The sequence below is a fragment of the Paenibacillus sp. FSL P2-0121 genome (assembly GCF_037975345.1).
Lineage (GTDB): Bacteria > Bacillota > Bacilli > Paenibacillales > Paenibacillaceae > Paenibacillus_AQ > Paenibacillus_AQ odorifer.
The window spans coordinates 6,167,650-6,225,320 of the sequence record NZ_CP150245.1; the positions used below are offsets into that span (position 1 = coordinate 6,167,650).

Consider the following 57,671-nt stretch of genomic DNA (forward strand, 5'->3'; position numbering starts at 1 on the left):
TACTCCGGCTGTGATTTGCTCTTCATCCGACAGCTGTGCATGAGTTGTGCTCGCTGGGTGGATGATCAATGACTTGGAATCCCCAACATTCGCTAAATGAGAGAACAGCTTCACATTCTCAATCAGCTTACGTCCCGCAGCACTTCCACCTTTAATACCAAAAGTAAGGATCGCACCTTGGCCTTTAGGCAAATACTTTTGCGCTAATTCATGAGATGGATGCGTAGGAAGTCCCGAATAACTTACCCATTCCACATCTGAATGTGCCTCCAAATATTGCGCTACCTTCAGCGCATTCTGGCTATGACGTTCCATCCGCAAATGAAGAGTCTCCAGACCTTGCAGCAGCATCCAAGAGTTGAACGGAGAAATCGCCGCCCCTAAATCGCGAAGCAATTGAACGCGGGCTTTAATAATATAAGCAATCGGGCCCACCGCTTCCGTATAAACCACTCCATGATAGCTTGGATCTGGCTCCGTAAGACCTGGGAATTTACCGCTTGCCTTCCAATCAAATTTACCGCCGTCAACAATAATCCCGCCAATGGATGTACCATGTCCGCCGATGAATTTGGTTGCCGAATGGACAACAATGTCCGCGCCATGCTCTATCGGACGCAATAAATATGGACTTGGGAACGTATTGTCTACGATGAGAGGAATCCCATGTTCATGGGCGATCGCTGCAACTGCCGCAATATCCAGAACATTTCCCTGTGGGTTGCCGATTGTTTCTGCATACAAGGCTTTGGTCTTATCTGTAATCGCAGCACGGAAGTTCTCAGGATTATCCGAATCTACGAAATGTACCTTAATACCAAGCTTAGGCAGTGTTGTCGAAAATAGATTATAAGTCCCGCCATATAGGCTTGCTGCAGATACAATTTCATCCCCAGCGCCCGCAATATTTAGAATGGAAAAGGAAATAGCCGCTGCCCCGGAAGCTGTAGCAAGCGCACCTGCCCCGCCCTCAAGTGCTGCCACACGCTGTTCAAATACATCCGTAGTTGGGTTCATCAGCCGAGTATAAATATTACCGAATTCTTTAAGCGCGAACAGATCCGCTGCATGATCAGCATCACGGAACCCGTAGGAAGTGGTCTGATAAAGCGGTACAGCACGTGAGAAAGTAGTTGGATCAATTTCCTGGCCTGCATGGACAGCCAAAGTTTCAAACGACAGCTTGCGATCTTCTGACATAGGTATTTCCTCCCCTATAATTAAGTATAGAAATGATTAACAATTTTGAATTGTACCCATTCTCTCACAAACCACGTCATTTGAAAAGAAAAAAATCTCATTATTCCGGTGTGAATTATTGTACTTTGGTCAAATGCTTCTGCTAGTGTCCTCTACCTACTGGATAACGCTTTCAATATAAATTATAAAAACCTCAAACTTATGTATAAAACACAATCGCTAATCAAGCTGATCGGTTAATAGCTTGAATCAGGACAGCGGCGAATGAGCTTGTCCTCCTCACTCGCCGCTTCCGATTCAGCCCTTCGGCTTAGTAATTGCTTTGGCTTGTTTCGCCTTTAGCAATCGCTACACCACCGCTAGTTCCAATACGGCTTGCACCTGCTTGTACCATTACATGTGCATCTTCTGCACTACGTACACCACCGGAAGCTTTTACACCGATATTAGGTCCAACTGTAGCACGCATAAGCGCGATATCTTCTTTCGTTGCCCCGCCTGTAGAGAATCCAGTGGATGTTTTTACGTAATCTGCTCCGGCCTCAACAGATAGCTTGCAGGCACGAACTTTTTCTTCTTCCGTTAACAGACAAGCCTCAATGATGACTTTTGTCAGGGCTTTGCCGCGCGCTGCATCTACAACAGCTGCAATATCACGTTTAACCAACTCATCGTTGCCATCTTTTAATGCTCCGATATTGATGACCATATCCACCTCGCCTGCACCTTTAGCGATAGCATCGGTAGTCTCGAATGCTTTGCTCTCTGTTGTCGATGATCCCAGCGGGAAGCCGATTACTGTACATACTTTAACCTCAGGCGTATCTTTCAGCACTTCATGGGCAGTAGCTACCCAAGCAGGGTTTACGCAAACAGAAGCAAACTTATAAGTTTTAGCTTCCTCCGCCAATTTAATAATGTCTTCTTTCCGTGCATCTGCTTTAAGCAGTGTATGATCAATGATCCCCGATAGTGTAATTTCGCTCATTTTTATTATTCCTCCATGATTTGGATAGTAGTTTTTTTCATCTCTGTAATCATACCAATAGAACTGTGCTTTGCAAAGCAAACAGGGTGGGCATGCCTACCTCAAACCTTAATTTGTGCAGATTTTATGGATTTTAAGTAGTTTCTCATTCCCTAAATTATCTTTTTAAAAAAATAAAGGTTTAATCCCCTAAACTTTCCCAATTAAAAATACGATAATAGTCTTAGATAAATAGGTTTTTTTATCCTATTCATCAAAATTTTTCTTAGATAAAACTTAGGAGGAGATTAATCAAAAATGGGAAACTTCAATTTCGCCACAAATGCTACAGATCAAAAACTGAATGTACAAGTCGAAGGAACTATGTCGCCAGAAGATGCAGGACGTTTCATTAATGAGTACAACCAAATCATAAGTGCATTCGACCCCAAACAATATGAGATCATCCTAGATTGCAAGACATTGAATGTATCCTCAAAGGACACACTTCCCATGCTTGAGCAATGCTACATACTGTACAAACAATCCGGATTTAAAAAAGTAACCTTTATTATTGCCAAAAGCCCTGTCCTAAAAATGCAGTTAAGCCGAGTGGCACGGGCAACGAAATTAGAAAATTACGAAATTATTGAAGCATAGGAGGCGCCACTTGGGACATATAGCGATTCGCCAAGCTGCTTATTACCACCCAGAGCATATCGTAGATAACGAATATTATCTGAAGCATTTTCAGAGTATGGGCAAGGACATCAAACGATTCCTAGAAGTCATGGGTCGCGACCGGAGATACATCGTAAAAGAACAGGGTGAAAATGCTCTGACGATGGGATTAAAGGCTGCCCAAAAAGTGCTTAGCGAAGCGAATTTGCAAGGTGAGGATATGGACATGATCATGTTCGCTTCACAGACGCCAGAGTACACCTATCCTACCAATGCACTTCTCCTACACCGTATGCTTCAAGGTAAACACCGGACCATTACGCAGGATTCCAATGCTAACTGCGCAGGAATGGTCTCCGCCGTGGAGCAGACAAGTCGTTATATGCAAGCCAATCCCAGCATCAGGTACGCACTCGTTGTAGGAAGCGACTACAGCTCAGTGAACTGCAATACAGATGATGAAATTACTTACCCTAACTTTGGGGACGCCGCAGCAGCAGTGATTCTAGAGCGCAGCAGTGAGCATGCAGGCTTCATAGATTCCCTTTATTACACCGATTCTGAAGGCTCCGAGAATATTATGTTCCCTGCCTGCGGCCTGTCGAATATTTATCAAGAGGGTATGACCCCAGAGCAGATTCGGATACGGTGGACCCCTTTTGACGGTACAGTGTGTGTGGATGCGGCTATAGCGGATATGAAGGAGCTTCTCTCACGCAACGGTCTGACTACGGATGATATCTCTGCATTCTGCCTTTCACAATTCTCACTGAAAAATATCGAGCTCATCCAAATCGGACTTGGGCTAACCGCAGAAAAGTTCATTTATGTAGGCGACGAGTTCGGCTACACAGCCACAAGCAGTCCTTTTATCGCCTTTCAACGCGGAGTCGAGGACGGACGAATCAAACGTGGCGATTATGTCTTCTTTTGGTCAGTTGGCGCTGGCTGGCAAATTCCTACGATGCTTTATCAATATTAATAGCATAAAAAGCCCTACTTCTATAGAAGTAGGGCTTTTTCATCAGAGGAGCAGTTGTTGATACACTATGGGCTGTCCTTATTGCCAAACCCGGAATTATATAAGGTAAAATAGGGAGAATTATTGCGTACGAGCCACTATCGGACTCAGCTGACCTTATAGGCAGCATAATTGCACATTTGGGAAACTATCGGACCCCATAGCCGCTATTGGCATAAAAAACACCAAATCCGAACCTCTACCTAATGGATAGCGCCACTGGAGTCCGAAGCCATGCTCCTAAGCCTTAAAACTTACAAATAACATCTTCTGAGTCCGTAAGCGTAAAGGGATAATAAATACTCTGTTGAAGCAGACAGCTACGATCTCAATCACAGAACAGCAAATTGTGAAATAAATCAGAAACCCAATAATGAATTATTTAGTCAGGGATTGAACATCCACAAAAGGTGTGGCTCCCCCTGTTACAGATGGCAACACACCGTTCCATTTTTCCAGCGCTTTCTCCTGAACTTCAATTTGCTTCAGCTGCACCAGCTCAGGTGTAACCTCTTGCTTCTTAAGTCTTAAAGATTCAGCCTCTGCTTGCGCCTGGGCGATTTTTTGCTTCGCTTCAATTTCAATCCGCCGGAGATCATTTTCGGCCTTCAATGCCTGCTGCTGGGCGACCTGCTTTGCTTCAATCGACTGGTTAAATGCCTCCGAGAATTTAAAGTTAACGATGTTAATATCGTTGACGATCAGGTCATATTTTGCCAGCCTAGCGGTTAAGTGCTCACTAATCTCACTCGACACTACATCACGACGCGTAATCAAATCCTCTGCTGGATATTTGGCTGTCACTTCTTTAACGATTTCTTGAATGGCCGGATTGATAATTACACTATCAAAATTACCTCCGATATTGTTCATCAGATTAAAGGCGGAAGCCTTATTTACGGAATAGTTCACCGCCACATGTGTGGACACGGGCTGAAGATCTTTTGAAGAGGCTGAAGTATCGGTCTCCGCCTTCGTTACCTGTGTATTGACCTGAATCACCGTCTGAATAAATGGAATTTTAAAATGAATGCCGGGTGACAATGTATTGTCATTTAATTTACCAAAGGTTTTGTATAAACCTACATGCCCATATTCCACAGATACAAAAGAGTTCGCGCCGATCAACAATACAATAAGCACCGCTGCAATACCGGTGACTATTTTTCCCGGACGCAGCTGTTTCAATTTCGGATTCATTTGCATATTCATCCAATACCCCTCCTAGATTATGGATAATCATTCAAGCTTAACCGTCTATACGGAGGTTTAGGGTAAATGGTCGCAGGAAATATTTCAACAGCAGTGGTCATGGCGTTACCGCTCTGGAATCAGTCCTTCTACGGTCAACCGGAATTTCTTGCTCTGCTTGTCCCCGATATTAGAAGCTTCATATATTCCTTCATCCGTTAGCACCACTGAGTCCGCCTTTAAAGCATCATTAACAAAAGTTATCTCAGCGTGATCAACATTCCAGCGGTAAATATAGGCACTCATCGGATTTCCATGTGCGGCTACACCCTCAAAAGATCCATCCTGATCAACATCCAGCTCTTTGGAATGTCCGGTATCAATTTGCAGCAAACCCGAGGGGTTACCGCTCTCGTCGATTAAATAATAGTTACTGAGCGAGTTATTTGCTCCTAATCCTCCGGTGATTTTCAACACCTTTTCGCTAAATAGCCGCACTACTTCTACCTTGATATCCTCCGGTTGACGATAATTATAAGTTCCTATCGCCCCTAGACTGTATTGTCCTTTGGAAGTAGAAGTTCTGGCATACACATAGTCTTCGTCACTAGCCATCGTATACACACTCACTTTGAGTCCTCCAAAATCCTCCAGCTTCTTCTCTGTAATCAAAGTAGCGCCTGTGGGTGGAGCACTTAGTTGAGAGACTATGGGCATTGTATCCACCAGGTTCCACTCCAGCTTAATGAGGTTAGCAGCGGTGTTTGTTGGCTTCGGTCTTGAGGTGTGGTAGTCGTTAGCCGATTGAGCGGGGGATGGGTCCACCTGATGTTGGCAACCTGCCAGTAGATTCATTAGAAGCAAGGCTGTCAGCGTAACGGATTTATGTAAAGGAAACATCCTTGATCACTTCCTAACCTCTTTTTAAAAATAAATCTTTCACTAATCATAGATGAAGTTAGGCATTCAAATGTTACTTTTAGGAGGCGGGAGGGTTAATTTATTGTCTTTTGAGGGTATGCGCCGATCAAACAGCTAAATTGGCATACAAAAAACCCGCATGAAATGCGGGTTAAGGTTAGCTATCCAGAATCAAGAGCCTAGCAGTTCACGCGCCAGTAGCCGGTAAACCTCTAGCCGTTTCTCCTGCGAATGTGGGATGCTGCATATCATTGCTTCTTGGAATCCATATTGTGCTTGTTCTTCTTGCAAACGTACGGCGATGTCTTTAACCGCACCAACTAAATGAATCTTGCGCCCTTCCTTGATTGACATCCGGTCAATTTCCGATAGCGAAATGTTCTGAGCTTCTTCTGGTGTCAGCACCTGAGTAATCCGGCCCTTACTCATCATCAACCGAAAAATATCCTGCGGCAATGCTTCATACTCAGCCTCTTCCTTCGTTTCTGCTGTGGTCACCATATAGGATACACTGATCTCTGGTTTGTCCATAAAGATAGAAGGCTGGTAGTTATTCCGGTAATGGTCCAAGATCTCATTACTCATCGCACCATTAAAAAATTGTGCGAAGGAGTATCCGACTCCCATTTGTGCAGCTTTTCGCGCACTATTGCCGCTCGAGCCTAACAACCATACTTCAGGGAGCGCCACCTTCGTTGGAGCAGCGAGATTTTTGGCATATAGCTCATCTTCCGGAATCTGATCACTAAGCAGCTGCATGGTAATGCCAAGCTTGTCATACATATTATGCAGCATTAACTCACGGCCTTCAGATAAAGCGTACATGGCGCTTGTATCGCCACCAGGAGCTCGTCCCACACCAAAATCAATTCTCCCCGGGGAAAAAGCACTTAACGTTTTAAATACTTCCGCCAGCTTAAGCGGAGAATAATGCATCATCATTACACCGCCGGTGCCGATTCGAATACGGTTGGTCTTGGCGGCTAAACGGGCAGCCGTTACTTCCGGAGCTGAGCTAGCAAATGTATTTCCGCCATGGTGCTCTGCCATCCACATTCTGCTATATCCCAGCTCATCTGCTAAAATGGCGAGTTCTTCTGCTTTATTCAGGGCACCTTCCGCAGTGTTGCCGCTTGTCACGGGTGCCTGATCCAATATGCTTAATCTCATGCGAATACATCCCTTCTTTGGTTAGATGACCATTTTATTACTGACCCATTCCTCTAGGGCTGCAATCTTATCTTTAAAGCGTTCACCACGCATTTCCTCCGACAACGAAGCAATAGTCTCCCGCTTTAATACGGCTTTCCAAGAGGATTCAGCTTCTTCCATCAGATTCGATAACAGGCAGCAGCTGTCTTCTTTTTCTAAATCCAACATATCTACCAGAATACCATTCGATGAATACAGCGACTGCTGGCCTTCCACCGCGAGGTAAACGTCATATACACGAATATCTTCAGGGCTTTTCTTTAATTTAAAACCGCCTTTAATGCCGGGAACAGACGTGATGATGTCTGCGGTTACCAGCTTTCTTAACAGTTTCTGAAAATAGGTCGCCGATGCTCCGAGCTGCTGGCTAATCGCTTCCCCAGACAACACCGCCTTATCCGGCAGCATGTTGAGTAGAACCAGTGCATATACCGACTGTTCTACCCCTGTTTTCATATGCATGTACAGCACCTCGATTTACGTAAATAGCTTGATTCAAACTGTAGATAATACCATCCGCGTATAAAGCGGATAAACATTATCCACTTTATATTTTATATTATTTTAAACCCAAAGTAAAACCTTGCTGGCCTTTCTTTCAGTTAATATCTGCTATAAAAAAAAGATCGCGCATATAGCGCAATCTTTTTTCATATGGATAATCCCACCCGCTGAACCAGCTGTGAGCTCTGGTCATTAAGTCCGGTAATGGTGACTTTTTTACCATGCTCGGCGTATTTGCTCATCGTCTTCGCTATGGCATGGACAGCGGATTGGTCCCACACATGGGAGTGTGAAAAATCGATAATAATATGATCCGGATCGCTATCGTAGGCGAATTCATGAATGAAGTGGCTTGTCGTGCCGAAGAACAACTGGCCGGATACCGCATATGTTTTGGAAGAGGTTGCTTCCTGAACAGTTAGGCGGATCGAAGCTATTTTCCAAGCAAACGTTAAAGCACTTAGCAGAACTCCAAACAAAACCCCAATAGAAAGGTTGTCCGTAACCACCACAGTGACCACCGTCACAATCATAACCAGCGCATCGCTTAGCGGAACACGGGTTAAAGTTTTGAGTGAGCCCCATTCAAAGGTGCTGATACAGACCATTATCATTACGCCGACGAGCGCACCCATCGGGATCTGCTTCACCACATCGCCAAGTACGATAATTAAGAATAATAAAAAGATCCCTGATACAAACGTGGACAGACGCGTGCGTCCTCCTGACTTCATGTTAACCATCGATTGGCCAATCATCGCACAGCCTGCCATCCCTCCGAAAAAACCAGTGACTACATTCGCAAGCCCCTGTCCCTTCGCCTCTCTGTTCTTATCACTACCTGTGCCCGTAATATCATCTATTAAGGTGGCAGTCATCAGGGATTCCAATAGCCCAACTACGGCCAGCGAAAGTGAATATGGCAAAATAATAAGCAGCGTATCCAGCGTGAACGGGATTTGCGGGAGATGGAATAGTGGCAAAGTTGCTGTAATATTCCCCATATCGCCTACGGTTCTTACGTCCAGATGAAGAGCGATACTAAGAACAGAAACAATAACAATCGCTACAAGTGCTGAAGGTACGGCTTTGGTAAACCGAGGAACCGTGTAGATAATAAGCAAGGTCAGAGCTACCAGTCCGTACATCACCCAGCCTTGTCCTTTAAAATGGGTAAGCTGTGCCATAAAAATCAGTATCGCCAGCGCGTTGACAAAACCCGTCATGACCGGCTGTGGCAAAAACGTGATAAACCGCCCCAGCTTTAGCATCCCCATCAATATCTGAAACACGCCAGCCAATACAGTTGCCGCGAACAGATACTCTATTCCGTGTTCTAGTACGAGACTTCCGACTAACAGAGCCATAGCTCCCGTAGCCGCCGAGATCATTCCGGGTCTGCCTCCGGCAAGTGCCGTTACAATCGCAATGCAAAAAGAGGCATATAAACCAACCATCGGACTTACTCCCGCCAGGATCGAAAAAGCGATCGCTTCAGGAATCAGCGCAACGGCTACGGTCATCCCCGATAAAATATCGGTTCGAGTGTTAGAAAACCACCCATTATTTAAGGTAAGCTGCTTCAAAATCTATTTTCCTCCTGTGACTATTAAAATGTGTGGATCTTTTGTCAGAAAAGACCCGGGGCCGGTGCAACGCTAATGTTGCTTATTGTACTCGACCCACCTTCACCTTCACAAAAAGATTAGTTAGACTTGTAAGCGCTTATACACCTCATTTTCTAGCGAATCCTTAAAATATCATGCAAATTCTATATTTCTAGATTACCGGTACAATCCGGAAGCTTTCACTTCATTAAAGAAGGTGTTGAATTCATCAATGTTCAGCTGCTGAGCGGCATCAGACAATGCGGTTGCAGGATCAGGATGCACTTCCACCATAATGCCGTCAGCTCCAGCTGCGAGTGCGGCTTTCGCACATGGAATAAGGATGTCTTTGCGGCCTGTCGAGTGAGTTACATCAACCAATACTGGCAAATGACATTCCTGTTTGAGAATTGGCACTGCTGAGATATCAAGCGTGTTGCGGGTCGCTTTTTCATAGGTACGAATTCCACGTTCAATCAGCATGATCTGTGTGTTTCCACGAGACATGATGTATTCCGCTGCATGGATGAATTCATCGAGTGTGGCAGCCAATCCACGTTTCAGCAGTACCGGCTTGTCGACTTCTCCGACCGCTTTTAGCAGCTCGAAATTATGCATATTACGTGCACCGATCTGGATGATATCCACATAATCAAGTGACTCTTCAATATGTCTTGGATCTACAATTTCGCTGATGGTCAGCAGTCCATATTCATTTGCTGCTTCTCGTAATATTCTCAAACCGTCCATTCCCAGTCCTTGGAAATCATAAGGTGAAGTCCGAGGCTTGAAGGCACCGCCACGCATTACACGTACTCCGGCTTTTTGCAGGGCGGCAGCTACGGTACGAGTCTGCAGTTCACTTTCCACGGAGCAAGGACCGGCTACCATCAGTGAAGAAGGACCGCCAACCGTTACATCTCCCGGCAGAACAATCACTGTATCCTCTTTGTGGCTCTTGCGGGCTACCAGTAAAGTTTTTTTATGATCATCTGTTTGTAAGTCCAGAGAAGCTGAGAAAATTTGTTTGAAGAGGCTACGGATCGTCCCGTTAGTGAAAGGGCCTTTGTTGCTCGCTACGAGCTTATCCAGCATCTGTTTTTCCCGTTCTGGATCAAATTTAGGGACACCTTGTTTTTCTTTAACTCCTCCAATCTCCTGAACAATCTTAGCCCGCTCGGAGATCAGCTCCAGCAATTGCCCATTAATTTCATCCAGACGACCTCTAAGAACATCCAATTCCACGTTACTCATTACCCTTCCACTCCCTCTTTTTGTTATAATTTGGAACACAAAAAGGCCCCCCGTCGCAAGGGACGAGGAGCCGTGGTACCACCCTTATTTAGAATTAACCCGAATACTAGCACAAAGGAATAGAATCTCATGTTCCCCTGACTAAGAATTAATTCTGTCTTTCACCCGGTAACGCGGGGCGCGGGCCTCCCTACTCATACCTGCCACAACCTGTGACAAACTACTTCAGGGGCCGACTCGGAAGTGAACTTCGGCATTAATCGTCTCATGAGGGTGCTCTCAGTCTCCGGCACGCCTTCCCTGTTAAGATCCGCTATAATGCTTACTCTCTTCGTCATAGTCCTTATCTATGTCAGCGCGGCTTTTGCGCTGGTTTCTGCTATCTTAATCAAAAAACGTCCCCGATGCAAGATAATAATGGAACGCAGAGTAGCTTTAACGCAATAAATTTTTTTGACTGATCCATACCCATTATCTATCCTATTCCAACCTGGCAATTACGGTTCCAATTCCTTCAAGCTGTATTGTTTGACAGCGATAATTGAATTGTTTACAATTTAATTATTATAAATATTTCCTGTTCTTTTTCAAAAAGCATAGATAACTGAAGGGATGTAGCAGCCATGAGCATTTATCAATATTCAGCACGCAGTATTCGGGGAAAAGATATCGAGCTAGAGCAATACAAAGGTAAAGTGCTACTGATAGTGAATACAGCAAGTAAGTGCGGATTTACCCACCAATATTCAGATCTGCAAAAGCTTTATGAGCGGTACGAGGAACGCGGCCTCCAAATTCTCGGCTTTCCTTCCAATCAATTTGGAGAGCAAGAACCCGGCAGCAATGAAGAGGTTAATGTATTTTGCCAAATCAATTACGGGGTAACCTTCCCACTCTTTGAAAAGGTTGACGTAAAAGGCGAAGCTAAACACCCTCTTTTCACCTACCTAACAGAACAGGCTGGATTTGAAGGGTTCGACATCAACCATTCTTCAGGAAAGCTGCTGCAAAGCATGCTTGAAGACAAAGATCCAGAGGCTCTGAACAATGACGAAATCAAGTGGAACTTCACTAAATTCCTGATTGATCGCGAAGGCAATGTGGTCACTAGATTCGAATCTACGGTGGACCCGCTGGATATTGAACCAGCTATCGAAGCCCTGCTATAAGTTTCTAATATATGAAATATCCGCCCAGCTTTCGGGCGGATTTTTTGGGTTTAAGCATCTGCTTAATCATGTTCGGTACTGCTCGGTAAACACTTCAAAATAAGGAGTCGTGTCCCTCTCCGCCATCGAACCATTCGCACCAGGTCCCCAGCCGATTTCAGCACGCCAGCTTCCCAACACACCTGACTGAATCAGCACCTCCTCATTTACACCGATCAGCTGATCCGCCTGTGGTGCCACGTATAAAGCATCTACAGGACAATAAGCTTCACACATGAAACAGGTCTGGCAATCTTCCTGACGGGCAATGACCGGAATCTTCCCCTGCATTTCGAATACGTTCGTCGGACATACTTTCGTACACAGCTTACAACCAACACAGCGCTCCAAGCTGATTAATTCGATCATATCGCTTGCCCCTCCTTCGGCGCATTCAGTTCATGAGCATGGGGCACAGCCTCTGTACTGACGCTTATATGTTGAATACCGGATAAGATCAGCCGGTGAGTCTGGCGCGGATCAAGCTCCGGATATTCCGCTAGCTTTTGCAGTCCGCGGGTCTCTTTCCGGGCGAGTGCCGCGGTGTACATCCACCTGCCGACCGCGAGCATAGCCGCGGCTTCACGTGATTGCACGATGCCCTGAACGCTGGCAGGAGCCTGCCCGTTCAAATAGGGCATCAAGGCATTCAGCCGCTTCAAGGCTGAAGAAATGCCCGGCTCGCTGCGGAAATAATTGATCTGCAGCGGCAAGATTTCACGCTGGATTGCCGCGATTAGCGGCTTCACCTCCAGCGTTTCCGAGGCATCGGCGCCAGCCGCCAGCCCGTAGCGTCCCGCTGCGGTCAGCTTGCGGCTGTTCGCCTGTCCTCGGCAGGACAGCGCATGCTGCGCGGCTCCCTGTCCAGCCCAGCTTCCGCTGCACATGGCCCAGGAAGCGTTATAAGCCCCGCCGCCGGAGATGGCGCCGGTCACTTTCTCGCGAGATGCGGCATCACCGGCCGCATAGAGTCCGGGCACGGTCGTCTGGCAATCCGTGCCGCTCAAGCGCAGACCCCCAGTGCCGCGCATCGTGCCCTCATAGCGCAGGGTGAGCGGGAATTTCTGCTTAAACGCATCAATTCCCGCCCGCTCCAGCGGCATAAAGAAAATCGGATGCGCTTTGCGCAGGAAATCCTGTTTCTCCGCGGTGTCTGCCAGATCCAGCGAAGCGTAAACCGGACCCTTCAGCATCAGCTCAGGAATGCTGCCAAAGGTCCGATCCCCTCTATGCAACGGATGACCGTCCGCGTCATAGAGAGTGGCCCAAGCCAGCATACGGCCACGTGTTACGGTTCCGTCCGCAAAGCTTGGCGCATATTGGCGGCTGAATTCCATGCCCGAGAGATCAGCTCCCACCTCTGCGGACATCAACAATCCTTCCCCTGTCAGCACGTTGCAACCAAGGCCTTTGCTGAGAAAAGCACAGCCTCCGGTAGCCATCACAACGGCATTCGCCTTCACTTCCCAGGACTCTCCTGTCAGGCGGTTGATCCCACGCGCTCCACCAACACCGTGTTCATCATGAAGAAGTTCCAGCGCTGGTGACTGATCAAGAATTGTGACCCCTGCTTTGCGCACAACTTTTCGCATAATCCGCATATATTCTGGTCCATGGAGATGGGTACGCAGTGAGTTTCCTTCTTCATCCTTCGGAAACGGATACCCCCACTGCTCCACTTGAGCCAGGTTCTGCTCTACCTGATCCAGCACCCGGTGAATCCAAGCATTCTCCGACAAATATCCGCCGGCCTTAAGTCTGGCCTGCACTGCCTGCTCCCGCAGCTCGGCAATGGGAGGAATAACGAGCAACGTTGTTCCTCCCGGTGCAGTTGCGCCACTAGTGCCCAAGTAGCCCTTATCCGCCAGGACTACCTTTGCACCTTGCGAGGCTGCACTCCATGCCGACCACGCCCCAGCAGGACCTCCGCCAAGCACGAGGACATCCACTGTCATTTCCTTCTTAAGCTGCGACATATTTTTTCCTCCTACACCATTAGCTTGAGTTAGTTGAACTTAAAAATCACTAAAGGGAGGAGTGGCGGAGTGGCGGCCGAAAGTCCAAACATTCACCGCAGTCACTCAATTACCTTTACAGAAGAATCTTAAGTTCAATTAAAGCAACCTTTAAGCAACTTATTTCAGCTGCCAATCGCTAATATTGAAGTCTTTTTTCGCTAACTTCTCTTCGACGAGGAAGTTTTTGGTACCGTCCAGCAGCTTTGTTCCTTCATCAGTGAACGCAGTATCCTTGATATCACTAATTGGATTCACTTGCTTCGCCAGCTCAGGCGTTGTATCTCCGATTTCAGCCAGAAATTGATAATACTCATCTTCATGCTGCTTCAAGTCTGCCAAGGCCTTCTCTCTAGCTTCGTTCCATACCTTCGGAAAATCAGGGAATTTCGCCAGATAATCCTCAGACACAACTGTTGCGCTAGAACCAAGCAGGTTCGGGTGCTTCGAGGCATCATCCAAGTGAGTGTAACCTTGGTCAATCAGCTTCAGCGCAGGAACACCTAGATTTGTTGTAGCATCTACATCTCCACGGGCTAAAGCTGCAGTAGCATCAGGAATGAGCATATGCACGAGTTTGTAGTCGGTCACGCCTTCTTCCTGTAGTAATCCAACTACATATCGGTGCATGAAGGAGCCTTTTTGAATCGCGATAGTTTTACCTTGCAGATCTTTCACCGTCTTGGGCCCATCCTTCTTGCCGATCAAATAACCAATCGTGTTCGCGGAAGATTGTGAAATCAGACGGGTCTTGGCTCCAGAAGCGTAGGCAATAATAGCAGGTGTATCTCCAAGGCTGCCGATATCCAGCCGACCACTAATCAAGGATTCTGTCTGATCCGGACCGTTTGGAAAGCCAGTAAGCTTCACTTCAGTAATGCCGTATTTCTTCAACTCTTCTTGAATAATCCCTTTATAAAAGCCCCAACCCTCTGCACCGCCGGGCACATTCAATTTGTTGGAACCGATAAACCCAAAGTTCAATACCGCTGGAACATTGCTCGTGCTCGTGGCCCCTTCTCCCGCCTTCTCCGTATTTGATCCCCCGGAGGCAGATGCTCCATTGCCGCCCGTATTATTTCCGCAAGCCTGAAGCACCAGCATGGCCATCATAATTGTAGTTAAAAGTGCAAACCGAATCTTCCTAGAACGTTTCCCTTGAATCTCTCTGTACGCTTGTTTCATTGTTTCTCCCCCTAGGTTTATGCTATTTATTTAAATCTTGATCCAGCTCAGAACCCTGCCCTCGACGCCAATTTATACATAAAGTCATGGCTTGCCACCGGCTGCCTGCCCTTACCCCAGCCTACTTTTTCACGATAACCGCCAAGTAGTTTCTGCTCCTGAAGTTCCGCTTCTGTCACACCAATAATATTCTCAGAGTCTGGTGCAACGTAGAGAGCATCGACAGGACAATACAGCTCACACATAAAGCAAGTCTGGCAATCACTCTGCCGGGCAATAACAGGAATGCCATCCTCTACCCGTTCGAAAACATTAGTCGGGCAGACAGATACACATTGGTTGCACTCTACACATCTGGCAGCGCTGATCACCTCAATCACGATAGAACACCCTCCTTAGCCACGGCTTCCGTCTTCACCCATACCTGATCTAATCCGCCACTGATCAAGCGGTGATGCTGGCCATGATCTGTAGCCTTGAAATCCTCACGCTTATGCATGCCTCTCGTCTCTGTACGAGCAAGTGCAGAATTGTACATCCAGCGGGCTGTTGCGGTCATGGCTTCGGCTTCCCGTGCCTTGACCCCTTCTGGCGTACGCTGAATTTCGCGGCTTCGTTGCTCTTTCCACAATCCATCCAGACGATCTAGTGCAGACGTCAGCCCTTGTTCTGTCCGGAACAAATTGATATCATACGGCTTCACCTCAGCCTGTACAGCAGACACATACTCTGCTGTTTGGGCTGCCACTCCCGGCTTTACTTCCTGATGCACCAGTGGTGATGATGATAAGCCGACTGGACTACGCTGCGCAGCGTGCGACCCCAGACTCTGTGCATAGACAGCAGCTCCTTCACCAGCAAAAGAACCTGAAGACATCGCCCACGCCGCATTATGGCTGCCACCGCCAGTAAAACCTCCGCAAATCAGCTCGCGGGTAGCAGCATCTCCTGCCGCGTAAAGTCCGGGAACACCTGTGCCGCAGCTTTCATCTGTAATATGGATGCCACCCGTCCCCCGAACCGTGCCTTCGAGCCGCAAAGTAACCGGAAACGCATCCTTGAACGGATCAATTCCCTGGCGGTCAAATGGAAGGAAAAAGTTCGTCTGCGCCACCCGCAGCAGCGGTCTTAAATCCTCTGGTGCCCCATCCAGCTTGGCGTACACCTGATTACCTGCCAACAGATTCCGGGCAATTACAGAACGGCCTTTCTTGGAACCGGCTCCCTCCACAATGCTTCCATCCTCATAATAAAAGCTGGCATAGCTGTAATACGCCGTCTTGGTCACCGAAGAGAACGTAGGGCAGATCGCATAGGCATTGGAGAATTCCATGCCGGACAGATTCGCCCCAGCCTCAGCAGCGAAGAGATAACCATCTCCGGTCAACACGTTGCAGCCAAGTGCCTTGCTTAGGAAGGCGCAGCCTCCGGTAGCAATAACGACTGCTCCTGCCTGAACAGTCCAGGTTTCTCCACTCTGGGTATGAACTCCAGCCGCTCCAGCTACGCCATGCTCATCTGCCAGGAGTTCCAAGGCTGGGCTGTGATCTAGAATTTTAACGCCTGCCTTTTTCACCAGCCTACGCATTAATTTCATATATTCCGGTCCTTGCAGACTTCTTCGGAATTGATTGCCCTGCTCATCTACGGGGAATGGATAACCGGAAACACCCAGCTTGTTCATATTGGCATAGGTTTGATCCAGCACCCGGTCCATCCAGCGAGATTCAGCCAGCTGCCCGCCAAGCGCATAACGACTTGCTTTTGCCTCTTTCCGGAGCTTCTCATCCGGCTTCACATACCAGACTCCCGTTCCCGACGGTGCCGTTGCCCCACTTGAACCGCAGTACCCTTTATCTGCAAGGATTACTTTGGCCCCCTTCGCTGATGCAGTAAGGGCTGCCCACGTTCCTGCCGGACCTCCTCCGATAACGAGCACGTCTGCCACCAAATTCACCGATCCTTTTTTCACCGATCCACTCATATGTTTAAGACCTCCTCAGTTTGTTTAGCCTTCGTAACTATCGCGCCAGAACAGGAACTTTCGTTCAATAATCCGGAACAAGGAATCGATCAGCTTACCGACAATTGCGAAAATAATAATGCCTACGAATACAACCTCTGTATTAGAGTTCTGCTTCGCTTCATTGATAAGAAACCCAATACCTGACTGTGATCCAATAAGCTCTGCTACAACCAAACCAATCCAAGCTACAGCCAGCGACAACCTTAGCCCTAACAAAATTCCAGGCAGCGCCGCCGGGAGTATAAGCCTGCGCAGCTTCTGATATGGACTGAATCCCAATACACGAGCTACTTCGAACAATTTATTGTCCACATTGCGGATGCCCATAAACGTATTAATATAGAGCGGAAAAAATGAGCCTGTCATAATGATCACAACTTTTGACATCTCTCCAAACCCGAACCAGAGAATAATGAGCGGCGCTATAGCTAAATGGGGAACAAGCCTAAGCACTTGTACGCTAGGATCGAGCACATATTCTACACTGCGAAACAAGCCAGTCAGTACGCCGAATAGAAGACCCAACACACCTCCAATAAGAAATCCGATGCCCGCCCTACCCATGCTGACACCCAGATGATGAGTTAACTCTCCAGTAACCAACAAGTCGGTAAAAGCTCTTGCAATCGAAAGCGGAGTCGGCAAAAAGGTTGCGGAGACCAGCCCCGTACTCCCTGCCAGCTGCCAAAGGACTAACGTCACCACCGGGATAATTGCACCCATTCCCCAATCAGAGAGCAGGGTTTTCCATGCAACTTGTATTGCAGGTTTCTTCGGTGTCTTCTTGGATAAAGGAGCTGTGCCGCTGCTATCCAGCGTTTCTCTGGCTCTTTTAGTATTTTTGATAATAGCTTCTACTCCATCGCTCATGGTGCATCCCCCTTTTGTTTAATGAGCGTTCAAGGTTATCCGCGATAACTGTCTTGCCATCTCAACAACCGTCGTTCAATGTAACGAACAATGGAATCACTCAACAATCCAGCTACGGCAAAAATAATAATTCCCACGAACACCACTGGTGTGTCCGCGAATTGACGCGCGTCGGACATCATGTATCCAATGCCTGAGGTAGATGCGATAAGCTCTGCCACTACTAACCCCAGCCAAGAAAGCCCTAGAGAGAGACGCACTCCAAGAATAATGTTCGGCAGCGCTGCTGGAAGTACTAACCTGCCAATCTGCTTCAATCGGCTGAAGCCAAGTACCCGGGAAACTTCGAACAGCTTGTTATCCACGCCGCGAATTCCCATGAACGTATTGATATAAAGCGGGAAAAAAGCTCCCTTAGCTATCAATAGCACCTTCGACTCCTCACCGATCCCGAACCATAAAATGAACAGCGGTACTACCGCCAGACTGGGAATCATGCGGATCATTTGCAGGGAAGGATCTAACAGCTTCTCCGATCTGCGGAACAGGCCTACGAGAAGTCCTAACAGCAGACCCAGTCCACCACCTAGCAGGAATCCAGAAAAGGCTCTGACCAAGCTGATTCTAAAGTTCGGCCACAGATCGCCTGAAGCCGCTAAAGTTACAAAAGATTCCGCAATCGTATACGGCGTAGGGAACAGCATCTCCGAGATCATTCCATAATGCCCGAGCGTCTGCCACAGAATTAGCACACTGCCCGGCAGCAAAAGACCAAGTCCTAGTGTTGCCACCTTTCCGGGTCTTCCGGAAGTTCTTATGGCTACAGCCCGATTTGTCATACTTTGAACCCACCTTTTTTCAGCTTTACAATCACTTTAAATAAACGGAAAGAGACCCTCGAATGTAATGCCTTCGAAAGTCTCCATGGGTATGGTCGACCTATTTTATATTCCGGCTCCGTCTGTAAGCTCTAGCTCATCTACCTTTTCAAAATAATTCAACACCTTCAAACGCAGCTCTTGAAAGGAGGTCGTTGTTTTTTTCCGTGGATACGGTAAATCTATCGGTACAATTTTACGTATTTTCCCGGGACGCGGCTCTAGAATCACTACCCGATTCCCCAAGAACACAGCCTCATCAATATCATGTGTCACAAAAATCATGGTTGTTTGGTTAGCCCGCCAAATGTCCAGCAATACCGTCTGCATATGAGCCCGAGTGAATGCATCCAGTGCACCAAACGGTTCGTCCAGCAGCAGTATTTTCGGATTGCGCAGAAGTGCACGAGCTATTGCCACCCGCTGGGCCATCCCTCCCGACAACTCGCGGGGATAAGATTTCTCAAATCCATTTAACTTCACCAGATCAATCAATTCATCGACCTTCCGCCTAACCTCCTTGTTCCCTAGCGGTAAATCAGAGGCAATATTCTTCTCAACGGTAAGCCAGGGAAAGAGGCGATGCTCCTGAAAAATAAAACCCTTATCGATCCCAGGACCCCCAATCTCCGCCCCTTCCAGGGTGACACTGCCAGTGTACCCGCTATCCAGACCGGCTACGATGCGTAATAGTGTGCTTTTTCCACAGCCGCTGGGGCCGATGACTGTAATAAATTCGCCCTCCTGTACATGGAGATCTACATTATGGAGTGCTTGAACATGACCACCGGCAGACTCAAAACGTTTATTTAGGTTCGAAATAGACAGCAACGCTTCTCCCACCTTGACCCCTCCTTTAATCTGTATGGACAAAAAAACAGAGGCATTGCGTTTTTACATTCGCAATACCTCTGTAGGAACAGTCGGCAATCATTATTCAAAGTAAATCAATTGGAATTATAATATTTAAAATATCATCGATTTTATAAGCTGTCAACAAAAAACAAGCCCTTTTATGGAACAGAAGTGGAGTTATTTCTAGTTCATAAGTTTGAAAAGCAATGAATTAAATCACTTTTAGTAGGATGAAAGTATTAAAAAACTTTGCTTTTGCGTCGATATAATGAAGTAAGCTTATGACAAATTGGTTCTAAGGAAGGGGCTTTTGCTTGAAAAGCATATCATTAAAATGGGGAGCAACACTTGTTGCCCTTAACACCTTGTTCGGTGGTACTCTCTATGCATCTGCAGCTGGAATCACTCCACCGTTCTCCGATTTAACCGAAATACAACAGACGAAAAGTGCCGCAATCCTCGAGGCTGCTCGTCTAGGATTGCTTAAAGGCGATCCCAATGGACAATTCAGACCCACTGCGACTATGACCCGCCAAGAGCTGGCAGCCATTTTAGCGAAGACCTTAAAGCTAGATTCCTCAGGGAATTCCGCTTCTTCCTTTAGAGACGTATCTGATTCCAGTTGGAGTGTCTCCGCTATTGAGGCTGTTAAAAAGGCAGGATTTATGGAGGGTGATCTTACAGGTAATTTTAATCCATCCAGACCTGTAACTAGAGAAGAGCTTGCAGTTATATTTGTACGTGCCATCCGCGGAACTGGAGCACAAGGCGGACAAGCCAACAAGGTTAATGACGAATCCACAATCAGCAATTGGGCAAAAGAGTATACTGATGTCGCACTACGTCTTAAACTTATAGACTCTCCTGAAGATATGTTCAGCCCCAAAGGTACTGTTCAGCGGCAGGATATGGCTTCTTTTCTGCTGAATATTTTTAAAGAAGAACAACAAACTGCAACGATCGACAATATAGATGGAGATTTCGTAACGATCAATGGCACGCCTTACCTCATTGAAGGTACACTCAAAGAATTAATGGGTGATAGCAACTATGATGCTTTAAGAGGAGCTGTCCTTAAGTTCAATTCCTTGAATCGTCATGTAGATGGTTTGCAAGAGCTTGAAATTGTACAAAAAGGGGTTCAACTAAATACCTCCGGCTTACCCTCCGGTTCTTTGCTCAATATTTCTGGAAATGATGTTGTTATTAAAGGCAATGTTACCGGTGATTTGAAGATTAAAAATGGCGTTTCGAGTATAACTTTTCAGGGCCAAGTTGGGCAGATCATTGTGGATTCTATAACTCCAGTTACTATTCATGGCAGCGGTTCCCTGCAAACCTTAAAAATAGTTGAAGGTGGCGCTAGGATCACCATCGATCCCTCCTTGTCTATTCAAAATCTGCAGTTGCCTGGCATGAGTCTGCCTTCACATTTCATAACAAATTACACAGCCATTCAAAATAATATCCAAACGGTTCAAAATGCATCTGGAGCCGTTGCTCCTGCATATACTTCGTCCACGTCTGCTAACGCCGTGAGCGATCCGACTCCTGAGCCTACTCCGATAGCGACTCCTAGTCCTACTCCAGTGGCGACTCCTGAGCCTACTCCCGTAGCGACTCCTAGTCCTACTCCGGTCGCGACTCCTGAGCCTACTCCCGTAGCGACTCCTAGTCCTACTCCGGTGACGACTCCTAGTCCTACTCCGGTCGCGACTCCTAGTCCTACTCCGGTCGCGACTCCGAGCCCTACTCCGGTGACGACTCCGAGCCCTACTCCCGTAGCGACTCCTAGTCCTACTCCGGTGACGACTCCTAGTCCTACTCCGGTGACGACTCCTAGTCCTACTCCGGTGACGACTCCTAGTCCTACTCCGGTGACGATTCCTAGTCCTACTCCGGTGACGACTCCTGAGCCTACTCCGGCGCTGACTCCTGAGCCTACTCCCGTAGTGACTCCTAGTCCTACTCCGGTCGCGACTCCTAGTCCTACTCCTACTCCAGTAGCGACTCCGGAGCCTACTCCGGTCGCGACTCCTGAGCCTACTCCCGCAGTGACTCCTAGCCCTACTCCGGCGCCGACTCCGGTGAACCATGCACCAGTCGTGCAAAATAATATTGATCCAATGTCTGCTCTGATCACAAGTGGTGTCCAAAACGTCGACATCAGTAATGTGTTCATTGATCCGGACGGCGACCCGCTTACATTCGCAGCTGCATCCTCTGACGCTAGCGTTGCCACTGTATCTGTAAATGGGAATCATCTCAACCTTGTGCCGGTCGATTCAGGTACAGCCATGATTACAATAACAGCAATGGACGGCCAAGGTGGCGTTAACACTGCTACTTTTGCATTCACTGTAACGTCTAATCAGCCACCAATTGCGATATCTGGAATCACTACTCAACTCTTAACACCAGGTATCACGGCACCACGTACATTTGATCTGGCCCAGCTTTTTCAAGATCCAGACAATGACATGCTTACTTATTCAGCTTCTATAGATAACGTAAATGCTGGTACACTTAGCCTTAATGGCAACACTCTGACGATAACTCCGGCAGCTAATAGTTCAGCGAGTGGTTTAGTGACCCTCACAGCAACGGATGATAAAGGAGGTTCAGCTACCTCAACTTTCACCTTGATTACAGCCCAGCTTGTAAACAACGGCTTTGTGCCAATAACCACCAAGCAAGGTGTATCCAATATTTCCTTCGATATTTCCAAGCAGATTCCTAATCAGAGTCAATTTAAAGTGTATACAGAAAGCAGCACAGGTTCATTGAGCGGACCTGTAACTCTGAATGGAGCTATATGGAATGGTCCTACAAGTCCAGGAACGGTATGGATAGTAGGTTCTGATGGCAAAGCGGTTGTATTATCTATAAGTGTGGCTTCACAGGGTACCTCCGAGCTATTCTTCTCAGAGTATCTGGACGGCGGTGACGGCAGAATCGCAGTTGAGCTGTACTATAAAGGAAATGGTAATCCCGCAGGAAAAGCAGAAGGTTACACCCTTGAAGTCCACCAATTTATGAAAGCCACCCAAACCAAACAGGTTTATTCCCGGCCATTATTCCCTGTACCTGTAGCAATGCCGTATATGTTTATAGATTCTACTTTTGGGGACGCATTTGATTTAATGAATATCTCCTATTACAATGATGAACTGAGTCTATATAATCCAAAAACATATAATATTACAGCATTAGTACTGAAGAAAAACGGCCAAATCGTGGATGTTCTCGGTGACCCTACCTCTACTCAGCAATTCCTCTCCACAGGTGGAACTATTGTCCGTAAATCTGGTATATACACTGGATCACAGCAGTATTCACTTGAGGGCGAGTGGAATCAATATTCCAAAGGAACTTACCAGTATTTTGGAAGCCATACTCCTTAAACAGCCCTTTCTAATGTAAAAAACAAGCAGGCAGTGAGCCTCCAGATATTGGAGAAACACTACCTGCTTGTTTATCTGCATTGCGTAGGGTTAAGTCGACTTTGGGTAAACCTCGGAATAACTCCTCCGGATCCCCCCCGTATATTTTAATTACCGAATCTAAACCCAATCTTTGATTTAGTTGCATTCTGTACACTTATTTCGTATAAAAAAGGGGTTGTCCTGAATATAACTGTATTCTATACAATTAAAATCCAGAAAAACCACCTTTAGCTGATGAAATCATGAAAATAAGTGTACTGAATACAACTATTTTTCTTAGCGATTTATTCGATGAGTTATAACTGTACAAAATACACTTATATGCCCCCACCGTCACTCCAACCTATGTCTACCGCTTCAAAATCTGCATTTTGCCTCCACTTGTTACTTATACTTCTGCATCTACTCCCTCTACTCCCACTACTTCCTCTACTTCCTCTACTTCCACCACTTCCTCTACTTCCACTACTCCTACTACTTCTACTTCTACTTCCTCCACAACTTCTACCGTTTCAAAATATCACTTCAAGCATATCGCTCCCCCGGCTCTTAGTAACGCTGCTTACATCAGATATCTTAAATATAAATACACGCTGGAGATCACAATGGACAACAGCATTAAAGGAAATCCGACCTTCAAATACTTCATGAATGTAATCGGGTACCCCTCTTTTCCTGCCAAACCCGCCACGATCAAATTAGCACTCGCACCAATCAATGTGCCATTGCCACCCAGACAAGCGCCTAAGGCCAAACTCCACCATAACGGCTCCAAATTGCTGATCCCCATATTGCCCATCTCCTGAATCAGCGGGATCATAGTTGCTACAAAAGGGATGTTATCCAGAAATGCCGAGGTAATGGCGCTGACCCATAAAATCATCATTGAGCTCATCAGCACATCACCATTCGTTATTTCAATCGCTTTTGCTGCCAGCTCTGCAATCACACCTGTCTCTACAAGCCCTGACACCAACACGAACAGTCCGATAAAAAAGAAGATCGTAATCCATTCCACGCTGTGAAAAGCTTTTTCCAGCATATGTTCCCCTCCGGTCAGCAGCAGCAGTAAAAATGCACCAGCCAGTGCAACCGTAGCGGACTCCAAATGTAACGCCTGATGTAAAAAGAACCCGGCAATCGTAATTGCCAGTACGATCAAACATTTTCGCAGCAGCTTATGATCCGTAATCATAACCTTCTCATCCATGTCCATGATGCTCTGCTGCAATTCAGGTGTAGTTTTAATTTGTTTACCGAACATCAATAACAGCAGCGGGATATATGCCAAAACAATGATGATAATCACGGGTGTCAGATTGCTAATAAAAGCCATGAAGGTCAGCTCCTTAACCGCACTGCCAATCATGATATTAGGCGGGTCTCCGATCAAGGTTGCCGTTCCGCCTACATTAGATGCGATAATTTGTGACATCAAAAAAGGCAGCGGATGTATGCGCAGTTGTCTTGTAATACTGAAGGTGACTGGCACCATAAGCAGCACTGTCGTCACATTATCCAAAAAGGCTGAAGCCACTGCGGTAATCACAAACAAAGCAATCAGTATTCTCTTCGGCTTCCCCTTCGCCAACTTAGCTGATTTCACAGCTGCGTATTTAAAGAGCCCCGTGTCAGCGGTAATCCCTACAATCATCATCATTCCTACAAGCAATCCTATAGTATTAAAATCGATGTGCTGCAGTGCCGTCTCCTGATCCACAATGCCCATCGCTATCATGACGATAGCTCCTAACATCGCCAGAATGGTACGGTGAATCTTTTCGGAAATAATAAGTCCATAAATAAGCAGAAAAATACCTATCGCCCAAACCGCTTGCTGTTCCATAATATCCCTCGGTCCTTCTATGTAATTTCGTTAACTTACAGTCTACTCATCCTATAACCTTATTATCATAAAATAGATTTGTATTTTTCGCACTGGGATTGTGGAATCATTCCACTAAAAAACGACTCTGCCGGATGTTTATCGGAGAGCCGTTGTGGATTCGATTATTTCATTTTCAGAGCCTGAGGCTCCTTGAAAGCAGTTAACTTCCCTTTACTCTGCACAATAATCATCCCATCCTCCAGCAAGGTTGGGCCGAATACTCTACCTGATGTTTTGAGCTGCACGATAGGTTTGGCGGTAATTAGATCAATAGCAACCAATTTCCCATCGGTCTGGGCAACATACATGCCATGTCCGAGCAGATCGAAGCGGGCAATCGGATTGCTGATTCCTCCGTACTGGAACACAGATTTATTAGACATTTTAACACCATAGATGCTCTGTTCGTTACTAAAAAGAATTCTTCCATCATAAGGACCCGCCGCGTAGGATAACTTAGCTCCGATGGATTCATACGAATAATTATCTCGTGTTACGGCAGCTGGATCAACATTTACTGGGTAGCCATAGACTCCTTTTTGTCCCCCAATATATATCCTGTCCCCAATGATCCAGGCTCTGCCTCCGCTAGTCATATATTCTTCTTCTGGTTTCGGATGATTAGGATCTATATGAGCGGGGTTATACTCTACAGCCTTTACAAGCTTACCTGTCTTCACATCCAAATGATCGAGTGTCGTCAAAGGAAGAGGGTCTACCAATGTAGCTTCCCGTTGTGAGATAAGCGTAGTCCCCTCTGCTGCAATCGGAAGACTATGATTACCACTATTCCAAAGCTCTTTACCTGTTGTTCGATCAAACGCATGTAAAATGTCATACGTATACGCTCCGGACTCTGAGTTTTGAGCTAGCACCAGATTCCCCTCAACCATAAATGGTTCAAACAGCATTTCGCTGAAATTATCGCGCCACTGCAACTTGCCATCTTTCAGATTGTAGGCTTGAATATCGCCATTAGCAGCGAATAGCTGCTCTTTATCAATTAACAATTTACTGACACCTTTACTGGTTGCCGATGAGCTCCATTTATTTTTGCCCGTAGCCGCGTTAACTGCATAGATCGTACCTGCCTCCGAAGTGACGTAAGCCACGCCATCCTGATAGAGCAGCGGCGTTGTTAATTTGGAGCCGTATTTCCACATTACTTTTCCAGTCTGGACGTTAATCGCTAAAAGCTGACCCTTTTGAAGGATAAAAGCTTTGCCCGCGCCGACTGCAACAACACCCTTACCCATGATATAATCCGACGGCACATCTTTCAAAGCTGGCAAATCCATTGTTGTTGACCATTCAACCTTCGCAGCAGGCAGGTTTGCATAGTAATCATCACCATTCGAGCCTATAAAAGAGGTGTGTGGATCAACCGCAGCTGCTTGTACCGGATTTACCATAAGCAATACCCCTAAACCAATAACTGCAGTACGAAGATAAGATTTCAATATTGTTCCTCTCACCACCAAACTCCTCCTCATATAAGTAACTGCCTCATTTGGATAGCTTCTTAAAATCAAATATAATAATATTGGACGAGCAGGACATAATCCTTATGGATTATTATTCCATTTTGTCAAAAACAACAGAAGAATTCAAAACATTTACTCACAAACTTACATTTTGTAAGTCATTGTGTTATAATAATCACATTCCTCCATACACGGACAGGCTTTAGCAAATATATGAATAACAAGGGGTTTGTGAGCATGAGTAACGAAGCAACGGCAGCACCAGCATCCGATTTTGAATTTGGTATCTATACCTTAGGAGACATCGTAGCGGATTGTCATACAGGGAAGAAGATCAGTCCAAAACAACGTCTCGACGAAGTTGTAGCTGCAGCTAAGCTGGCAGATGAGGCGGGACTTGATGTATTTGGTGTAGGTGAGCATCATCGTCTTGATTTTGTAATTTCTTCGGTGCCAGTGGTGCTGGCTGCCATTTCTCAGGTTACTAACAGAATTAAACTAACGAGCGCAACAACCGTATTAAGCACCATTGATCCTGTACGGGTGTTCGAGGATTTCGCCACACTTGATTTGCTGTCGAATGGACGTGCAGAGATTATTGCGGGGCGTGGTGCTTTTGTGGAGTCTTTTCCGCTCTTCGGGTATGAGCTTGAAGATTATCACCGTCTATTCTCCGAGAACATCAATTTACTCTTGGAGCTTAACAAACATGAAGTTATGAACTGGGAGGGCTCCTTCCGTTCATCGCTGAAGGATTCGGAGATTGCTCCACGTCCATTGCAAGAGAATCTTCCGCTCTGGATTGGTGTAGGCGGTTCTCCAGAAAGTGCGGAGAAGGCCGGGATGCTCGGGACCGGAATGGCTATCGCCATCCTAAGCGGCAGTCCAGAGCCTTTTCAAGAGCTTGCCGCAACCTATCGGCGTGCCGGAATTCAAGCAGGACATCCACCTGAAGATCTAAAGATTGCGATCACTAGCCACGGCTACATTGCTGAAACCTCACAGCAGGCGTTGGATGAATATTACCCTTACTACTATAGTTACCGTAACTCTATCAGTCCAAAACCGGGTCAAGAGTACAAGGTGTCTCGTGATGACTTTGGGCAATATGTATCTGCTGATAACACGATGGCTGTAGGCAGCCCGCAGCAAATTATCGAAAAAATTCTCTATCAGCATGAGCTGTTCGGTCATAGCCGCTTTATGACTCAGCTCGATATCGGCGGCCTTCCTTACGCTAAGGTAGCCAAAGCCATTGAACTTTTGGCAACAGAGGTTGCACCTATCGTACGGCGTGAGATCGCCAAGAAGAACAGCCGTTAGAATGGAATACCAAAAAGGGGCCCTCAAGCCAACGGCTGAGGCCCCCTTTTTATAAATAAAATCACGCAAAGGATGGTTTATTATTATCTACTTTCCCGCTGATAAGCTTCTTATATTCGTCGTCTCCGCCGTCCAAAGAAGGTGCAGTATAAATCTGAGCTGAAGCTGGCTGCTGAGCAGAATGACTCGAGCCTGCTTTTCTTTTGGTGCTTTTGTCATCGCCGCCTGCACTCCTGCTCCCACCACTCGCAGATCGGAGAACAGCATCGGATAAGCTGTTAATACCTTTTATTCTCTTCATGCTGAATCCTCTCCTACTAAATGATTGATGGTACGGAATAAATCCTGATTATTCCCAACTACCGCCTTAAGATCATCTGCAGATAATCCATCACTTCCTGAGAAATGAACGGAAAGAACATACTTCTTACCTAGAGGATAGCATAGGATATATACCTCTGCAACTTCCGTGCGTTGAAAAAAAGTCCATTTACTCGATAAAAATGCATCTACCACACTAGGCTGCTTCTCATTCCCTTTCGTTACAGACAAGGGATAGGAGTGACCACGTCCGACATTCCCCCCCACCTGAACAAGTTGTTCCTTCTCTTGTGCCTGCCAGATGGCTGCACCGATTACACGACAATGCTTCGGAGGTAAAAAGGAATTGCGTATCGCCTCACTAAGTGCGTGATATTTATCTCCATTCTCGGAGATGGTCACATTACTATTATATTGCCAAAAAAAATGAAGGATACTTTCCTTGCGCCTTAAATCCATCTTTAGCTGCTCTAAATCTTTAAGCGGGTCACGGAATCTTCCACGCTCTTGAATACTATCAATAATCTTACCACAGCTCACATCCACAGCAGCCGTAGGATTATCGTGATGCACTTCATACTCTAAAGATGTAATTCCCGCTAAATCAGATAGCAGATGATATTCTTCTACATTTTCTCCAGGGATGAGATCATCACGCGCAGTTACCTGATCAGGCACTAGACAAAAAACACGGCTGCGCCGTAATCTAGCCCAAAACAAACCCATTTCAAACCCCGTATTATCGCGGGTCACATAATAATATTTACCACGGATTTTGGCGACATCATCTGGCGAGAACACAAATACGGCAAAATCGCTCTCATCCAAATTTCGCTCCAACGCCTCCATAGTGTATTCATTCGCCCGAAAAGCGTTGGCATACCAAGGATGCACTTCAGCATCCCTCTTCAGCTGCTCATGAATCGCTCTTGCATAACGTATAGACTCCCTGGAAGATCCAATGAATAGCTTTGGTTTAGTCACGGCAATGCTCCTTCATCCTCTTTCCCGATATGTAATAATTATACAAGTCTTTAGACCACCAGAAAAGAGGCCATATTCTCAAAAAATATTATTCTAAACCTCGTAAATTGGGTAAGGAATTACGACTACTCTCAAAAAGCGAGGATACTATGAACAAAATGATAGGTGTCACCCTGCTCACAGCTTGCCTTTTGGGTATAGCAGCGCCACAGTCTGCTGAAGCAAAGACAGCAGCGGGAAGTTATACCGCACAGGTATATGCGAGTTCTTTAAATGTACGCGATGAACCGGCTAAGAATGCAACTGTTGTAGGTTCAATTAAGAATGGGGCTCGGGTTACTGTGACTGATGAGCAGCATGGATGGTTAGAGGTTAAAGCGGGGAGCACCTCTGGCTGGGTAGCGGGTTATTACCTAAAAAAGGTGAACAGCAACTCCCTGCAATCCAGCGCTTCTGGAACGTCTATTGCTACTAGAACCAATACTGCCTCGTCAACATCAGCCAATACTTCTAGTAGAACTTCAAAGGCTACAGTCACGGCTGATTCTCTGCGCATCCGAAGTGGCCCAGGAACTCACTATAAGGTGCTCGGTTCTTTAAAAGCCAAGGATACAGTCACTCTCCTTCTTCATCAGAACGGCTGGGCTCGAATTCGCACAGTCAGCGGTGAAACCGGTTGGGTGGCAGAGCAGTATATCCGAAGTGGAAGCACATCAAGCAGTACAAGCAGCGTAAGCACCGTCCAGCATAAAGGCGGACTACGAGGAAAGCTGATCGTCATCGATCCTGGTCATGGCGGGAGTGATCCGGGCATGCTTGGCACTACATATAACACCATGGAAAAAGATTTGAATCTGCATACTGCACTTTATGTCCGCGATGCTCTTGTTGCTAAAGGAGCACGGGTAGAGATGACGCGCACCCGAGATGATCAGAAGCCGACGTTAGCGCGTCGTGTTCAGATGAGCCAAGCCCTGCGTGCTGATGCTTTTGTAAGCGTTCATTATAATTCTTCACCTAAAAATGTGTCCGGAACGTTGACCTTCTTTTATTCAGAAGCGGATGATTTGAAGCTGGCGCGGGCGATTGAAACCCGGCTGGGGCAAGGCATCGGTCTGAAAAGCAACGGGTTGTCCTTTGGCGATTATCACATCCTAAGGGAGAATCGGATTCCAGCTACCTTGGTTGAGCTTGGATTCCTTACCAATCCTACAGACGAGTCCATTGTCCGCAAGGCCTCCTATCAGAAAAAAGCGGCTAAAGCCATCGCTGAAGGCGTTGCGGATTATTTTAAATAACTGGCTGGAACAACACTCCAAAAAAAGCCCGACCCATGTATCTCTCAGGTATGATCTGAGGAGATCTGTGGGTCGGGCTCTTTTGACTGCTTCCTTATACGAGCATTTGATAGACCAAGAACAAGTTCAACGATACAACCAGACCGGAGATAATCCAGCCCAGAGTGGCTGTCATTTTGCGATTCACTAACCCGCCCATAATCTGGCGATTGCTTGTAAACACAACCAGCGGAATCAACGCGAACGCAATCCCAAAGGACAGGATCACCTGACTGATCACGAGCGCTTTGGTTGGATTCACACCAAAACCAATGATCGCTAGTGGCGGAATGATGGTAATCGCACGGCGCAAGTACAGGTTAATTCTTTTGTTGATGAAGCCTTGCATAACCACATCGCCAGCCATAGTCCCTACGGAGGAACTCGACAGTCCCGCAATGAGTAGTCCCAACCCAAACGAGATCGCCGTTACTGGCCCAGCTAAGTGACCAAATTGTTGAAACGCGACATCCAGATCCTCAACCACGAGACCATTTTTGAAAAACAATGCCGCGGAGACAATAACCATAGCCAGATTTACTGCACCTGCGATAATCATCGCAATAATAATATCTATAAATTCCAATTTGAAAATCTGTTTTTTCTCCGATTCATTCACCCCGACGATACGGTTCTGTGTAAGTGATGAATGCAGGTAAATCGCATGTGGCATCACGGTTGCACCTAGAATTCCTGCGGCCAATAGGATGCTGTCCACCCCTTCAAACTTAGGTGTAAACATGCCTACGGCAACTGCTCCCATATCCGGTTTAGCTACAATAACTTGAAAAGCGAAGGCTAATACGACTATAAGGATCATCGCGGCAATCCCTGCCTCTAAGGAGCGGTATCCCCGGCGTTGCAGCTCTAAGATAGCAAATGAGCCCACCGCAGTAATCAGTGCTGCTGGCAGCATCGGAATATCAAATAAGAGATATAGTCCTAATGCCGCCCCGATAAACTCTGCCAGATCCGTAGCTATAATCACTAGCTCACTTTGAATCCATAAGAAGATCGATACACTCTTCGGAAAACGATCATGGGCGATCTCAGGCAAGTTCTTGCCTGTCGCAATCCCCAGCTTGGCGGATAACGCTTGGATTAGCACAGCCATTAGATTAGAGGCCACGATCACCCACAATAAGAGATATCCATATTTGGAGCCCGCCGTAATATTGGTGGCAAAATTACCTGGATCCAGATAAGCAACAGCAGCGATAAAAGCTGGGCCTAGAAAAGGAAGTAATCGTTTAATCCCTTTGATCTCCCCGTTAAGTACGGCTTGTGCTGAAATCGAGTTCTTATGTTGTTTTATATGTGGTTGTTCTACTAAAGTTTGTTCGAGCATTTCAATTCCTCCTCTTGCCCTGAAAAAGTTGTCTATATACACGAAAGTTTCCCCTGTGCAACTTATATTTAAAGTATATGCTTATTTCTGAAAAATGTAAACATGTTTCATATGGAATTTTCATTTGCTTGTTCACCAACGACTAGGCACAAAAAAAGCTGGACGATGATCAGGAATTACCCGATCTTCGCCCAGCTTAAGCTGCTTATGAATTTTTCTTCCATGTGTCCTTCAGCGGTACTATCCGGTTCAGCACCAGCTTATCTGCCGTGGTATACTTCTTATCCACGCAGAAAAATCCGTGCCGGATCAATTGAAATTTATCTTCTGGCCTTGCGTTGCCCATTGATGGCTCCAGCAAACAATCCTTCAGGATCGTTAAGGAATCTGGATTAAGATACGCGTCCCAGCGCTCACCGTCTTCTTTAGGACCATCGTTATCTTTTAGCAGCCGCTCATATAGATGAACATCAGCCTTGATAGCATGGTCTGCCGATACCCAGTGAATGGTTGCCTTAACCTTCCGTTCATTAAACCCGCTTCCGCTCTTCGTTCTCGGATCATAGGTGCAGCGAAGCTCTAGGATTTCTCCTGTAACTTCATCCTTGATTACTTCATTGCACTTTATGAAATAAGCACCCTTCAGCCTTACTTCGTTCCCCATAGTCAGCCTGTGATACCCTTTTGGCGGCTCCTCCATGAAATCTTCTTGTTCAATATAAAGGATCCGTGAAAAAGGAACCTCTCTTTCTCCAAGTGACTTATCTTCACTGTTATTCTCAATCGTCAGCCATTCGTTATGATCTTCAGGATAATTAGTAATGACCACTTTTAAAGGCTTAAGAACAGCCATCACACTTGGAACCTTTGCCTTCAAATCTTGTCTAAGCGCATGCTCTAACATGGCAATATCCACAATGGTGCTATTTCTGACAAAGCCAATTTCCTTCACAAAATTCCGGATACTCTCCGGCGTAAAACCTCTTCTGCGTAAACCGCGAAGCGTAGGAAGTCTCGGGTCATCCCAGCCATCCACATAATGGCCTGTAACCAGCTGTCTGATATACCGTTTACTCGTCACAACTCCGGTGATGTTCACCCGTCCAAACTCTCTTTGCTTAGGAGCCTCAGGGATATCCAGCTCCGTCAATACCCACTCATAGAGCGGCCGATGATCCTTAAATTCAATCGAGCATAAGGAATACGTAATCCCTTCGATAGCATCTTGTATAGGATGGGCAAAATCATACATCGGATAGATACACCATTCGTTACCCGTTCTATAATGCTCCGCATGAATGATTCTGTAAATCACCGGATCACGTAAGTTGATATTAGGTGAGCTCATATCTATTTTAGCTCGCAACACTCTGGCTCCCGTTGGATAATCTCCAGCTTTCATCTCCGTAAATAACCGCAAATTCTCTTCCACAGAACGCTCCCGGAACGGGCTGTTTTTTCCCGGCTCCGTAAGCGTCCCTCTATAGGCTGTCACCTCTTCAGGTGATAAATCACAGACATACGCCTTTCCTTTTCGGATTAACGTAACTGCGCTATTGTATATTTTCTCAGAATAGTCTGATCCATAAAAAATATAGTCCGGTGGATAGCCCATCCATTGAATATCTTCGATGATGGCATTTACATACTCCAGATCCTCTTTTAAAGGATTGGTGTCATCAAAGCGCAAATGGAACTTCCCGCCATACTTTTTCGCAGTCGTATAGTTCGTATGAATAGCATACGCACTGCCAATGTGCAGATACCCGTTAGGCTCCGGTGGAAATCTCGTGCATATATCTCTATTGTAAGTCCCTGCTTCCAGCTCTTCTTGAATCCATCTGTCGATGTAACTCACTGATAATACTTCCGGTTCCTCGCTCATTGGTGTTACCTCCTGTTTATAAGTGATATCCGCCTGCTTAATCTGCAAAATAAAAAGAACCTCACCTCCAAGACTTATGGTCTTGGGGACGAAATTCTCGCGGTACCACCCCAGGTTCATTAATATGTCGCCATATTAATCTCATCAAGTACGGCAAAACATCTTACGCAGTGCTTATACTCTAGCTCTATAACAGGAGCTCCCGTCATACCATCCCCTTAATCCGGTTCCGATATGCCGCTCAGAGGCTTGTTTCGATAAAATCCCCCTTACCCTGTTCTCATCATCCAGGGCTCTCTGTGAAGGAATGATTTCATGTACTCTTCTCGTCATCGCGTTTGATTATTTTGTATAGGATACCAAAAAGATAACCCTATGTAAATGTGCTTATTCCCCGCTCAGCGCCGCTAGAAGTTCCAATACTACTTCATTGTCAGGCTCTGCAGCCAAAGCTCTACGCGCGTATTCCAATGCAGCAGCTTCAGCTCCTAGCTCGTAGTTACAAATTGCCATGCTATAAAGCACTGATGCCAATGGTTCTTCCGTGATCGCATGCATGGAGCGTTCTAAGTAACCCAATGCTTCCGCGAATTTATCCATTTCATACAGCAGCAACCCCGCATCTAGCGACAGATCATAACTCTGTTCCATCGGATAATAGCCCGTCCACATCAACTGTATACCTCGCTGTAGATCCAGCATTTCTTCATCACTGGCACCCGGCAGCAGCTCCGAAATTTGTTCAGCGCTATGGATAAACCATTCAGCATCATACCCACCCAAACGCCAAAAGGCCAAAATTTGCTGCAGCCCCATCGTATCTAATTGCTGATCCATCCATTCCTTCATACTAAAGAAATCATCCGGGCCAAAACGTTCTATAAACCGCTTGTAACCCAGCCGAGTGTTTGTATAGCTCAGCGGTGTTGGTAGCATAAGAATACAGCCGATGTTCAGGTTTTTATAATGATGACTGGTGAATATTGAATGCGCCCCTTTTTGTTTCAGCACATGCTCTATCGCATGATAATTCGCGGTCAAAGAGAAGCTTCCGTGATGAATCAGCAATGGAGGTTCTGCAAATTCCCAGTTCTCTAAGCGATGGTCACCCTTATCCGCTGTAAGCAGCACGAATCCCTCTGTAGAGAGCCGCGCAAGCCGCTCCAGACAAGTAAGCCCCACCACCGGAAAGAGTATATGTGAATCCTCCAGCTTCTGCTGATAAAGCGTTATAACGTCATGATAGGGATAAGTCTCCTCTTCATAACTAGCCGCACGCCGATAATGGTACTGCGGGATGATTTTGCCGAGCGCATCGGAGGGGTTATCCGGATCAACTTCCGCCGAATACTGGATCGAAACCTCACATTCATATATTTTTCCTTCATCCACATAAATTAATTCTTGCGGAATGCTGTCAAAAAAGTAATTTGCCACAATCACCAATGGCTGCTGTAAATCACCCGGCCGAATGCTGAGCTTAGCGTGTACTAAATGTAGTTCTACATCCTGCACAGCATCAAAACGAGCGAAGTCCAAAATACCCTGCTCTACGTAAGGAAGTAGGCTCGGGTGCTGCTGCCAGCTGGATATATTTTTGGAAGGCAAATCACTCATCACATAACGAAAAGGAGGAAGAGGAATATCTGCGTAGTCTACGATTTCACATAACTTTTTAAGCACATGGAAGGCTAACCGGCCTGCTCCCGCTCCAAGTTCTAGAATCGTAACGGTCTCTGAGAGATGCCCTTGTCCAGCCCGGTCTTGCAGAAATCCAAAGATCATCTCTGCGTATGCTGTCGCAATCATAGGGTTACTCGTGATGTACTGCGGGACCTGATCATTATTCCAAGCCTTTAATCCCTGCTCTTCATAATATGTTCGTTGCAATTCCCAAATCGGTGCTTCGCTGAAGCGATATTGCTGTTCTTTGTTACCTGTCATCTGTTTCTTTACCCGCTCTCTGTCTAGCTTGTTGGAATAATCTATAGCAATTGCCTTATTGCGCTCTCAATGTGCGTGACCTGAAAATGACGTATTCAGCCTCTGTTGGAATGGTAACGGAAAATGATAATAATGCCGCCTTGGAGGTTGAGGAATCAGGTCCTTTCAACGTTTGATAAAAAGAATTCCCTTTACTGTCCACACTCACCAGCTCTAATTCCGCGTTTCCTTTGGGGATGATGAATCCGGAGGTATTTTGCACGCCTAAGGTTAATCTATATTCTTTCCCGGATTGAGCCTGCGTTAGCATAGTAGGATATAACGGATACGGATGTGCTGTCGTTTCGAGTGGATAAGGAGCAAGCGCACGATCTGCCTCAGGCTTCACCCATTCCTCCCCTTTTCTGGCTCCAATGCCAAGGGTTAATTTATTCACATTATTAAATTGCACTTCCCAGCGAAAAGACTTAAGCCCTTCTAAAATGGGAGACGCCGGAACAAACAGAGTGCCATCCTTTATCTCTGGAGCAACGCCTAATGAATCTACGGTCTCCCCATTAAAATCTGCCTCTAGCTGCCCTGCTTTAATATTTCCTACCGATCGGTCCAGCAGTGAAACAGTAATACTCTTGCTCAGAGCGTCATAGAGCAAATCTGCGCCAATCGCATTGGAGAAGGCTCGAATCGGCACCATTAATTTACCTGCTTTGAAATAAGGGGCGAGTTTACCTGGAAAAAGCACGTAATATCCCCCGTATGACAGTGGCATTACCTGTGTCCCTAACTGGACAGCTGCCGACACCGATGTAGGTGTAACCGCAGATCCCGCGGCGAACATAATCACTAATAGACCTATTACGTAAGCTTTTATTTTCCCTAATCGTTGTAAGGACTCCTTGATGTGAATCATCACAAACCCCTCTCCAGTTCATCTAGAACCTTAGCCTCTATTAGTAATAATCAATGATGACCCTACACATGTCAACTTGTACCACTTCTGCTATCCATCATAAAAGACAGCATTCCGCATATATTTTCATTGAACTCTTAAGGAACAAGAAAGGAGAACCTCTTATGACTTCTGCTGGACAGGATTCGGCAAACAAAACAAACATCCCCCAGCCCATCCGAAGCGATGGCACAGGGGGATTAGATAAAGGACCCCGAGATGTTATGCGGGATCTTGAGAATCCGGATATGTTCGTTCCTCCGGTGACTGATGCGGGCCTGGTTCCCAATTTGAAATTTTCTTTCTCTGATGCGCATATGCAGCTTAATCATGGTGGCTGGTCCAGAGAAGTAACCGTCAGAGAACTCCCTATCGCAACTACACTGGCAGGTGTGAATATGAGCCTGACCCCCGGTGGAGTACGAGAGCTTCACTGGCATCAGCAAGCGGAATGGTCTTATATGCTGTTAGGCCGCGCTCGGATTACTGCTGTGGATCAGAATGGACGGAACTTTATAGCAGATGTAGGACCTGGTGATCTATGGTATTTTCCGCCGGGTATTCCTCACTCTATACAAGGTCTTGAAGAAGGCTGTGAATTTCTCCTTGTCTTCGACGACGGAAGCTTCTCTGATCTGAATACCTTGTCTATTTCCGATTGGTTCGCCCATACGCCTAAAGAGGTACTTTCAGCTAACTTTGGAATACCTGCCGAGGCCTTTGACTCCATCCCCACTGAACAAGTCTATATTTATCAGGATCAAGTTCCCGGCTCATTACAAAGCCAAAAGGTGCAATCGCCATATGGAGAAATTCCACAGAGCTTCAAACATTCGCTGTTGGCACAGCCTCCATTAAAGACTCCTGGCGGGAGCGTCAGAATCGTTGACTCCAGCAACTTTCCGGTCTCCAAGACCGTGGCTGCTGCACTGGTAGAGATTGAACCTGGAGGAATGAGAGAGCTCCACTGGCACCCCAACAACGATGAGTGGCAATATTATCTTACCGGAAAAGGACGGATGACTGTGTTTGCCGGAAACGGTGCAGCACGTACCTTTAATTACAGGGCTGGCGATGTTGGGTATGTTCCTTTTGCATTTGGACATTATATTCAGAATACAGGAGAAGAATCGTTGTGGTTCCTCGAAATGTTCAAAAGTGACCGTTTTGCCGACGTCTCTCTGAACCAATGGATGGCTCTCACTCCCCATGAATTGGTTCAAAGTAATTTGAACGTTGGGCCCGAAATGATCAATGCCTTACGGAAAGTGAAATGGCCAGTGGTGAAATACCCTAAGTTAAAAGAATAGGTTACTTCCTCCCTTTTGCTTATTCACCCGTCTCCGCAAATTGTTTGATTCTTTCACCAATCTGGTCACGCACATGCTGGAACACTGCCCACTTCTCTTCATCACTCCCTTGCGCTTTTGCCGGATCATCGAAGCCCCAGTGTTCCCGTTTGACCTTCGGAGGGGTCATTGGACATTTATCCGCAGCATCTCCGCATAAGGTAATGACCAGATTCGCATTATTCAGCAGATTAGCATCAATAATATCCGAAGTCTGGCCGGAAATATCTATGCCTACTTCGCTCATCGCTTGTACAGCTTTTGGATTTAGACCGTGAGCTTCAATACCTGCACTGTACACGCTCCATTCTTTTCCTAGATATTGCTTAGCCCAGCCTTCAGCCATCTGACTTCTGCAGGAATTCCCTGTACATAAAAAATAAATCGTTCTCTTGTTCATCTTGATCTTCCCCTGTCCAAATTAGTTAATCAACAACCACATATAAAGACCTAAAAGCGTAATAAATAACGTTGGAATGGTTAAAATAATACCTGTCTTAAAATACGTTCCCCAAGAAATCTTCACGCCTTTAGCCGAAAGTACATGTAGCCACAGCAGTGTGGCGAGTGAGCCAATCGGAGTGATCTTCGGTCCTAAGTCCGAGCCTATAACATTCGCATATATTAAAGCCTCTCTAATGATTCCAGTGGTATGCGTAGCATCAATGGCAAGCGCGTCAATCAGAACGGTAGGCAGATTATTCATCAGCGATGAGATCAATGCAGCTATGAAGCCCATACCCATCGTTGCGGCAAATAAGCCCTGATCAGCAATAGACCCAATCATCTTAGCAAGTAAATCCGTCAGCCCAACATTTCGAAGTCCATATACTACGACATACATTCCAATGGAAAAGAACACAATCGCCCAAGGCGCTCCTGTAATCACTTCTTTCACCTTGACGTAAGGGCTTCTTCTCGCGAGAAGCAGGAACAAAATAGCTATGATCCCCGCAACCACAGATACCGGAATACCCAAAAATTCGCTGACAAAATACCCTACCAAAAGAACAGCCAATACAATCCATGACAGCTGGAACATTTTTTTGTCTTTAATCGCCTCATGCGGATCTTTTAGCTGTGAATCGTTAAAATGCTTGGGAATACTTTTGCGAAAAAAGAAATAGAGCACCACGATGCTCGCAACAAGGGAGAACAACGTAGGTATAATCATCTTGCCTGCATACTCCATAAACGTAATTCCGAAAAAATCCGCTGATACGATATTGACCAGATTGCTGACCACGAGCGGCAGTGAGGTGGTATCGGCAATAAAACCGCTGGCGATAATAAACGGAAAGACTTTTTTCTCATCAAAATGCAATGCCCTTACCATCGCAAGCACAATAGGCGTAAGAATCAGAGCCGCTCCATCATTCGCAAAAAATGCAGACACTAACGCACCAAGAACGATGACATACACAAACATTCGTCTGCCATTCCCGCGGGCAGCCCGCGCCATATGTAAAGCAGCCCATTCAAAAAATCCGATTCGATCCAGAATTAAAGAAATCAGAATAATAGCCACAAACGCTAAAGTAGCATTCCACACGATCTGCGTTACATCCAGAACATCATTAAAGCTGACTACCCCAGCTAGCAAAGCTATGATCGCGCCACCGCAGGCTGACCATCCAATCGATAAATTACGGGGCTGCCAGATTACAAGGATTAAAGTTACTAAAAATATAAGGATAGCTACAATAGCCAAAGTGCCATCCCCCTTTTACTGCAAATCCACATCTTTTTCAACACCCCTATATAAGCATGTGACTTCAATCCAATATCATTATATAACTATATGATTATATATAAATCAAAAAAATCCTTACCTGAAATTTAGTCGCAGCATGGCTCTTTAGCCTCTTTATTCAGTTCAGCCAATATCGATTTGGAACTAGGCATCTGTTGAAGAACAGCTTTAAGATGTGGTTTATCCTCGACATTTAACGAATAATGTACCCACTGTCCCCGCTTGCTTTCCCGAACGATTCCTCTACTTTTCAATTTCCGTAAATGCTGGCTAATCGCCGGCTGGGAAATGTCAAAGATATCAACGAATTCACACACGCACCATTCCCGCTCTTTCAGAAGAGAAAGCATTGCCAATCGTGTCTTATCTCCGAACAGCTTCAAGTCTTCAGCAATTTCCGTTAGTGTCTGCATTCCTTCTCTCCTCCTCTTGAAAGTATATAAGCTAATACTTATATTCTAGTGAACTTACCATTGGGAAGCAAGAGTTAATTTTTAGCGGGCTACCGTCCACTCATGCTCCAACATACTGAACATCAAAGAATCCCGCCATCCATCTTTAATAAGCAAAGCATCTCTTAATCTTCCCTCATAAGTCATACCTATCTTGGTGAGTACCTTGGATGATCCGCTATTTCTAGGGTCACAGGTCGCATATATTCGATGTAGTTGCAGTTCTTCAAAGCCAAATTTCAACATTCGTCTGGCCGCTGCTGTAGCGACTCCCTGTCCCCAGGCATCAGGATGGACAATATAGCCGATTTCGCCGCTTCTGTCCGTATGGCTTCTAATATTTAATTCAATCATGCCGATCAAATGTTCAGTTCCTACTGCAACTATGGCTTGCGCGAACCGAGTTCTGGGAACTTTTTGAGAGTCTTCTATTGCTTGGTTCACAAATGAAAGGGTCTGCGTTTGCCTTAAGCTTCAGCCTGTTAACTATTCATCGGGTTGAGAGACAGGGATCGAGACAATAAACTGAGTTCCTTCCCCAACCTTGCTCTCCACTTCTATTTTACAATCATGCATTTTTAGAATTTTTAAAACAATGGATAATCCAAGTCCATTCCCTTTATGAACGCTGCTCCGCGCTTTATCCACCATATAAAAACGATCAAAAATGCGGGGCAATGCTGCCTCTGGTATGCCTTGACCAGAATCTTTAATAGAAACCTTCACAAACGCTATAGAACGCTCGATTTCGACATGAATGATACCCTCTTGGCTTGTATATTTTATAGCATTATTGATTAGGTTTTGCCAGACTTGATCAAACAAATCTTTATCCACCGTAATTTGGCAGGGTAATAAATCCAATTCTATCTGAATGTTTTTCTGTGCCCATTGTGGCTCCGCCAGAACGATCGCTCTTCTTAACTGTTCATCCAGCTGAAAAGTGGTGAGATTAACCGGATGATGTTCTGAATCAAGCGAGGCTAATCTAAGCAGATTGTCACTTAGGCGGGATAAGCGCAGCGTTTCCTGATAAATAATATCCAGATGTTCTTTTTGCTCTTCTACTGGAACGACACCATCTTGCAGCGCTCTAGTAAACCCTCTAATGGACGTAAGCGGAGACTGCATTTCATGAGAGACATTGCTGACAAAATCATCACGAACAGAGTCTATCTTTTGCAGCTCACTAGCCATATGATTAAAGCTTTCCATCAGTTCCCCGAACTCATCTTGATTTTTATGCGTCAAGCGCACAGATAAATCGCCTGATGCCATTTTTTTAGCTGCTTCCGTCAGACGTTTGATAGGCTTAACAATGAATCCGGACATCAAGAGAATCAGTAAACTTCCAATGACTAAAACCGTTAGAAGTGTAAAAAACACGTTGCGTCTGAATGTGATCAAGCTCGACGAAAAATCAATTTTAATGATGAGCGCAGCTTTCTCCTTATCTACGATGGGAATGCCAACAATAGCAACACCAGACTTATCATTAAGCATCACTGCGTCTGTGGAATCTGGCTTAAATAGAGCGGCAACCTTCTCCTTATCCACTGAAAAAACAGCATCACTCCACTCATTCACTCTCACTTTCGCAATATCGACCCCATATTTATTGAGCAGTTTAGTAAATGCCTGTGCTTTTTCCGGATCATCGATTAGGGTAAGCACTTTGGCTACGTCCCCAGCTACTCTAATGAAGATATGGTTTGGGGTCACATTATTTTCGGAAAACCGTACATTTAGCAAAAAAGAGATCATTAAGCTGACGATCACAATCCCAATGAACGTAATGACAATACGCAGACGCAGGCTTTTTTTTAACATTTAGGCCAACTCCAGACGGTATCCAAGTCCTCTTACCGTAGAAATAATTAGCTCGGGAATCGATTCAAGTCTTTCTCTCAGACGTTTGATATGCACATCTACCGTACGCTCGTCGCCTTCATAATCGACACCCCAAATATTTTCTATGAGCTGAGAACGCGTGAATATTTGCCCTGGCGAACCCGCCAGAGCAAATAACAACTCACATTCCTTTTTCTTCAACTCCACCGTTCTCTGAGCCGTAACAACGTTCAAATTCCCCAGATCAATCATCACTGCGCCTAGTTGAATCACACTCGAGGAGGTTAAATGATATCTTTTTAATAGTGATTTTACCCTCAGGACCAATTCAATGGGATCAAACGGTTTGACTAAATAATCATCTGATCCGGCATTAAATCCTCTGACTTTGTCCTTAGATTCTCCTCTAGCTGTAACCATCAGAATTGGAATATCGATATAAGATCGGATATCTTCGGTCAATTCAATACCATCTACATTTGGCATCATCACATCTACAATCACCAAATCGATCTTTGTATGCGCTAGAATGTCTAATGCCTCTTGACCGTCTGCTGCTTCCACTACGGAAAATTGGTTTTTTTCAAGATATAATCGTATTAATCTACGGATATGAGAATCATCATCCGCCACTAGAATCGTGTTCATCTCTCAATTTTCCTCTCCGCTAACCTATTTATTCATATCGTAGAGATTCCATTGGATCCAGTTTGGCAGCCTTAGAGGATGGCATCAAACCGGCGATAATACTAATCAGGGTACTCACAACGATCCCAAATAACACATAATAACCGGATAGATTAATAAGTTTCACTCCAAAAGCATTGTCCAAGAGAATATTTAACACATAACTAATGACAATGGCAAAGAGTACCGCAAAGATACCGCTGAATACACCTAATAAAGCTGATTCAGAAAAGAATATACGTTTGATATCTTTTTTCCTTGCGCCAATTGCCCGAAGAATCCCAATTTCCTTAGTCCGTTCCACTACACTGATATATAGCACAACCAATATCATGATCCCTGATACGAGAAGTGAAATCCCGGCAATACCAGAGAGAACTATAGTAGCCATATTCACATAAGTTGTGATTCGCTCCATGATTTTTGCCGATTGAGAACCTGAGAATCCAGCATCAACAGCGGCTGCATTAATATCATTCACATATTTCATATCGGTTGCAAAAGCATTAACTTGAATTGGACCTATTGTAATCCCCTTGTCAACATACATTTGCTCCAGAGTCTGCGCTGGAAGATAACCCGTGGGTTGCATTTGCGCTCTTGGATCAGTGCTTTCATAAATACCAGAGATAGTGACTTCTTGTTCCAATGTGATCGGTTTATGCTTAGCATCCATTTCATTAATATATAGATAAATCGATTTCCCTACTAAAGACTCTGGACTGTCATTTCCGCTTAATTTACTTGCCGTTTTCACGGGTAATAATATCTCTTTGCCCTCTGGAAAAGCTCCTGCGGTAATCGTCTCTTTAGCAAAAGCATCCGTTAAGGTTGTTAATTGTGTAAGACTAACCGTCTGATCTGCATAAACCATAGTAGATTTGCCCGAAATGGAAGTGATGGTTTCTACATAATCAACATTTAGAATATTTCGGATGGTTTCAATATCGGCAGCCGTAAACGTTTCGCCGGGCAACATCATTGCCTCTGGACCTTGCATACCTTTAGCTTCTTCACTGGGTTTAGTTATATCCACGAGTAAAGGATCCATACTTGAATTAATTTCGTCATTCATATAGTTCGTAATTCCATTCCCTAAGGAAAGCATCAACAGTACGCTTAAAATACCAATAGACCCACCCAAAGCTACCAATACATTACGTTTGGCGTTGAGTTTCATGTTCTGCAGAGCCATTTTAAAAGATGCAAATAAACTGAGATTCCGGGATGACCCCTCTCCTCCATCGTAACTAATCAAAGAGCGGTCCTTTAACTGAATATCATCTTTAATCCGTCCTTCTTCCACCTTTACGATACGGGTACCAGAGTCGGCTACTTTCTGTGAGTGGGTCACGGTAATGACCAATATCCCTCTTTTGGCTATACTGTCCAATAAGGCTAAAATTTGATCGCCGGTATCCTTGTCCAAGGCCCCTGTAGGTTCATCTGCCAAAATAATATCAGGATTATTCGCTAGCGCGCGGGCGATGGACACTCTTTGCTTCTGTCCACCGGACAGCTGATTGGGACGTTTTTTCAGGTGCTCTTTCAAGCCTACCTCAGTCAAAATATCTATAGCACGTTTATTACGGTCCTTCTCACTGGTATCCGTCATCTGCATCGCCACTGTAACATTCTCCAAAACTGACAGATGCGGGATCAGATTGAAATTTTGAAAAACGAAACCAATATTGTTCTTACGATAATCATCCATTTCCTTTTCGGTCATCGTGCTTAAATTCTTTCCGCGGACAAGGACCTCGCCTTCATAATCGGAGTCCATTCCCCCAATGATGTTCATCAGTGTGGACTTTCCGCAGCCAGACTCACCTAGAATAGAGACGAATTCACCTGTCTCAAAGCTTAGATTCACATCATGGAGTACTGGCACCTTTTCTTTACCGTACAAAGTATATGATTTCTTTACATGTTTAACTTCTAATATTTTCATTTGTTTCTCTTCCTCTCCTGGTCATGCTCTATATCTCTTTTGATGTTTCATATCCTAACAAATTTGTGTGAACTGATAATGAACTGGATAGCCACATGGAAGAGTCAAAGCTACAGCAGATATTTAGGTTAAGCAATATAAAAAGGCGAATTCACACTCAAAATGAGTGGAACTCGCCTTTTCTATTCGGCTTATTTTCAAAAGAAATTAGTGCATGAGGTAATAAGCTAATCCTCCAACTTGTTTTCCGGCGTAATAAACGATGTCTATAATCACCACTGTTAATACAAATTTCGAGAGCAGCGGATATTTCTTAAATAAAGGCTTTATATTTTTCTCTATGTACTCCATTCGCGCGCCTCCTTTCTTAAGCTAGTGCTCTTTTTCGGATCAGCCTAATCTGGCCTCTATGATTGATTTCATCCTCAAAAACGTGAAACCACATAAAATAGTAGTTCGCAGGTTTGTTATGCCAGAATTCCTCTTCAGTATATAACCAATTATCATCGACAGTTGCGAATAATTCATAAGTCTTTTGTCTAACTTCATTTAGGCGATCTAAATAATAGCTAAGGTCATTCCCCTTAATATTGGCTCGTCCTTCGTCTCCTAAATTTAATGCTGGTCCCCATCTTGTTAGCTCTTCTTCAGACAAATCTCTTTGCTCAAACGTTGCCACTTGATATGCATATTCTACAGCAGCGTAGTGCAATAATAACGCTCCAATAGAGTTACTCTGAGCATCCAATAAATAATCCAGTTGTTCCACAGTTAGACCCTTAACGGCTTCTAATGTTGTATATCTTGCATAGTTCATCATGGATAAAAGTCGGCTGATTTGCGGGGAGTAACCTGGGATATCTGTAATCAAAAATATTTGGTTCATGTCAATCATATGGATGTTCCTCCTTGATTTCTTCAGAATAATACTCTAAATACCTGAATGGTTCAGAATTATGAATTACAGGTAATGACGATCAAGATGCAAAAGTGAGGTGCTTAACACCATGAATAAAACTAACAAAACTATGTATTGGGTTGTATGGGCTTCAACTTAGAAAGTCTCCATCCTAACAAGACCTAGTCGCTTCCCTTCCACTATAGCTTCGGATCTGGAATGTACACTAAGCTTCTCAAAGATTCTCGTCAGGTTATACTCTACAGTCCTTTGTGACATTAAAAGCTTGCTGGCTATGTCTTTATTGCTTTTTCCACTAGCTACTTCTTGGAGTATTTCCTGTTCTCTTTGATTAATGGACACTTCTTCAAGCAGCCGATTATCCCGGTGATTAGAAATCTTGATATCATTTCTTCGTAGCTGTTTAAGTAAAGACACCGGAATGACCGCCTCATTCCTTAGTGCACAACGAATGGTATTTAACAACTGTTCTCGGGAAGCTGTTTTAGAGATAAATCCTGTGACCCCTGACTCCATCAAAAGATTATAATGAGCACTGATCTCATATCCGGTATAAATCACCACTTTAGATTCAGGATCACGTTGAACGGCTCTTTTGGCGAATTCAAGTCCGCTGATCGTAGGCATGTTGAGGTCGCATAAGATCACATCAAATTCTTGTTGCTCCAGCCTATCCAAAGCTTCCATCGCTGACAAAACAAAAGTAACCTCCATATCCGCGTCCTGCTCAATCATAGTTTTGGTTCCTTCTCCGACTGAAGGATGATCATCAACCAACAAGATACGTATCATCGTCATCGCCTCCTCTGTGCTTTTCTTCTACAAAAGCCATTGTCGGTAAATAAATAATAACCTCCAGTCCCTTCCCTTTCTCCGAGGTAAAAGTGCACTCCCCCTCTAAGCTAGCAACACGTTCTTTGATTCCAGACAGGCCCATATGCTGAAAAGATTCCCTGATATCAACTATATTCATGCCAATCCCATCATCCTTATATCGAAAATAGAGGTGCTCTTGCTGGTCCAGCTCAATTTCAATCTGATTCGCCTTGGCATGTTTCCCGGCATTCCGCAGGAGCTCCTGTACTATTCGATACAACGCAATCACCAGGTCTTCACTTAGCTCACCAATCGGACTGGATGTAAAGGTGATAATGTAGTTGGACTGCAGCTGGGCATACTCAAACAATAGTTCCAGTGCCTTCACAATTCCGGTCTCTCTTAGCAGCGGTGGACGCAGTTCATTGCAGGTCTCCCTAATCTGATATATCACATCCAGAAGTCCCTCTTTAATCTGAAGCAGCTCTGGCAAAATATCCGCCTCAATATCATGATCGGAGATCAGTGTTTCCAGCCTGCGAAGCCAAATGAGCTGATCCTGAAGAGCAGAATCATGTAAATCCGCCGCCAGCTTTCTGCGTTCTTTCTCTGATAAGTTAAAGATCAGGCGTAGAACCCATGGTGCTGCATGTAGCTCTTTTTTCATCTCTGCTTCAAGGTCTTCAATCAAGCCTTCAATAAGATATAAATTCTCATAGACAATACTCGCATAATTTGCGAGGGTATTTAACCAGTTAAGCTCATCCGAATTAAGCTTTGTATGGTTCTTCTTATGATCAATCCAGAGGAGATGAAATTTTTTTTGGTGACGTCCGATTACGAGTAAGATCCCCTGTTTGAGTTGAACTACTTCTCCTACCTTAAAAACTGGAGATTTCGATACAAATTCTATGTTGATCTCTTGGCCCGAATTGTCGACTATTTGTTCGAGGTTACTCATATCCTCATCTCTCTCAAAAAAAGCAGACCGACTAACCGGTAAAATCTCATTGATTTCCTTGTAAATTGCAGCCTCCAAATCAGACCGCATCATAACCTTGGAGATTTGCTTCGAGAATCGCTCCAGACTACCTTGATAATGATAAAGCTCACGGAACAGTTTAGGCCGGAAATAATAATCTATTTTCTCCTTAAAGAATAAAAAGATTGTAATAGATAAATATACAACCAAAAACATCTGAATCCATTTGATCCAATCATACTCTTGCCTGCTCTGAATGATCGCAAGTACGGCTACAATCATTAGCGCCGGAAAAAAAGCAATTAATAAATAATATTTAAACCGATTAAAAGCGAAATCAATATCAAATAGTTGCCTAGCCGTCAGCAGATAAAAATAAGTAACTGGCATCAAAAACAAAAAGATCGTAGTAATTTCGTAAGGAATCAGGTTGACCCCAACAGCAATGGGTGCAGCTGAGAAGAGAACAAACGGTGTAAACGCAAGGATTTGTCCGGTAAGCATAATTTTAAACATCGATTTAAGCGCTGTGCTTCGATAAGTAATGTATAAATATAGCAGCTTAAATATGCTGTAAAAAATCCCAAAAATAAAGAACCCAATAATAATTAACCTTATAAAGGAATACAAAGATCTATCCCAGGAGTAAACCATTAGACTGGAGGTGGAAAATAGGCTTAGTAAAATGACCAGGCCATAGTATATTTTGATTACAGTAGTAGATAGAACTAATACATCAAATCGTTTCAGATATACTTGGAGAAAGTGAATAAAAACCAGTGGAATTAAAGGCAACACGCTACCCATCGCGATTCTACCTATAAGATCAGATCTACTTGAGGCATATCCCGCAAAGTAAGTTATTCCGACTAATAAAAAGAATAAAATCAGCAGCTCTGCTGAGCGATCCCCGCTTTTCCTGCGGTATAATAAAAGGCTTAACACTGCCAAAAAAACAAATGTCGCTCCAGGGACTACAAGCTGGGTAAACGTATGATAGATGGAGGACTTATTCTCAATATCATAATGCAAAGCAAGTGGAGCCCCCCCTTTGGAGTTACGAAGAAGGTCAACGGATTGAACCTGAGTTAAGCTTCCATATCTCACAGCTTCATCCACTTTATCAATCGGTTTCCCATTAACCCGTAATAAGATATCCCCTTCCCTTAAATTCTGTTTATACCCTTCGCTTGAAACGTCTGCCTCAGCAATATAATATTGCCCTTCTTCATTCTGCTCCAGACCAACGCCAAGCAAGATGTTAGAGTGAATGACCCACACAAAATGAATAATAAGAAAAACAAAAATGCAAAGTAACCCTGATATGAATAACTGGCGGAGTTTTACTGTCATTTCAAATCCCCCGAACGAACAAAATTATACATATCTCTATTCTTATTTGGTATTCCCCTACCATTTTATATGAATCACACAGGAAATTATATACTTTTATGCATGATATTCCTTATCCTCTAAATATCCGCATTGAATTATAGCTCTATCCTGGCTTTTTGCTGCTTCACTCTGTGGTTTCGATTCAGAATCCATATAGCTGCGCAACCATATAAAATCACCGGAACCCAACCACTCTCCCCGGCTACATACTCCAACATAGGTGAAGAACTGACAGTAATATTGTGCAAAACACTATCTACAGCATTATTAGTTCCGTGTAAAAGCACTGCCGGCCAAATACTACCGGAGGTCAGACGCAGTTCATTTATAATGATGCCCGCAAACATAACAGATAAGGTAAAGAGCACCACCACGAGCCAGCGGCTTCCAGAGGAATGATAAGCACGCGGCCCAAGAATCGCCGGATAATGCCATATAGCCCAGATTAAGCCCATTGTTACACTAGAACTTACTCTTCCCATCCATTGAAAACGCGGGAGCAGCCAACCCCTCCAACCGATCTCTTCCCCCAAAGCAGATAATGAACCAAGAACAATGTAAACGAGCAAATATATAGCAGTCTTGATCCATGAATCTGGAGAAATTAAGCTTGAGTTCCATCCCATCCAATAGACAGCATATCCCGCTCCCAGTGAACCTAAGGGAATAACTAAAGCCAATATGTATTCTTTGCCTCCCCTAAATTTGAAGCCCAACCTTCTCCATCCCTCAGCACTGTATCCATCTCTCACAATCAGAAACATCATGATACATACTGTGAAAAAAGGAGTAAATCCATACAGACCTTGTGCCGATTCCGGAAGCAGCAACATCCCTAACGCCATTGCCCATACGATAATAATAAATAGAAGAGATTGTTTCTTGTCTGAGAGCAATATTATCACCTACCCTTTTTAGATATAAGGAACTATATCTTCCTATTTAATCCAATTGTATATAACCAGGCAGGACGTTTCACCGAAAACAACGTTCGTTAAAACCACAATTCTTTTGCGGTACTACTTATCTGTATGCCGCAAAGTCTTCAGTAAGGTTGTCCTAAAAATAGTGAATTGGTGAGCGATGTGCGATGTGCGATGTGCGATGTGCGATGTGCGATGTGCGATGTGCGATGTGCGATGTGCGATGTGCGATGTGCGATGTGCGATGTGCGATGTGCGATGTGCGATGTGCAGCGTAAGTGTAAACTAATTAGGGAAATACTCCCTGAAAATAGCCGATTTTGGCTATAAAAGGACGAAATCAGGGAATTCCTCCCTAATAATCAGGGGGATTTCTTTATTAGTTACTGAATCGGCCAAAATTCAGGGAGGTTTTCCCTAATTATAAGTCTGATGAACAAAATTCTCTGAATTTTAGGGAGAAATTCCCTAATTACTGTATAAGTGCTTCACTTATTGCATCATTTGGAGCATCATTAGGTACGCCCCATGATTCAATTGGTTATCAAATAAAGGATGCTCCGCCGTAACATTAGAGATCAGTTGGCTTTACTTTTGCCCATAATCTACTGAAGCAAACAGTAGTTGACCAAAAATGCAGAACAGCGATTCCCCGATATTAGGAGAATCGCTGTTCTGTTTGACTTTTATGGTTTTGGGCATGAACGTTTTGGGGACAGCCTTTTTCTAACTATACGTTATCTTAATAGGTCCACCAGTTACCAGACATAACGATCATCGAAAACAGCTTGATGCTGTCTTCATAGTAATCTTCTGCAGCACTGCTTGCTGTGTGGCTCCAGAGAGAATTCAACCAGCTTTGGTAAGTTGATGAGGTCATCGCACTGACTCCAAATGGAGCATAGAAGGCACCGCTATTGTAACTTCCAAATACGGTTCCGTTTAGCTTGTACCCATCTTTTATACTACCAGGTGTACTGCTTACTTTAGTCTTAATCCAGCTATTCATCTTATTGAGCTGCGTAAGCGCCCTGCTGTCTCCAGTAATCAAATAATCTGTTGCGATCCGCCATGGGGTACGACAAGAATTGTAATTGTAATTCCCGTCATTGGCATCCTCAAGGAAATTCGCCGCAGCAGGTTTATACACACCCCCAGAGTAAACTACGAAATCAGGCAAGAGCCCAGTGCTAGAGCTATAACCCGTATAAAGGCTATTTATAATCGTGTACGTTTTATCGATAACATTCGTCCAGCGGGTATCTCCTGTAGCCTGTTGGAATGCTTTTAAATGATTTAGCATGAAATCAGAAGGTCTAGTTGCCGTATTATACGAGCCGCTATTCGCCCAGTCACCTAGACGGATCGTCCACTGTGTCTGGTTAATCTCATTGTCCATAATCGCATTAATGATATCTTTTGCAGCTTGTAAATAATTGATCGTCCCACTACTTCCCCACTGCTTGTCCGCAAGCAGCAATGAGAACGCTATATCCATATCTCCATCTGTAGCAGAGTCCTCGCCTTCAATATTTTGAAAGCTGCTGTTTTGCTTCCAGGACATCAAATAAGGGTTAATTGCACTTGGGTGAGCCTTGTAATAATTATATAAGCCGTCAAAATAAGTCTGAGCATTGCTGTCATAACCAGCCATCAAAACTGTGAACAACATCCCGTAACCATGTGCTTCAGATACCGTTTCTCCATCTGAATTATACTTAACGTAATATTTGCCAGTGCCAGCTGGTTTGAGATAGGCCGTTTTCCACGCATCCCATTTGGTCTTCACTGAATTATCCATACTGGTCTGGGTTACATTGTTTGGCTTGATAGATCCACTCGTGTAGGTGGTATGTTGCGGAAAAGGTTTGTTCACTGCTGCAAACGCGGAACCGGCAGGAAGAATACTAATTACCAAGCATACGACAATAAGGCTTTTCCAACTCAACCTAAGCTTTGCATCCTTCTTCATCATTCATTGCCTCCTCTTCAATTGTGGTAATAAATTTGAAAGAAAACAGCAAGCTAATTCGTATTCGCTATCATTGTAATACAGAATATGGAATTAATATATAAGCAATTCCATTAATAGATCATTAGTACTATATATCTGAGACTTAGATTTGTTCTCACTCCTCAACTAAAAAAAGGATGGTTCCACAACCAACTTCATTCATGGCTGTGCAAACATCCTTTAGATAAAAATCCATTCGCTATTCTCGTAATTTATTCAATTTGAATCGATACGCAATGTATGGAAGACCCGGAAAGACCAACATACAAAGTGTGACCACTACTAACACCAGGCTGATATTCCTCACGATCTCAGGTAACCATCCATTAACGCCCAAGATCGCTAGGAAGATAAAAGCAATCAAAGCTATAAGCAATGGCAAGGCTACTTTGCCCATCGTTTTCTTTTCACGTTCATATTTGTCAATGAGGGTCCCTGTGTCCGAGTAGATAGGCGCCGTACCTGCAGCTGCCCGAAAGATATGAAACCCATTTCCGGCAGAACAGACATAAGTCCATCCGGCATCTTCAAAAATCAAATAATACTCCTCATCGACATTTGTGTGATAATCTACACTGTACTCAAGATTCTGAGGATCTCCCTTTCTTAACTTATAACCCAAAGGTGCAAAGCTCTCCAGGAGCCAGCCCCCTTTGGCATACTTACTCAATTTCTGCATATCTCCTTTTTCAGTAAAAGCTAAGCCCCCGCTGGTCACATATTTTGTATTCTTCATGCCTATTCCCCACCTTTTATTTGAGAATTTGTTCTGCATGTCTAATCATTTCTTTTCGGCGCTCTACTTCTTTTCTTAGCAATCCAATCCCTTTTTCCGTTGCAATATACGTTTTCGTTTGTCGTCCTCTTCTTCTTTATACAGCTCAATAAATTCAGCCGCTAGCAGCTTCTTAATGGTTGTATACATGGAAGCAGGCCCAATTGAAAATTGATTGTTCGTCATCGTTTCGATTGATTTCATAATCAGATATCCGTGTTTGGCTTCGACTAAAGACAAGAGAATATAAAATGCAGTGTCTGTGAGCTCTCCCATTTCCAATGAGTCCGTTCTTGACACTTAATCACCTCCTCATATGTATCATTAAAAGATATATCATTAAATGAACTATATCTTTTAATGATACACTTGTCAACTGCTGGCATAAAATTAAAACTACCTTCTCATACTAGGTGAAGAATATGGAGGTGAATGTCATGCCCAAAAATAGTGCCAATCCCAAAGAAGCTCCAGGAAAACATCAACCAAGTAAGAAAAACAATGCGGAGAATAACAACAATTTCAATGAAGCCGCTCAGATGGTGAACATCGATAAGGCTGCTGATTATGTGCCCAGCTTAAACGGTGTCTCCAAAACTGATGTTTAAGCTATACCGCTAATAACTTCTTCAAACAAAAAAACACTCCTCAGATTTTTCTGAAGGAGTGTTTCAATCCGTAGCAGTTTCATTTCAAGCTCTCTAACTCAGCAGTCACTTTTTCAATTAAGTTCACGAAGGAAGCCAGCTCTTGAGAGCTTTTGACCTGATCCTTGGAATACATGGAGTTGTGTTCCGATTCTTTTTTCACCTTGGAAAGGGTGGCATTGATATTGTCGAGTTTCTGGTCAATGGTTACCAGTGAATCCTTTGAGCGACGGGCTAGCTTACGAACTTCATTAGCCACAACTTCAAAACCTCTTCCAAACTCCCCAGCTCTGGCTGCTTCAATAGCCGCATTCAGGCCTAAAAGATGCGTATGATCAGCCACTTCTCTAATCATCGTACCCACTTGATGAATAGACTCCACCTCTTTGTCCAAATATAATACCGTTTGATGCGTTTTCTCTTGATAATCAGCATTTTTACTAGCTAAACTTTCTATCGATTCACTGCTATCCTTTAATTGAACCATCAAAGATACCAGCTCCTGAACGGCTGAACTCACTCCTGTAAGCAGGTGATTTTGCTTCTCCAGCAAGTTTTCTATTTTTGCTTTTTCATCCACTTCATAGGCTTCAAGAACGAGCTGTGAATCGAGATTAAACATCTTGGTTAAGGCATGGATAACAGGCTTCCACTCGTTTGGTAATATCCGTTCAAAATAAGCAGTAGCCAGATCCAGATATAATATGTACGTCCCCAAATACCAATTCGTTGTTAATCCAATACGGGAATGGATTTTCCCGATAAGCAAACGTCTTTCAATAAATGCTTCATCGATCACACCAGCGGCCATAGATAAAAAATACCACTGCTGTGTTTCTTTCAATCGATCCAGTGTACTGTGCTGCTCAATGATGTGGAGCAGTTCTGGCTCCATCGTCATCTGTTTATACAGCTCCTCAACCAATGAGCTAACGATTAAGTTGAATTCTTTCTCCTTGCTTTTTAATAATTCTAAATCAGCCTCAGTAATCCCTATATAGCTAACTTGCTGGAGTCGTTCTGGACTAAGATTGATCATACCGTCGTTAACATCCCTCTCATAACTGTTTATTTTTCTCAGCCATCCCCTATGGCATCTATATCTCTTGATTATAAAGGTATTATTTCAATAAATTTTAACACTATATTTACCTATATTGCTTAATAATTTTACAAAACCTCACTAGTTGCCCTTAGATTTGGCTTCCTATTCATGAATAAAGGGCTGCCGCAGCAGCCCCTTCAGTTTCAAGCTTTAAATTACGCCGCCATTTCACGGCAAACTTTTGCACAAGCAAAACAAGCTTCTGCACATTGCTGGCAATGTTCATGATCATGCTTTTGGCATTCGTTGCCGCAGGCTTCACAAGCTTCTGCACAAGCTAAACAAATCTCTTTTGCATATTTACTGTTCATCGACATGGCATGAGCTGCAAACTCACATATATCTGCACATTCACGATCCAGGCGAATGCACTCCTTCATCATCCCCACATGATCCTCATCCAAACAAGCTGAGTAACAGTGATTGCAAGCTATCATACATTTTAAACACTCTTCAATACACTCTTTGTAGTTTTGATGTGCCATAACACATTCTCCTCTCAATTCATTAATTAGGATAGTCCCCTACTCTATATATACCCAATTTAAGCAAATAAAAAAGGATTCCGGGGAATCCTTCCGATTGATCAATTATCTAATTAATTTATTGATGGTAACTAATAGTTCATCCAGTACCTCGTTCTCACCTTCCTGGATACGTTCCACTACACAACTTTTCATATGATGCTCCAGCAAAAGCTTGCCCACGCCGTTCAATGCAGATTGGACCGAGGAGATTTGATGCAGCACATCATCACAATAGGTGTCTTTTTCAATTAACCCTTTTAGCCCTCTAACCTGACCTTCAATTCTATTGAGCCGGCTAATCAAATTCTTTTTAGTTTTATCTGAGTGATGACTTTTCCGCTCATCCGTACTGCATGATTCATGCTCGTGAGTCAGATTATCCATGCACCGATCACCCCTTTCCTCGTATTTTTATTATACTATAGCCCCCCTATTCTATTCAAAAAATAAATCATTGATTAGATTTTCAATTCTTCATGAACTATAGCTGAAGTTTCAACCTGAATGGTTGTATGTTGAATTTTGAAATGATCGGCAATTAACCGAATCGCTTGCTGCAAAATGCGTTGGTCATCTGCTTCCTCTTCAATTAAGATATGACAGCTGAGTGAATCTAATCCCGAAGTTATGGTCCAGATATGCAGGTCATGGACATTTTTAACCCCCTCAATGCTTTCGAGGATTTCCTTTACTTCAGCTGGATTAATTGTAATCGGGGTGCCTTCCATAAGGACGTGAACGGTATGTTTGATAATTCCCCATGCCCCTCTAAGAATCAATAGAGCAACCAGTACGCTTATGATTGGATCAGCAACATACCAGCCAAAAATCATCATGATTAAACCGGCAATAATTGCCCCTACTGAACCTAAAGCATCACCAAGCACATGGAGATAAGCACTACGGAGATTAATGTTATTTTTCACATCCCCTTTTCTCATAAGCGACCATGCACTAGCCACATTGGCTAAAAGACCAATACTTGCGATCAGCATCATAGATCCGCTGGCAACTGTCGGCGGCTCAAAAAACCGCCCATAAGCTTCTACAATGATAAATCCAGCAACTACAAATAAAGTAACTCCGTTTAAGAGTGCCGCCAAAATTTCAAATCGATGAAAACCATACGTTTTGTTCGGAGAAGCAGGTTTAGTTGCAAACCAGACCGCTACTAGGCTTAATGCTAGAGAGCTTGCATCGTTTAGCATATGCCCACTGTCCGATAACAGGGCTAAGCTGTTAGTAATCAACCCACCAAAAAACTCCAAAAACATAATTCCAACCGTAATGATCAACGCAATCAAAAGCCCTTTTTTATTTCCACTAGGATCAAAATGTTGATGCCCGTGAGAGCCATGGGAGTGACTGTGTCCTTCATGAGCGTGACTGTGTCCTTCATGAGCGTGGTCGTGGTTACTGTGATCGTGATTGGACTGTTGCCCGTGTACATTCTCGACCTGATGATTGCGTTTGTTCTTCTTGTTCATCATGCTTAACCTCCTATTACCTTCAGCTAGATAGTATTCGTAGCCCTGCGCAGTTACATTCAAAAGCTCCAGTTAATAATAACATATGAGCATGTGTTCATATGTTATTATTAACTGGATTCTTCTTCTTGTCAATAAAAAAGCAACAAATGATTGTCTCTGACCTAATAAAATAAAGAGGACCCTCCGCAGCTCTTCCTGCATGAAGGATCCTCTCGAATCAGAACCGTGTATTAAATCAAATCTGATTGTTGCAGCAATCTTTGGATGATAGCCGCAACTTCTGCTCTCGTAATGAAGGCTTGTGGGGCAAGTACATTTCCGCTTCTGCCCGTGATGATTCCTGCTTGCAGGCTGTCTGCGATGCCACTCTTCGCCCAGTCTGATGCTTCATTCGCATCCGTGTAAATGCTCAGCAGCTCGCTTGCTTCTTTGGCCGGAAGTTTTGTCTTCAGATCGGTAATCACCATAGCTTTAGCAATAATACTCATCGCCTGTTCCCGAGTAATCTTGTCTGTTGGATGGAACGCTCCATCTTCAAAACCGTTGATTAGCTTATAGGAGTAAGCTGTCTGCACCGCATCATTATACCAATCTGAGACCTTTACATCCGCAAAGGATGTTGTCCCGCTTTCCAACTTCAATCCCAATCCACGTACGATAATCGCCGCAAATTCTGCACGTGTAATCTCCAGATTAGGGTTAAACAAATCGTCGCCGACTCCATTAATAACCTTACGGGAAGCCATCTCATTGACAATGTCCTTAGCCCAGTGGGTGGCGACATCCTTGAAGTTCTGTGGATCTTGAACTACAAAATACGTACTGTTCGTTAAACTGTGTATTTTCGCAAAGTGTTTGCCATCAATGGCAACAATCTGTGTGGGTACATGGCGGAATGTCCCCCCGCTTCAAGCACTAGCCCAGTCGTGATCTTCTTAAGGTCTACACCATCCGCTAGAGGAATAGTTCTTTCCACATAGGTATTAAACTTAGTGAGTTCAACAGTTTTCCCAGCGTAAGTAACCTTCACCGTGAAATCTAATGGCTGAGCTACCAACGTTAGCTTTTCATTGGCTGCCAACATTTCTATTCTTTTCAGTGCATCCGCAGTCGGAACAGAAATTGAAATTTGCACCTTCACATCTTGTAGAGCAATGTCTGTGCCAAACTGTTTTGAAATTGCACTGATATCAATCTGTGCTGCTGATATTGTATAAGTACCTTTTGGAGTACGAATGATTAGCAGCGCCTGCTTCTGCTCCATATCTTTGATGATTTGGCCATTAAGCTCGCCAATAATCACATCTGAAGTCGCAGTCACAGGGATAGTTATAATTGCATTCTGGTCTTCCTTTTCGATACGTTGCTCTATTTTTGCCTGATCTACAACAATCGTGGTAACCGTCTGCCCGTTATACTCAGATATCGTTGCTGTTCCGGCATTTTCAACCTTACCGTTCACCAATACCTCAACCATGCTGCTAGATGGTGTAGCTGTAGCTGTAGCAGTGGATCCTGCTGTTGCAGTTGG

General features: G+C 44.5%; 53 protein-coding genes and 1 other annotated feature (2 of these 54 only partly in view). Of the genes, 8 read left to right on the forward strand and 45 right to left on the reverse strand.

The window, feature by feature from the left end; translation table 11 throughout:
* Positions 1 to 1,200, reverse strand: the 5' portion of a protein-coding gene (locus MKY54_RS27155) for a homocysteine synthase (RefSeq protein WP_036680260.1). The gene continues 93 nt to the left of window position 1, outside the view; 1,200 of the gene's 1,293 nt are visible here — the first part of the coding sequence; its start codon is at positions 1,198 to 1,200; its stop codon lies off the left edge, out of view.
* Between the two features lie 310 nt (positions 1,201 to 1,510).
* Entirely contained in the window at positions 1,511 to 2,188 is a 678-nt protein-coding gene (gene deoC, locus MKY54_RS27160) for a deoxyribose-phosphate aldolase (protein WP_036680262.1), read from the reverse strand.
* Between the two features lie 297 nt (positions 2,189 to 2,485).
* Here deoC and MKY54_RS27165 point away from each other — a divergent pair, with 297 nt between their 5' ends.
* Together MKY54_RS27165 and MKY54_RS27170 are read left to right on the forward strand one after the other, a co-directional pair.
* The gene (locus MKY54_RS27165) at positions 2,486 to 2,827 is read left to right on the forward strand and encodes a hypothetical protein (RefSeq protein ID WP_076185444.1); all 342 of its coding nucleotides are present in this window, start codon (positions 2,486 to 2,488) and stop codon (positions 2,825 to 2,827) included.
* A 10-nt stretch (positions 2,828 to 2,837) separates the two neighbouring features.
* Complete coding sequence (locus MKY54_RS27170) at positions 2,838 to 3,830, forward strand: ketoacyl-ACP synthase III (protein WP_076277142.1); 993 nt, start codon at positions 2,838 to 2,840, stop codon at positions 3,828 to 3,830.
* Between the two features lie 417 nt (positions 3,831 to 4,247).
* Here MKY54_RS27170 and MKY54_RS27175 read toward each other — a convergent pair whose 3' ends face one another.
* The 6 genes from MKY54_RS27175 to MKY54_RS27200 all read right to left on the reverse strand — a co-directional run bounded on the left by MKY54_RS27175 (position 4,248) and on the right by MKY54_RS27200 (position 10,558).
* A complete protein-coding gene (locus tag MKY54_RS27175; RefSeq protein ID WP_076128733.1) occupies positions 4,248 to 5,081 on the reverse strand; it encodes a prohibitin family protein in 834 nt (277 codons plus the stop codon).
* A 105-nt stretch (positions 5,082 to 5,186) separates the two neighbouring features.
* Positions 5,187 to 5,960 carry a hypothetical protein gene (locus tag MKY54_RS27180; protein ID WP_076219605.1) on the reverse strand — a complete coding sequence of 258 codons (774 nt, stop codon included), beginning with the start codon at positions 5,958 to 5,960 and terminating at the stop codon, positions 5,187 to 5,189.
* Positions 5,961 to 6,152: 192 nt separating this feature from the next.
* Positions 6,153 to 7,151, reverse strand: a complete 999-nt coding sequence (locus MKY54_RS27185) for an LLM class flavin-dependent oxidoreductase (protein ID WP_076128737.1) — start codon at positions 7,149 to 7,151, stop codon at positions 6,153 to 6,155.
* A gap of 21 nt (positions 7,152 to 7,172) precedes the next feature.
* Positions 7,173 to 7,655 (reverse strand): Rrf2 family transcriptional regulator, encoded by a 483-nt coding sequence (locus tag MKY54_RS27190; protein WP_076137019.1) that lies wholly within the window; start codon positions 7,653 to 7,655, stop codon positions 7,173 to 7,175.
* Between the two features lie 188 nt (positions 7,656 to 7,843).
* Complete coding sequence (locus MKY54_RS27195; protein ID WP_254847764.1) at positions 7,844 to 9,220, reverse strand: SulP family inorganic anion transporter; 1,377 nt, start codon at positions 9,218 to 9,220, stop codon at positions 7,844 to 7,846.
* Between the two features lie 261 nt (positions 9,221 to 9,481).
* The gene (locus MKY54_RS27200) at positions 9,482 to 10,558 is read right to left on the reverse strand and encodes a bifunctional 3-deoxy-7-phosphoheptulonate synthase/chorismate mutase (protein WP_076193656.1); all 1,077 of its coding nucleotides are present in this window, start codon (positions 10,556 to 10,558) and stop codon (positions 9,482 to 9,484) included.
* A gap of 623 nt (positions 10,559 to 11,181) precedes the next feature.
* Here MKY54_RS27200 and MKY54_RS27205 point away from each other — a divergent pair.
* On the forward strand, positions 11,182 to 11,727 hold the full coding sequence (locus MKY54_RS27205) for a glutathione peroxidase (protein ID WP_038573366.1): 546 nt from the start codon (positions 11,182 to 11,184) through the stop codon (positions 11,725 to 11,727).
* Between the two features lie 66 nt (positions 11,728 to 11,793).
* Here MKY54_RS27205 and MKY54_RS27210 read toward each other — a convergent pair whose 3' ends face one another.
* From MKY54_RS27210 to MKY54_RS27245, 8 genes are all read right to left on the reverse strand, one after another.
* Entirely contained in the window at positions 11,794 to 12,135 is a 342-nt protein-coding gene (locus MKY54_RS27210; RefSeq protein ID WP_076128745.1) for a 4Fe-4S binding protein, read from the reverse strand.
* Positions 12,132 to 13,742: an FAD-binding protein gene (locus MKY54_RS27215; protein ID WP_339188544.1), complete on the reverse strand. Its 1,611-nt coding sequence runs from the start codon at positions 13,740 to 13,742 to the stop codon at positions 12,132 to 12,134. Before MKY54_RS27215 ends, MKY54_RS27210 begins: the two co-directional genes overlap by 4 nt.
* Positions 13,743 to 13,901: 159 nt before the next feature.
* Positions 13,902 to 14,966, reverse strand: a complete 1,065-nt coding sequence (locus MKY54_RS27220; protein ID WP_076282670.1) for an ABC transporter substrate-binding protein — start codon at positions 14,964 to 14,966, stop codon at positions 13,902 to 13,904.
* Positions 14,967 to 15,013: 47 nt separating this feature from the next.
* Complete coding sequence (locus MKY54_RS27225; protein ID WP_076307272.1) at positions 15,014 to 15,346, reverse strand: ferredoxin family protein; 333 nt, start codon at positions 15,344 to 15,346, stop codon at positions 15,014 to 15,016.
* Positions 15,343 to 16,950 carry an FAD-binding protein gene (locus MKY54_RS27230; RefSeq protein WP_036680291.1) on the reverse strand — a complete coding sequence of 536 codons (1,608 nt, stop codon included), beginning with the start codon at positions 16,948 to 16,950 and terminating at the stop codon, positions 15,343 to 15,345. Before MKY54_RS27230 ends, MKY54_RS27225 begins: the two co-directional genes overlap by 4 nt.
* Before the next feature lie 24 nt (positions 16,951 to 16,974).
* Positions 16,975 to 17,862 (reverse strand): ABC transporter permease, encoded by an 888-nt coding sequence (locus MKY54_RS27235; protein ID WP_339188546.1) that lies wholly within the window; start codon positions 17,860 to 17,862, stop codon positions 16,975 to 16,977.
* A gap of 35 nt (positions 17,863 to 17,897) precedes the next feature.
* Complete coding sequence (locus MKY54_RS27240; RefSeq protein WP_038573373.1) at positions 17,898 to 18,701, reverse strand: ABC transporter permease; 804 nt, start codon at positions 18,699 to 18,701, stop codon at positions 17,898 to 17,900.
* A gap of 105 nt (positions 18,702 to 18,806) precedes the next feature.
* Entirely contained in the window at positions 18,807 to 19,583 is a 777-nt protein-coding gene (locus tag MKY54_RS27245) for an ABC transporter ATP-binding protein (protein WP_036680296.1), read from the reverse strand.
* Between the two features lie 326 nt (positions 19,584 to 19,909).
* On the opposite strand from MKY54_RS27245, the gene MKY54_RS27250 reads away from it, so the two are divergent.
* On the forward strand, positions 19,910 to 22,999 hold the full coding sequence (locus tag MKY54_RS27250; RefSeq protein WP_339188548.1) for an S-layer homology domain-containing protein: 3,090 nt from the start codon (positions 19,910 to 19,912) through the stop codon (positions 22,997 to 22,999).
* Between the two features lie 604 nt (positions 23,000 to 23,603).
* On the opposite strand, the gene MKY54_RS27255 is transcribed toward MKY54_RS27250, so the two are convergent.
* Entirely contained in the window at positions 23,604 to 24,887 is a 1,284-nt protein-coding gene (locus tag MKY54_RS27255; RefSeq protein WP_076128758.1) for an ArsB/NhaD family transporter, read from the reverse strand.
* A gap of 164 nt (positions 24,888 to 25,051) precedes the next feature.
* Complete coding sequence (locus tag MKY54_RS27260) at positions 25,052 to 26,404, reverse strand: PQQ-binding-like beta-propeller repeat protein (RefSeq protein WP_339188550.1); 1,353 nt, start codon at positions 26,402 to 26,404, stop codon at positions 25,052 to 25,054.
* Between the two features lie 246 nt (positions 26,405 to 26,650).
* Between MKY54_RS27260 and MKY54_RS27265 the strand changes: the two genes are divergently transcribed.
* Complete coding sequence (locus MKY54_RS27265) at positions 26,651 to 27,736, forward strand: LLM class flavin-dependent oxidoreductase (protein WP_339188552.1); 1,086 nt, start codon at positions 26,651 to 26,653, stop codon at positions 27,734 to 27,736.
* Positions 27,737 to 27,797: 61 nt separating this feature from the next.
* On the opposite strand, the gene MKY54_RS27270 is transcribed toward MKY54_RS27265, so the two are convergent.
* Complete coding sequence (locus MKY54_RS27270) at positions 27,798 to 28,037, reverse strand: hypothetical protein (protein WP_036680302.1); 240 nt, start codon at positions 28,035 to 28,037, stop codon at positions 27,798 to 27,800.
* Positions 28,034 to 29,041, reverse strand: coding sequence for a TIR domain-containing protein (locus MKY54_RS27275; protein WP_175617364.1), 1,008 nt, complete (start codon positions 29,039 to 29,041; stop codon positions 28,034 to 28,036). Before MKY54_RS27275 ends, MKY54_RS27270 begins: the two co-directional genes overlap by 4 nt.
* A gap of 149 nt (positions 29,042 to 29,190) precedes the next feature.
* Between MKY54_RS27275 and MKY54_RS27280 the strand changes: the two genes are divergently transcribed.
* Positions 29,191 to 30,339: an N-acetylmuramoyl-L-alanine amidase gene (locus MKY54_RS27280; protein WP_339188554.1), complete on the forward strand. Its 1,149-nt coding sequence runs from the start codon at positions 29,191 to 29,193 to the stop codon at positions 30,337 to 30,339.
* Positions 30,340 to 30,433: 94 nt separating this feature from the next.
* On the opposite strand, the gene MKY54_RS27285 is transcribed toward MKY54_RS27280, so the two are convergent.
* The 4 genes from MKY54_RS27285 to MKY54_RS27300 form a co-directional block, all read right to left on the reverse strand.
* Positions 30,434 to 31,726 carry an Nramp family divalent metal transporter gene (locus MKY54_RS27285; RefSeq protein ID WP_076219332.1) on the reverse strand — a complete coding sequence of 431 codons (1,293 nt, stop codon included), beginning with the start codon at positions 31,724 to 31,726 and terminating at the stop codon, positions 30,434 to 30,436.
* 205 nt (positions 31,727 to 31,931) lie between these two features.
* Positions 31,932 to 33,611 (reverse strand): glutamine--tRNA ligase/YqeY domain fusion protein, encoded by a 1,680-nt coding sequence (locus MKY54_RS27290; RefSeq protein ID WP_339188556.1) that lies wholly within the window; start codon positions 33,609 to 33,611, stop codon positions 31,932 to 31,934.
* A gap of 81 nt (positions 33,612 to 33,692) precedes the next feature.
* Positions 33,693 to 33,953 (reverse strand) — a binding site (T-box leader).
* 45 nt (positions 33,954 to 33,998) lie between these two features.
* Positions 33,999 to 35,555 carry an SAM-dependent methyltransferase gene (locus MKY54_RS27295; RefSeq protein WP_339188559.1) on the reverse strand — a complete coding sequence of 519 codons (1,557 nt, stop codon included), beginning with the start codon at positions 35,553 to 35,555 and terminating at the stop codon, positions 33,999 to 34,001.
* 55 nt (positions 35,556 to 35,610) lie between these two features.
* Positions 35,611 to 36,465, reverse strand: a complete 855-nt coding sequence (locus tag MKY54_RS27300) for a copper amine oxidase N-terminal domain-containing protein (RefSeq protein WP_076128771.1) — start codon at positions 36,463 to 36,465, stop codon at positions 35,611 to 35,613.
* Between the two features lie 164 nt (positions 36,466 to 36,629).
* Here MKY54_RS27300 and MKY54_RS27305 point away from each other — a divergent pair, with 164 nt between their 5' ends.
* The gene (locus tag MKY54_RS27305; RefSeq protein WP_076308768.1) at positions 36,630 to 37,814 is read left to right on the forward strand and encodes an oxalate decarboxylase family bicupin; all 1,185 of its coding nucleotides are present in this window, start codon (positions 36,630 to 36,632) and stop codon (positions 37,812 to 37,814) included.
* Positions 37,815 to 37,833: 19 nt separating this feature from the next.
* Here the strand turns inward: MKY54_RS27305 and arsC are convergent, their stop codons facing one another.
* The 15 genes from arsC to MKY54_RS27380 all read right to left on the reverse strand — a co-directional run bounded on the left by arsC (position 37,834) and on the right by MKY54_RS27380 (position 52,671).
* Positions 37,834 to 38,253, reverse strand: a complete 420-nt coding sequence (arsC, locus tag MKY54_RS27310) for an arsenate reductase (thioredoxin) (protein WP_076282680.1) — start codon at positions 38,251 to 38,253, stop codon at positions 37,834 to 37,836.
* Between the two features lie 21 nt (positions 38,254 to 38,274).
* Complete coding sequence (locus MKY54_RS27315; RefSeq protein WP_076128777.1) at positions 38,275 to 39,564, reverse strand: arsenic transporter; 1,290 nt, start codon at positions 39,562 to 39,564, stop codon at positions 38,275 to 38,277.
* Between the two features lie 128 nt (positions 39,565 to 39,692).
* Entirely contained in the window at positions 39,693 to 40,019 is a 327-nt protein-coding gene (locus MKY54_RS27320) for a metalloregulator ArsR/SmtB family transcription factor (RefSeq protein ID WP_076128778.1), read from the reverse strand.
* Between the two features lie 81 nt (positions 40,020 to 40,100).
* The gene (locus MKY54_RS27325) at positions 40,101 to 40,502 is read right to left on the reverse strand and encodes a GNAT family protein (RefSeq protein ID WP_339188563.1); all 402 of its coding nucleotides are present in this window, start codon (positions 40,500 to 40,502) and stop codon (positions 40,101 to 40,103) included.
* 42 nt (positions 40,503 to 40,544) lie between these two features.
* Entirely contained in the window at positions 40,545 to 41,888 is a 1,344-nt protein-coding gene (locus MKY54_RS27330) for a HAMP domain-containing sensor histidine kinase (RefSeq protein WP_339188564.1), read from the reverse strand.
* Positions 41,889 to 42,557, reverse strand: coding sequence for a response regulator transcription factor (locus MKY54_RS27335; RefSeq protein WP_076128780.1), 669 nt, complete (start codon positions 42,555 to 42,557; stop codon positions 41,889 to 41,891).
* Positions 42,558 to 42,585: 28 nt separating this feature from the next.
* Positions 42,586 to 44,547: an ATP-binding cassette domain-containing protein gene (locus MKY54_RS27340; protein WP_339188567.1), complete on the reverse strand. Its 1,962-nt coding sequence runs from the start codon at positions 44,545 to 44,547 to the stop codon at positions 42,586 to 42,588.
* 207 nt (positions 44,548 to 44,754) lie between these two features.
* Entirely contained in the window at positions 44,755 to 44,898 is a 144-nt protein-coding gene (locus tag MKY54_RS27345; protein WP_162636847.1) for a hypothetical protein, read from the reverse strand.
* A gap of 16 nt (positions 44,899 to 44,914) precedes the next feature.
* On the reverse strand, positions 44,915 to 45,433 hold the full coding sequence (locus MKY54_RS27350; protein WP_076128815.1) for a DinB family protein: 519 nt from the start codon (positions 45,431 to 45,433) through the stop codon (positions 44,915 to 44,917).
* Positions 45,434 to 45,601: 168 nt separating this feature from the next.
* On the reverse strand, positions 45,602 to 46,258 hold the full coding sequence (locus tag MKY54_RS27355) for a response regulator transcription factor (protein ID WP_038573390.1): 657 nt from the start codon (positions 46,256 to 46,258) through the stop codon (positions 45,602 to 45,604).
* Positions 46,236 to 48,617 (reverse strand): ATP-binding protein, encoded by a 2,382-nt coding sequence (locus MKY54_RS27360; RefSeq protein ID WP_339188568.1) that lies wholly within the window; start codon positions 48,615 to 48,617, stop codon positions 46,236 to 46,238. The genes MKY54_RS27355 and MKY54_RS27360 overlap by 23 nt, the downstream gene beginning before the upstream one ends.
* Before the next feature lie 137 nt (positions 48,618 to 48,754).
* Positions 48,755 to 49,564: a CPBP family intramembrane glutamic endopeptidase gene (locus MKY54_RS27365; RefSeq protein ID WP_339188570.1), complete on the reverse strand. Its 810-nt coding sequence runs from the start codon at positions 49,562 to 49,564 to the stop codon at positions 48,755 to 48,757.
* 760 nt (positions 49,565 to 50,324) lie between these two features.
* Positions 50,325 to 51,557: a glycosyl hydrolase family 8 gene (locus MKY54_RS27370; RefSeq protein ID WP_254847763.1), complete on the reverse strand. Its 1,233-nt coding sequence runs from the start codon at positions 51,555 to 51,557 to the stop codon at positions 50,325 to 50,327.
* A 238-nt stretch (positions 51,558 to 51,795) separates the two neighbouring features.
* Entirely contained in the window at positions 51,796 to 52,332 is a 537-nt protein-coding gene (locus MKY54_RS27375; protein ID WP_076185471.1) for a DUF2812 domain-containing protein, read from the reverse strand.
* Positions 52,333 to 52,407: 75 nt separating this feature from the next.
* Positions 52,408 to 52,671: a PadR family transcriptional regulator gene (locus tag MKY54_RS27380; RefSeq protein ID WP_339188571.1), complete on the reverse strand. Its 264-nt coding sequence runs from the start codon at positions 52,669 to 52,671 to the stop codon at positions 52,408 to 52,410.
* A 137-nt stretch (positions 52,672 to 52,808) separates the two neighbouring features.
* On the opposite strand from MKY54_RS27380, the gene MKY54_RS27385 reads away from it, so the two are divergent.
* The gene (locus MKY54_RS27385; protein ID WP_155288200.1) at positions 52,809 to 52,979 is read left to right on the forward strand and encodes a hypothetical protein; all 171 of its coding nucleotides are present in this window, start codon (positions 52,809 to 52,811) and stop codon (positions 52,977 to 52,979) included.
* Between the two features lie 79 nt (positions 52,980 to 53,058).
* Here the strand turns inward: MKY54_RS27385 and MKY54_RS27390 are convergent, their stop codons facing one another.
* The 6 genes from MKY54_RS27390 to MKY54_RS27415 all read right to left on the reverse strand — a co-directional run.
* On the reverse strand, positions 53,059 to 54,057 hold the full coding sequence (locus MKY54_RS27390) for a globin-coupled sensor protein (RefSeq protein WP_076137072.1): 999 nt from the start codon (positions 54,055 to 54,057) through the stop codon (positions 53,059 to 53,061).
* 221 nt (positions 54,058 to 54,278) lie between these two features.
* Positions 54,279 to 54,608, reverse strand: a complete 330-nt coding sequence (locus tag MKY54_RS27395) for a four-helix bundle copper-binding protein (protein WP_076185472.1) — start codon at positions 54,606 to 54,608, stop codon at positions 54,279 to 54,281.
* A 105-nt stretch (positions 54,609 to 54,713) separates the two neighbouring features.
* Positions 54,714 to 55,034: a metal-sensitive transcriptional regulator gene (locus MKY54_RS27400; protein WP_076128794.1), complete on the reverse strand. Its 321-nt coding sequence runs from the start codon at positions 55,032 to 55,034 to the stop codon at positions 54,714 to 54,716.
* 74 nt (positions 55,035 to 55,108) lie between these two features.
* On the reverse strand, positions 55,109 to 56,137 hold the full coding sequence (locus MKY54_RS27405; protein WP_076185482.1) for a cation diffusion facilitator family transporter: 1,029 nt from the start codon (positions 56,135 to 56,137) through the stop codon (positions 55,109 to 55,111).
* Between the two features lie 233 nt (positions 56,138 to 56,370).
* Entirely contained in the window at positions 56,371 to 57,015 is a 645-nt protein-coding gene (locus MKY54_RS27410) for an S-layer homology domain-containing protein (RefSeq protein ID WP_339191299.1), read from the reverse strand.
* On the reverse strand, positions 56,970 to 57,671 hold the 3' portion of the coding sequence (locus MKY54_RS27415) for a fibronectin type III domain-containing protein (RefSeq protein ID WP_339188573.1). 5,511 nt of this gene lie beyond the right edge of the window; only the last 702 of its 6,213 coding nucleotides appear in the window; its start codon lies off the right edge, out of view — the gene reads right to left on this strand; the stop codon is at positions 56,970 to 56,972. Before MKY54_RS27415 ends, MKY54_RS27410 begins: the two co-directional genes overlap by 46 nt.

Coding starts and splice junctions, on each gene's coding strand:
- MKY54_RS27235 (WP_339188546.1), bottom strand. CDS start 17,862: ATGAGCGATGGAGTAGAAGCTATTATCAAAAATACTAAAAGAGCCAGA.
- MKY54_RS27330 (WP_339188564.1), bottom strand. CDS start 41,888: ATGTTAAAAAAAAGCCTGCGTCTGCGTATTGTCATTACGTTCATTGGG.
- MKY54_RS27395 (WP_076185472.1), bottom strand. CDS start 54,608: ATGGCACATCAAAACTACAAAGAGTGTATTGAAGAGTGTTTAAAATGT.
- MKY54_RS27185 (WP_076128737.1), bottom strand. CDS start 7,151: ATGAGATTAAGCATATTGGATCAGGCACCCGTGACAAGCGGCAACACT.
- MKY54_RS27335 (WP_076128780.1), bottom strand. CDS start 42,557: ATGAACACGATTCTAGTGGCGGATGATGATTCTCATATCCGTAGATTA.
- MKY54_RS27320 (WP_076128778.1), bottom strand. CDS start 40,019: ATGCAGACACTAACGGAAATTGCTGAAGACTTGAAGCTGTTCGGAGAT.
- MKY54_RS27205 (WP_038573366.1), top strand. CDS start 11,182: ATGAGCATTTATCAATATTCAGCACGCAGTATTCGGGGAAAAGATATC.
- MKY54_RS27390 (WP_076137072.1), bottom strand. CDS start 54,057: ATGATCAATCTTAGTCCAGAACGACTCCAGCAAGTTAGCTATATAGGG.
- MKY54_RS27290 (WP_339188556.1), bottom strand. CDS start 33,611: ATGAGCGAGGAACCGGAAGTATTATCAGTGAGTTACATCGACAGATGG.
- deoC (WP_036680262.1), bottom strand. CDS start 2,188: ATGAGCGAAATTACACTATCGGGGATCATTGATCATACACTGCTTAAA.
- MKY54_RS27345 (WP_162636847.1), bottom strand. CDS start 44,898: ATGGAGTACATAGAGAAAAATATAAAGCCTTTATTTAAGAAATATCCG.
- MKY54_RS27200 (WP_076193656.1), bottom strand. CDS start 10,558: ATGAGTAACGTGGAATTGGATGTTCTTAGAGGTCGTCTGGATGAAATT.
- MKY54_RS27400 (WP_076128794.1), bottom strand. CDS start 55,034: ATGGATAATCTGACTCACGAGCATGAATCATGCAGTACGGATGAGCGG.
- MKY54_RS27215 (WP_339188544.1), bottom strand. CDS start 13,742: ATGTCGCAGCTTAAGAAGGAAATGACAGTGGATGTCCTCGTGCTTGGC.
- MKY54_RS27295 (WP_339188559.1), bottom strand. CDS start 35,555: ATGACAGGTAACAAAGAACAGCAATATCGCTTCAGCGAAGCACCGATT.
- MKY54_RS27165 (WP_076185444.1), top strand. CDS start 2,486: ATGGGAAACTTCAATTTCGCCACAAATGCTACAGATCAAAAACTGAAT.
- MKY54_RS27255 (WP_076128758.1), bottom strand. CDS start 24,887: ATGGAACAGCAAGCGGTTTGGGCGATAGGTATTTTTCTGCTTATTTAT.
- MKY54_RS27280 (WP_339188554.1), top strand. CDS start 29,191: ATGAACAAAATGATAGGTGTCACCCTGCTCACAGCTTGCCTTTTGGGT.
- MKY54_RS27305 (WP_076308768.1), top strand. CDS start 36,630: ATGACTTCTGCTGGACAGGATTCGGCAAACAAAACAAACATCCCCCAG.
- MKY54_RS27190 (WP_076137019.1), bottom strand. CDS start 7,655: ATGCATATGAAAACAGGGGTAGAACAGTCGGTATATGCACTGGTTCTA.
- MKY54_RS27240 (WP_038573373.1), bottom strand. CDS start 18,701: ATGACAAATCGGGCTGTAGCCATAAGAACTTCCGGAAGACCCGGAAAG.
- MKY54_RS27265 (WP_339188552.1), top strand. CDS start 26,651: ATGAGTAACGAAGCAACGGCAGCACCAGCATCCGATTTTGAATTTGGT.
- MKY54_RS27180 (WP_076219605.1), bottom strand. CDS start 5,960: ATGTTTCCTTTACATAAATCCGTTACGCTGACAGCCTTGCTTCTAATG.
- MKY54_RS27270 (WP_036680302.1), bottom strand. CDS start 28,037: ATGAAGAGAATAAAAGGTATTAACAGCTTATCCGATGCTGTTCTCCGA.
- MKY54_RS27340 (WP_339188567.1), bottom strand. CDS start 44,547: ATGAAAATATTAGAAGTTAAACATGTAAAGAAATCATATACTTTGTAC.
- MKY54_RS27175 (WP_076128733.1), bottom strand. CDS start 5,081: ATGAATATGCAAATGAATCCGAAATTGAAACAGCTGCGTCCGGGAAAA.
- MKY54_RS27195 (WP_254847764.1), bottom strand. CDS start 9,220: ATGACCGTAGCCGTTGCGCTGATTCCTGAAGCGATCGCTTTTTCGATC.
- MKY54_RS27350 (WP_076128815.1), bottom strand. CDS start 45,433: ATGAACCAAATATTTTTGATTACAGATATCCCAGGTTACTCCCCGCAA.
- MKY54_RS27285 (WP_076219332.1), bottom strand. CDS start 31,726: ATGCTCGAACAAACTTTAGTAGAACAACCACATATAAAACAACATAAG.
- MKY54_RS27300 (WP_076128771.1), bottom strand. CDS start 36,465: ATGATTCACATCAAGGAGTCCTTACAACGATTAGGGAAAATAAAAGCT.
- MKY54_RS27230 (WP_036680291.1), bottom strand. CDS start 16,950: ATGAGTGGATCGGTGAAAAAAGGATCGGTGAATTTGGTGGCAGACGTG.
- MKY54_RS27220 (WP_076282670.1), bottom strand. CDS start 14,966: ATGAAACAAGCGTACAGAGAGATTCAAGGGAAACGTTCTAGGAAGATT.
- MKY54_RS27210 (WP_076128745.1), bottom strand. CDS start 12,135: ATGATCGAATTAATCAGCTTGGAGCGCTGTGTTGGTTGTAAGCTGTGT.
- MKY54_RS27375 (WP_076185471.1), bottom strand. CDS start 52,332: ATGAAGAATACAAAATATGTGACCAGCGGGGGCTTAGCTTTTACTGAA.
- MKY54_RS27370 (WP_254847763.1), bottom strand. CDS start 51,557: ATGATGAAGAAGGATGCAAAGCTTAGGTTGAGTTGGAAAAGCCTTATT.
- MKY54_RS27360 (WP_339188568.1), bottom strand. CDS start 48,617: ATGACAGTAAAACTCCGCCAGTTATTCATATCAGGGTTACTTTGCATT.
- MKY54_RS27385 (WP_155288200.1), top strand. CDS start 52,809: ATGCCCAAAAATAGTGCCAATCCCAAAGAAGCTCCAGGAAAACATCAA.
- MKY54_RS27405 (WP_076185482.1), bottom strand. CDS start 56,137: ATGAACAAGAAGAACAAACGCAATCATCAGGTCGAGAATGTACACGGG.
- arsC (WP_076282680.1), bottom strand. CDS start 38,253: ATGAACAAGAGAACGATTTATTTTTTATGTACAGGGAATTCCTGCAGA.
- MKY54_RS27355 (WP_038573390.1), bottom strand. CDS start 46,258: ATGATACGTATCTTGTTGGTTGATGATCATCCTTCAGTCGGAGAAGGA.